Below are 57671 nucleotides of genomic sequence, written 5' to 3'. Positions count from 1 at the left end.
AACTTTCTGATTCACTCTTTTCAATAGCTCCTCTCCTTCTACACCTGAAAATGCGATGTTGCAAACATGGGGTAAACGATTATCTTGACTTCCGTTCAATTGTGTTCCGGAGATTTTTAGTAATCCCTCTTGCAACTGATTTCTAAGCTTTTGCAATCGATTAGCTTCTTCATTCATTTCTTCCATTCTCAGCTCAGCGGCTTTTCCAAATCCCACTATTCCGGGTACATTCAATGTCCCACTTCTCATTCCTTTTTCATGGCCTCCTCCATGAATTTGAGCCATTGGTTTGGGTAATTCATGGTTGTGTCGCACGTACAATGCGCCTATACCTTTAGGACCGTATAATTTGTGGGCAGAAATAGCCATCAAATGAATTCCTTGGGTAGAAACCGGAATCTTACCTGCTGCCTGCACTGCATCCGTAATCAAAATCAGATTTCTATCCTCACATAAATTTGCGATTTCCTCTATGGGATGAATAATTCCAGTTTCATTATTTGCCCACATCAGGCAAATCGCTTTGGTAGTCGGGAGAATGGCTTTGACTAGTTGATCTATGCTTATTTTACCCATCTCGTCTACGGGTAAATAGGTCACCTCTCCTCCCCTTTTTTCAATTTCTTCAAAGCAATCCAAAACGGCTTTATGCTCTGTTTGACAGGTGATAAAATGCTGTTTTTCAGGTAAAAAAGCTTCGAAAGTACCTTTTATAGCCAAATTTAAGGCCTCTGTAGCTCCAGATGTAAAAATTATCTCCTTAGACTTAGCACCAATCAATTGAGCAATTTTTTCCCGGGCTTCTTCTACCGCATTCTCGGCAACCCAGCCAAAGGGATGACTCTTACTCGCCGCATTTCCAAAATGATTCGAAAAAAATGGAAGCATGGATTTTATTACTTCTTCAGTGCAAGGAGTAGTGGCATTATAGTCTAAGTAAATGGGGTATTTCATTGGTTAAGAATTAATGGTTTTCATTTACATTGAACTCCTCCATCAACTGAAGTCCATAATTTCTGATTGTTTCAATAATTGGTACAGCACTTAAACCCCTCTCAGTGATAGAGTATTCAACTTTTGGAGGCACTACGGGATAGACTTTTCTATCAATAAACCCTTCGGCTTCCAGTTCTCTCAATTGACTGGTCAACATTTTATGAGTGATATGCGGAATATCTTTTTTAAGTTCTCCATAGCGCATTACCCGGTCTTTTAATCTCCAAAGAATAGGCATTTTCCAAGTTCCACCGATCCTGTCCATTGCAAACTCTACAGGATTGTAATAAAGCTTTTTGTCAAACAAGAAATCAGGCATATCGTATCAATTTTCCATTTCTTTCCTAAAAGTGTATATCATAACTATAAGTAAGTATATTGTTAAAGGTACTGTTTAATTTCAAATTTGTCTTGTTCGCTAAACCAAAATTTTATGAGCAAGATTCAAGAAAAACAAGGCTACGTGCATTTCCATGGTGCACCATTTAAAGGAAAAATATTAATGGTTGCCAGTTCTCCTACAAGATCAAAACAAACTGGTTGGCCAATTGGATTTTGGGCGGCAGAGTTGACACATCCTCTTCGAGTTTTCCAGGAAGCAGGCTATGAAGTGGAGTTGGCTTCTACCGAGGGAGGAAAACTGGAAATGGATGCTTACTCCAATCCAAATGATTCCAGTGGCTATTCCGCACATGATGTGATTTCATTGGGCTATATGCAAAAACCTGAATTCAATGAAATGCTGAAAAACACTAGAAAATTGAGTTCTGTCAATCCTTCGGATTTTGATGCTATATTTCTCGTTGGAGGTCAAGGTCCCATGTACACTTTCAGAGGAAATACCAACTTGGAAAAGCTATTTGTGACATTTTTTGAATCAGGTAAACCCAGTGCCGCTGTTTGTCATGCTACTACTCTCCTATTGGAAGCAAAAAAGTCTAACGGTGAGCTCCTTGTGACAGGAAAGACATGGACGGGATTTGCAGATGCTGAGGAAGAATTTGCAGATCAGGCAGTAGGAATGAAAATTCAGCCTTATCGAATAGAAGAAGAAGCAAGAAAATTGAAAGGAACAACTTTTAAAGTTTCTTCTCCATTTTCTTCCTATGCCATTCAAGATGGAAACTTGATTACAGGCCAACAGCAAAATTCTGGTGAAGCAGCAGCGAAATTGGTGGTGGATTTGTTGAATTTAAAATCAAAAAAGTAAGGATATGAAAATAGCAATTATAGGAACGGGCAACGTTGGTGGTGCATTAGCCACTAAATGGGCAAAATCAGGGCATCAAATTCATTTGGGTGTTCAGGATAGCTCCAATTTTAAGGGAGATAATTTGGTCTCAAATCCAAATACAACAGTTCATTCAGTATCTGAAGCTGTAAAAATTTCTGAGGTGATCTTAATAGCAACTCCAGCAAAGGCAGCAATTGAAGTAGCCCAAAGCTTAGGCGATACTTCTGGAAAAATTATCATAGACGCCATGAATATTATTATGGGAAATGGCCCCATTGGATATAAATCAACCTCAGCTGCAATACTTGATCATACTGCCTCAAGAGATGTAGTCAAATGTTTCAATACCACTGGCTACAATAACTTGCAAAACCCTAAATACGGACCCCATTCATTGGACTTGTTTGTCGCAGGAGATAGTGAAAAAGGGAAAACTGTCGCAATCCAACTTGCAAAAGATGCTGGATTTGAAGCTTGCTATTCAATTGGTGGAAATGACAAATTTGAATTGATGGAGCAATTCGCTTGGTTTTGGATTAATCTTGCCATGTTTCAGGGACAAGGAAGAGAAATTGGATTTAAGTTACTGAAACGGTAAAATTCATTTTAGATAGTTAAATTGCAGTATGCAAGAAACTTGGACATTTGACTATCCCAAATCTCAAATAAAAGACGATTCATTGAGTTCTTTCTTGAAAGCCAAAAAAAAAGATTTGGGCATTTTTCTTTCTTATTACTACAAAAAAGATGGCGCAGTAGCCGAGGATGTAAACTTAAAAACCGAGCCTCAATTTTCTGGTTCTAATTCAGGCAGTTTTGAGGTAGATTTTTCTTTGGTTCATTTTAATGCCTGCCTGGCCATTCATGAACAAGTGAGAGAATCTTTAAAAATTGATTTTGAATTTGATTCAAAATCTTCCAAATTAAAACTGATAGGGCCTTATTGGCCAAGCAGAGAAATGGATGAGATCTGATTTTTTTCTCTTTCTATAGAACCTGAATTATTCTCAAATTCATCTGCCTCATTTTAAATGAAAGGTTGCAATTCCTTTCATTTGAAGTAATTTTGGCATTCAGTTTTTCAATTATGAAAGAATCACCAGAGACACTCAATTTTATTGAACAAATTATAGAAGAGGATTTAGCCAAAGGTCTTCCGAAGGAAAAACTCCGTTTTCGCTTTCCTCCGGAGCCGAATGGTTATCTGCATATTGGCCACGCTGCTTCCATCTGTTTGAATTTTGGATTGGGAGAAAAGTACAATGCTCCTGTAAATCTTCGCTTTGATGACACCAACCCTGCCAAAGAAGAGCAGGAATATGTAGATGCAATCAAACGAGACATTGCATGGCTTGGCTTCAAATGGGCTAATGAATGCTATTCTTCTGATTATTTTCAGCAGCTGTATGATTGGGCTGTTCAATTGATCAAAGAAGGCAAAGCCTATGTAGATCAACAGTCATCCGAACAGATTGCAGAGCAAAAAGGTACACCTACCAGTCCAGGAAAGCCAAGCCCTTTCAGAGATCGACCTGTGGCTGAAAGTCTGGAGCTTTTCGAAAAGATGAAGAATGGGGAGTTTCCTGCAGGATCTTATCTCCTTCGAGCCAAAATTGACATGGCCTCTCCGAATATGCATATGCGTGATCCTATTCTTTACAGGATTATCAATGCTCCGCATCACCGTACAGGAAGTGATTGGTGCATTTATCCAATGTATGATTGGGCTCATGGTGAATCGGATTATATTGAGCAGGTATCTCATTCATTGTGTACCTTAGAGTTTAAGCTACACAGAGAGCTTTATGACTGGTATCTGGATCAGATCTATGATCCTACGCTTCTGCGCCCAAAGCAGCGGGAATTTGCCCGAAGAAATTTGAGCTATACCGTGATGAGTAAGCGGAAATTATTAGAATTGGTACAGAAGAAAGTCGTTTCAGGTTGGGATGATCCTCGTATGCCAACTATTTCAGGTTTAAGAAGAAGAGGCTACACTCCGGAGTCTATCCGAAAATTCTCTGATTTATCCGGTATTTCTAAGCGGGACAATGTCACTGACGTTTCCTTATTGGAATATTGTATCCGGGAAGACTTGAATAAAACTGCTACCAGAGTAATGGCGGTTTTGGATCCTGTGAAAGTGGTTTTGACCAATTATCCTGAGGGTAAGGTAGAAATGCTTTCTATGGAAAATAATCCTGAAGATCCTAATTCAGGAACTCATGAAGTACCATTTTCCAAAGAACTTTATATTGAAAGAGAAGATTTCAAAGAAGAAGCGAATAAGAAATTCTTTAGACTTTCTTTGGGTAATGAGGTTCGTTTAAAAAGTGCCTATATCATTAAAGCAGATTCTGTGGTAAAAGATGATGCTGGAAATATTACAGAAATTCATTGTACGGTGGATTTGGACTCCAAATCCGGAAGCGGTACTGAAGCAAGTTTAAGAAAAGTAAAGGGAACACTTCATTGGGTTTCAATAGCCCATGCTATCACTGCTGAAGTAAGGGAGTATGATAGGTTGTTCCTTGATGAGGCTCCTGATGCACATGAGGACAAAAACTTCATGGAGTTTATCAATCCGAACTCTTTGAATATCATCAAAAAGGCCTATTTGGAGCCCTATTTAGCTCAAGCTACTTTGGATGATAAATACCAATTTCAGCGATTGGGTTACTTTACTTTAGACACAGATTCCAAGGAGGGGCAGTTGATTTTCAATAAAACTGTAGGCTTAAAAGATTCTTGGGCTAAGCAAAATACAGCAGCGCAGCAACCAAAACAGCCTGCTGTTCAGCAGAATCAGGGTAAAAGAAGTCCTTTGAACGAGATTCAGCAATTGAGTAAAAAGCTAACCAATCTTCCAGAAGAAAAGTTGGCGAATGCTAAAGCATCTATACTCAAATTAGCTGAAGAAGTGAGCTATGAGGAAATTGAACCTTTATTCAATACGGCTGCTAAAAAAGTGGGTACTCGAATTGGTGTCATGTTAGTCTTGGGCGTTTTACTAAAAAATGGCCAGGAGAAAACAGAGGCAGCTCAGGAATTTATTAATGCTGGTCTGAATGATGATCATGAAATGCTAAAAGCTGAAGCAGCAGCTATTCAATAATTCGGTATTTATTTAAAAAAAAAAGCCGCCAATTCACATTGGCGGCTTTTTAATTTAACACCTTATTACCTTAAGCTCTTCGGATATCTAATTTGATATCTGAAAATTCTTTCTGCTCAATAAATGGTTGACTTCTCAACCTTCTACCTGTCGCAGCAAATATCGCGTTTGCAATAGAACCACCTGTTGGAGGTAGTGCAGGTTCTCCTAAGCCAGTAGGATCAAAGTCAGTTGTTAGGAAATGAGTTTCAATTTCAGGAACTTCTTTCATTCGAATTAAGCGATAGGTGTCATAGTTTTTCTGCTTTGGCACACCATTTTCGAAAGTTAGATTTCCATACATTGCGTGGCCCATTCCATCCACAATGCCACCTCTTACCTGATGGTTTGCTCCAATTGGATTGATAACCATTCCACAATCTGTAACCGCAGTTATTTTCTTAAGTGTCGGAGTACCTCCTTCCATAGCGATATCAGCTACTTGAGCAACATAAGATCTATGAGAGAAGTACACAGAGAATCCCTGTTTCACGTTTGGATTTTTACCCCAATTGGATTTTTCCTTGGCGGCTTGAACAACTCCAATCATTCGATCTACATCATAGCCTAGCTCTCCCACCGGATTGGTTTTTGCCCTTTGAAGCAAATCCAATCTAAACTGAACAGGATCTTTGCCCGCTTCCAATGCTACCTCATCCAAAAAACTCTGCTCTGCATAAGCGAGGAAGTTCGTAATTGGAGCTCTCCAGGCATTGGTTGTGATACTTGATTCATAATTCACTGATTCGATCAAGACATTGTCCACAGCTCCTGAAGGAAAATTATGCTCCCGGGTTGTATTACCAGCATTCATCCCTACTCCACGGAGTTTATATGCAATCATATTTCCCGATTCGTCCAAGGCCGCTTCAAATCTGTATCTTACAGCCGGTCTATAAGCGCCTCCTGTGAGTTCATCTTCTCTACTCCAAGTTACCTTGACTGGTGCATTCATAGCTCTGGATACTTCCACCGCTTCCTCTACATAGTCGGCGCGAAGTCTTCTTCCAAATCCTCCTCCCAGACGTGTGATTTCCACTGTGATATTTTCAGCTGGAATTCCCAAGATTTGAGCAGCCGACTGTCTAGCTCTATCTGGAGTTTGGGTAGGACCAATTAATTCGCATTTATCTCCTTTTACATGGGCAAAGAAGTTTTCTGGTTCCATAGGAGAATGCGCCAAGAAAGGACATTGATATTCAGCGCTCACTACTTTAGCGGCATTTTTAAAAGCTGCGTCTACGTTACCGTCTTTTCTTCGAACTTCCGCTTTTCCAGAAGCCAATAACTCTTTGAAAATTCTATCGTGGTCTGCTGAACTTTCTACCTTGCCTTCTGGCTCATATTCAATTCGAAGCAGCTTTTTAGCTTTCATCAATGGCCAAGTTGATGAACCTACCACAGCGACTGAATTTCCAAAAGTTACCACCTCCTGAACTCCAGTCACTGCTCTTGCTGCAGCATCGTCGACAGATTTGATTTTCATTCCAAAAGGTGCTCTTTGAATCATGGCATGAAGCATTCCTTCCCTGTAAAAATCTAATCCGTATAATGGCTGCCCGGTATACATCTCCTTGGCATCCACATTTTTCACCGGAGTCCCGATGATTTTAAAATCTTTTTTGTCTTTGAAAGTCACTTGCTCAGGAGCAGTCATGGTGGCAGCTTCTGTCACGAACTCTCCAAAGTGTGCACTTTTCCCACTTCCTTTGTGTGAAATGATGCCTTTTTCTACTGTAATTTCCTCTGCTGGAACATTCCATGTTTTCGCAGCAGCAGCTACTAATACATATTTGGCTGTTGCCCCTGCTGTACGTAATCTCTCCCAGCTGTGTGGCATAGCCCCTGAACCACCAGTCAATTGACGATCATATTTTTCTGTATCCAAATTGGCCTGAATTACTCTGACTTTTTCCCAATCAGCATCCAATTCTTCGGCTACGACCATTGGAAAAGAAGTCTTGATGTTTTGCCCCAATTCAGGATTAGGAGAATAGATCACCACATCGCCAGTTGGAGAGATGGATAAATAACTATTGAAGTTTTTAGCCTGAGATAAAATTTCCTCAGTACTCAATACCTCTACTTTCGGGGAATCGCAACTGAACCAGTTGAAACCAATAAATAATCCACCTGCCGTGGTTCCGGCAATCTTCAGAAAATCTCTTCTGCTCGCTCTTGTTACTGTGCTCATGATTATTTGGTTTTAGCGGCTAATGCTACTGCTTCTCGAATTTTGTGATAGGTGCCACAGCGACAGATGTTTCTATTCATCGCATTGTCAATTTCATCCATTGAAGGATTGGGGTTGCTTTTCAGAAATGCTGCAGCTTGCATTATCTGTCCAGCCTGACAATAGCCACATTGGGCTACATCGACTTCTTCCCATGCTTTTTGAACAGGATGATCTCCATCTTCCGAAAGACCTTCGATGGTGATAACTTCTGAATTGCCTACACTGGAAATAGGTGTGACACAGGAGAAAGTGGAATTGCCATTTATGTGAACAGTACATGCCCCACATTGAGCTACACCACAAGAAAATTTGGTTCCGACTAATCCCAGGTGATCTCGCAAAACCCACAATAAAGGGGTATCATCTTCCACATCCACCTGATGATTTTTACCGTTTACTTTTAAGTTGAAAGTTGCCATGTTTCTTTTATTTGCTCATAAGTTACAAAAAATCATCCCTTGATAAATGCCATTTATGGAAATCTGACTTCCTAATTGTCTGATCGGCAAATAATGAGGCCTAATTGAAATAAATGATAAAAAAATCAAAGTACTCGGACCTTTTTTCTCCTTTTTTGGTTAATAAAATAATTTTCAAGTTCTGGCTCAAACAAAACCTAAAATCCATTTTCCTGTGCTAAAAAAAATATTACTCTTCGTACTTATCCTTTTTTTGGCACCTCTCCTTTTCGGTTTTCTTTTTATCAGTTTTAGCCCTCAGTTTGGAGGTAAGCCTTCACCAGAGCAACTTCGCGAATTTGAAAAATTGGATCATTATTCAGATGGCAAGTTTCATAACCTTCAAGCAACTGAAATGGGAATGGATTTAGCGAAAGCCATCAAGCTACTTCCTGAGTTCTTCAAAAATGATCCAGGCAGAAAACCGGATTTCGATATCCCGATAGTAAAAATTGATTCTCTTGAACTACTCAATAGTTCATCCACAAGGCTATTTTGGTTTGGCCATTCTGCATTTTTACTTCAAATAGACGGCAAAAATATCTTGTTAGATCCCATGCTTGGGGAAGTTCCCTCTCCCCATCCTTAGTTGGGAAACCCCAGATTTTTCAAAGAGCTTCCTATAGAAATTGAAGAGTTGCCGGTGATTGATATGATTCTTTTCTCTCATGATCATTATGATCATTTAGATTATGGGTCAGTCAAGAAATTAGCTGGAAAAACAAAGCAGTTTGCAGTCCCTTTAGGCGTGGGAGCTCATTTGGAAGCTTGGGGAATTGAGAAAGCTAGGATAACTGAGTTGGATTGGTGGGAAGACTTCAAGGTTCAGGATATATCTTTGATTTTTACTCCCAGCAGGCATTTTTCTGGCCGTGGATTGAATAATCGCTTTAGTACACTTTGGGGATCATGGGTGATTATTGGTAAAGAAGAAAAGCTATTTTTTAGCGGAGATGGTGGGTATGGTCCACATTTTCAAGAGATTGGAAATCGTTTTGGGCCATTTGATTTTGCTATGTTGGAATGCGGGCAATACAATGAAAATTGGAAGGAAATCCATATGATGCCTGAAGAAACGGCATTGGCTGCTCTGGATCTGAAAGCAAAAGAGTTTATGCCCATTCACTGGGGAGCCTTTAGCTTAGCTATGCATTCTTGGACAGACCCCGTGGAGCGTGTTTTGGCCAAATCTCAGGAATTAGGATTGAAAATCAGGGTGCCTAAAATCGGTTCTATGATAGAAATTAAAGAAGAAAGTCAACCCGAACTTTATCCTTGGTGGATCAATCCTGACTTGGTAGATCTCTCTGATTTTCAGGAAAGAAAGGCTAGTATTTTTTAATACATTCTTGATCATAGTCTTTTAGGGCTTTCTTAAGACTTGAATTTGTGATCAAAAGTCATGAGTGAAATTGATTCATTTTTCCTAATTTGAAACTTTATTCAAACACATAAAACCTACATAACCTATGTCTCAAACGATTAAAGCAGCCATCGTGGGTACCGGATTTATTGGACCGGCTCACCTGGAAGCACTTCGAAGAATTCCTAATGTAATGGTCACTGGCTTAGTAGAAGTCAATCAAGAATTGGCTGAAGAAAAGGCCAGACTTTTAGGTATACCCAATGCTTATACCTTCGAGGACATGCTTAAAGTATCTGAAATCGATGTTGTTCATATTTGTACTCCAAACTTTCTGCATTATGCGCAAGCAAAAGCAGTTTTAGAGGCAGGAAAGCATGTCATTTGCGAAAAGCCTTTAGCAGTAAAAATAGATGAAGCAGAGGAGTTAGTGTCTTTGGCTAAAAGCAAAGGGTTGGTTAACGCAGTGCATTTCAATCTCCGTTATTATCCTGTGGTAAGACAAATGAAAACCATGAGAGAAAGTGGCGACTTGGGTGAGGTTTATGCAGTTATGGGCTCTTACCTTCAGGATTGGCTCTTTTTACAAACAGATTATAATTGGAGATTAGAACCTGATAAATCCGGTGATTCCAGAGCTATTGCCGATATCGGGTCTCACTTATTGGATATCACAGAATATGTGACTGGTTTGAAAATCACGGAAGTTATGGCAGATTTTTCTACTGTTCACAAAACCCGTTTGAAGCCTCTTAAAGCGATCGAAACATACTCAGGTAAAATGCTAAGTATGGATGATTACGAGGAGGTTCCAATCAATACAGAAGACCACGCCACTGTGATGCTTCGTTTTGACAATGGAAGTAAAGGGTCAATTACTGTTTCTCAAGTCAATGCGGGTAGAAAAAACAGATTGAATATTGAAATCGCAGGCTCCAAGTCGAATTTTGAATTCAATTCAGAAAGACCGAATGAATTGTGGATTGGAAAAAGAGAAAGTGCTAATCAGCATTTGATGAAAGATCCAGCTTTATTTACTCCAGAAGCTGCCGGATTGATTAGTTTCCCTGGCGGACATAATGAAGGGTTCCCAGATACTTCTAAGCAGATGTTTAAAGAAGTTTATGCAGCTGTAAGAACTGGAAAACAGCCTGATAGCCCAAGCTTTCCAACCTTTTCAGATGGTTTAAGAGAATTAATTATCGGAGAAAGAATCATTGAGAGTAATAAAAAGCAAGCTTGGGTAAAGATTTAGCATGCTTTAACAGAGTTGGGAAAATAGAATCTGAAATATTTCTGAATTTTCTGTAAATTATCCAATTCAAAAAAACTGAAAACCATGAATTTAAAGAGAAAGATTTTTGCTTTGGCAGTATTTGCTGGATTTGCTTTTGCAGCCCAAGCCCAAGAAAAAGCCAGCCCAGCTATGACCGCAGAGGGCTCTGTTGGTGATGCTAAAATTACTGTGAATTACTCCTCTCCTGCTGTTAAAGGCAGAATGATCTGGGGTGATTTAGTGCCTTTGGGTCAAGTTTGGCGTGCTGGTGCTAATGAAGCCACTACCATTACCACTACTAAGGATATTTTGGTAGAGGGTCAAAAGTTACCAGCTGGAACCTATAGTTTCTTCATCATTCCTGGAGAATATGAATCCACTTTCATCTTCAATAAAGTAGCTAAGCAATGGGGTGCTTTCGATTACGATTCCTCCCAGGATCAGTTGAGAGTAAAAGTTGCCTCTCAGCAATCTTCCTCTCTTCAGGAGCGTTTGAAATACGAAGTTGCCGATAATAAGCTAAGCATTATGTGGGAATATGGAAAAGCTGAAGCAAAGCTTGCTCCTAGTATGTAATTAGATTTTAAAGTTTTTGGAGGCCATCAGGAAATATCTTGATGGCCTTTTTATTTTTGCAAACTCATGTCAGATTTTGATCTTTATTCCTTTCAGCTTCCAGTTGCGGATATAATCCCCAATGTAAAAAGCCATTTTCAATCCAATAATTCCTTGATCGTTCAAGCTCCTCCAGGGGCAGGGAAAAGCACACTCTTGCCTTTGGCATTACTTCAGGAAAATTGGCTTAAAGGAAAAAAAATAGTGATGCTGGAGCCCAGAAGATTGGCTACCAAAAGTATCGCGACGAGAATGGCCTCCATGCTTGGAGAAGAAGTGGGAAAGACAATAGGCTATAGAATTCGCTTTGAATCTCAGGTAAGTGATCGGACTAAATTAGAGGTGATTACAGAAGGCATTCTAACTAGAATGATGCATTCTGATAATGAATTGAAAGATGTTGGACTGGTGATTTTTGATGAATTTCATGAAAGAAATCTGCATTCTGAGGTTGCTTTGGCTTTATGCCGAGAAGTTCAGGAAGTACTAAGACCTGATTTAAAAATCCTATTGATGTCAGCTACCATCAACTCAGAAGAGCTTTCTTCTTTGTTGAATTCGAAAGTAATCCAAAGTTCTGGTAGGCAATATCCAGTAGATATTCATTATTTAAATCCTGTTGATGAATATTCAATTGGGGAAGATACAGCGAGAGCTATCATCCCATTGACCAAGAAGCATGAGGGAGATTTCTTGGTATTTTTACCCGGTCAGGGGGATATCAAAAAAGCAGAATCACTTTTAAGAAAAGCCTTGCCGCAGGACCTTATTTTACCACTCTATGGGCAGCTAAGTCCAACAGAGCAAAATAGAGCTATTCAGCCTCATGCGGGCGGTAAAAGGAAAATTGTCCTATCTACAGATATTGCAGAGACATCCCTAACCATAGAGGGTGTCAAGGTGGTTGTGGATTCTGGGTATGCTAAATCCAATAGATTTGATCCTCGTTCAGGTCTTTCTAAGTTGGTTTTACACAGAATTAGTGCTGATTCTGCGGATCAGAGAAGCGGACGTGCTGGAAGGTTAACAGCAGGTACGGCCTATAGGCTTTGGTCTATAGCGACGCAAAATCAATTACAGGAATTTAGAACTCCTGAACTGATGGAGGCGGATTTGACAGGTTTAGTTTTGGATATGAAAGTTTGGGGAAAGGATGAAATCAGGGATATGACCTGGCTTACACCTCCTCCGGCTGGAAATCTAAGCTTAGCAGAGAAGACTTTGGAATCTTTGGAAGCATTAGACCATGGTCAACTCACCTCTCATGGAAAAGAAATTCATCAGCTGCCATGCCATCCTAGAATCGCGCATTTATTGCTCTATGCAAAAAAACAGAACTTGTTGGGTTTTGGAACAGACATAGCTGCAGTTTTGGAAGAGCGGGATCCATTAGGACCAGAGGCTGGAGTTGACTTGAATTTAAGAATTGAGGCCCTAAGAAGGTTTAGAAGTAGAGGTCATAGTATACCGAGGATCAAGAAAATAGAGAAGGTAGCAGCTCAATACAGACGGATGTTTCAGGTTGAAGCGGAAAATGGTGCTGTAGATCCTTGGCAAACAGGAATTCTTTTGGCCTTCGCTTACCCAGAGCGCATTGCATCAGCAAGACCGGGAAATAATGCTCAGTTTCAGTTAGCCAATGGTAAAATAGCTCAAATAGGCCATAGAGATGATTTAGCCCATGAGTCTTGGATAGCTGTGGCAGATATAGATGCTAGAGAAGGTATGGGGAAAATATGGCTTGCAGCTCCATTAAATCCACGTGACTTGGTGCCTTTGGTAAAAACCAAGGAGGTTTTGCGCTGGGATAGAAAAAACGGTGGTTTGATAGCTCAGGCAGAACATAGAATTGGAGCCATTATTTTAGGCTCCAGACCTTTAAAAAATTATGATCGTACAAAGGTCAAAGAAGCAATTTTAGAAGCTATTCGTGAAGACGGTGATTTACTTTTGAATTTTGATGAAGAAACGTTGCAATTGATCCATAGAGTGAATGCTTTGAGAAAATGGAATCAAGATGAAAAATGGCCCAATTGGACAGTTGATGGCCTTTGTGAATCAGCTGAGGAATGGTTAAGCCCTTATTTGAATGATATTCAAAAAAATGAGGATTTGAAAAAAATCAATCTCAAACAATTGTTGATTCATAGTTTAGACTACGAACTCCAGGGAGAATTGGAAAAGTTAGTTCCCGAAAAGTTGGAAGTTCCCTCCGGTAGTAAGATCCAAATTCAATACAGATCACCCGATGAGGCTCCTCTCCTTTCAGTCAGGCTTCAGGAAATTTTTGGTATGCTGGAAACACCAAAAATCAATCAGGGAAAAATCCCTTTGTTGATAGAGTTATTGTCTCCGGGATATAAACCTGTTCAGCTTACCCAGGATTTAAAAAGCTTCTGGAGCAATGGATATTTCGAAGTGAAAAAGGAATTGAAAAGAAGATATCCCAAACATGAATGGCCAGAAGATCCCATCAAAGCAGAGGCTGTTCGAGGTGTGAAAAGGAAGTTCTAAACTTCTTGATCAAGGTGACTGAGAAATTGTAGATAAGAAGCAATAGTGAAAGGTGTAACTTGTTGCTTTTCTACCATATTTAAAAAGTTTTCTCTCACAATTAGATAATCCTCAGGCTTGTATAATTTCGCCAAAGCTGTAGCTCTAAAGGCATTATAGATAAAGTTCTGACTCTTAAATGTATAATTTTCTTTGGCTACAAAAGCGTTTTCTAAAGTCAAAGGATGGCTCATTTTATCCAGCCATTTGAAACCGTTTTTGATAAAAAACTTCTCCGCTTTGATTAAAGCTTCTTCCATTTCAAAATCACTGGTAATAGCAAACCGATTTGGGATGCTTGGATCAATTTTGTTGGGAGTTTGGATAAGGGTTAAGGACCTTGAAGAATAATCACTGAGACTAGGTAAAAATCGGTGGATCAATTCTTCAACAGTATCTATTCTTACCCCTAAATTGTATTCCAAATAATTGGTATCTGGATACTCTGTAAAATGGACAAAAATTGCCTGCTTACCCAGGGGAAATGATTTCTCATAGGTGGAATAATTGGGATTGAATTCAAACCCAAAGTCAAGAAAAAATTCCTGATGCCTTTCTTTAATATCTATATTCAGCATATAGTAAAGAACTCCGGAAAATAAGAAAAGTTGCAAATTATTATGAAAATAATTCCCTCATTTCCAGTAACATAGGTTCTACTTCTGATTTTTTTATTGCTACACTTCCCTCATCCTCAGGATTATGTAAGTAGTGGTTCCAGTGTTTTTCAGCTTTACGTATCGTTCGAGGAGTAATCTCAAACTCTACCTGATCCAAAAGGTCCTTGGCTAAAGTAGATGCTTTGAAATTGCCAAAAAGATAAACTCTGAATACATCTACAAATCGTTCGGATAGGTTATACTCTTCTAAAATTTGTACAAAAGCTCCTTGAAGGTTTTTATTCTTTTTATCAAAAATCACTTCGAAAATGGCATCCAATGCTTCTTCTTGCCAATGGGTTTTAGATAATGCTCTGCAGGCTAGATAAGCAACTTCCCAATTATCGCCTTTAATCATTTCTATCAGCCTATTTTTAGCTTCTTCATCTGCCTTCAGTCCCAATTTATCTGCAAACAAATATGCCTCGGACTCATTGGGGTCACACATTTTTTCAAAAAGTCTTTCTATATCCTGATCCATTCTTTTTCCTTTATTTTGCAAATATACTCGAATTGCCAAGGGGATCACATGATTTAATCAGGAGAAGTCAATTGGTTTATTCCATTTATTATTACGTATGCTTTAGTCTGCTGAATCGCTCCATCTAAAACTCCTGAAATACCAATAACAGAGATGAAATCGAGCATGTCGGAGCCGATACACACTGGTATGATTATATCCTTTGCGAGATTCCATGTAACCTTCGAAAAACAAATTATAAACACATGAAAATACCCAATTCCGAAATACTTACTTTTTCTCAGTTTGAACAGCTGTTGGGATTGGCAGAGGCTAGAGGTTGGCAGAAATCCTATAATTCAGAAAAACACCAACTTATCCTTGATGGAGAAGATTCTTGGGAAGCTAAAGTTTTTCTGCCTTGGGATCAGAAATGGGATGGAGTGCGCTTAAAGCGATATGATGATTTTCGGGCTGCTCTGGTAGCAATTAGGGCGGGACAAGCGGTGACTGGACTTTTTCATCATGGAGAATTGTTTGATCATAAGGTTTTTAGAGCTTACATGGTTCGACAAAAACAAGGAAAGTCTCAAATCAAGTATTTGAAAACCAAAGGTAAATCTAGAGCTGGTTCGAGAATCAGATTAGGTGAAGCCAATCGATTTTTTGAAGAAATAAATGAGAGGTTAAATTCTTACCAGGCTGAATTTGCTATAGATCGCTGGGGTATTTCCTGTGCTAAGACACTTTGGCCTTATTTTTTTAATTCTGATGTTGCCCCACCCTTTAATTCTAAAGACAGTAATTTATATCAAATTCCCATTCATTTTCAGCAGGCCTCTTTCGAGGAATTACAAGAGGCTGGAAAAATTTTGTCAGCCTTTCACCTGCTTAAAAATCCGAATTCCAGCATTTCTTGGGAGCTGAATTCCGATGATGAGGATATGAATTCTGATGAAAATTGGTAAAAAAAAGCCCTGACTTTCGTCAAGGCTCTCAGGTTGGTGTTAAGTGGTAATCAAGTTTAATTATTTTTCCTCTATGATATTCGGATAAGAATTGGATAGCATGGCCAAAGTTTCATGAGCCATTTTTACATTATACTCATAAGCCAAACTTTTATAGTTTACCAAATCCACAATAGTACCGATGAAACAAAGTCCTACTGTCAAGATATAGAGTATACCCAATCCAATTTGACCCAATATAAAACGGTGTAATCCGGCAAATCCAAAGAATCCAAGTAGCGTAAGGATTAGAATCATTTGGGAGTCTTTTCTTCTTGCTCTGTAAACTTGTGCAAATAGAGAAGCCTGATCTTCATCCATATTCTTCATCAAGCCCTGGATATATCCAAGTTCCATACCTTCCAATTCAGGAAGATGTCTCAATACATTAGCCATAATTGTGTGTTGTTTTTAGGTTTTTAATCAAATTCCAAATTCTAGAAAGAATCACCACGTAAGCCAACATGGCTAGTGGATGCATGGACCAAGAGGCTTCAAACTCTCCCCGCGCGAGAAGATTCATTGCTCTTCCTAGACCACATCCGGGACACCAAGTGATTCCTAAATTTTCTAAAGGACAAAGGCTGAAGTGATTAGCCGAAGAAGGATCTATCATCAAAATTGCGATGATACTTCCAATCCAAAAGAAAAGCTCAAGAGGTAGTCTGCTGAACCGTTTGCTGATTTCTTTCATGATCGGTAAAGTACGAAAAAGGTGCCAGTAGACAAATCCTGCTCAAAAAGCCTATAAAGGGCTATTACTCTCTTTTCATGCCTGATATTCGTACAAAAAAGTGTTCGTTTATGAACGGTTTCGCGCAGGTAATTGGATTTTCATCACCTTTCCAAACTGTTCTTTCTGCTGTTGCTCCATCATTCTTCGAATGGAAGCATAGCTCTTTTTTCCTCCATAGGATTTCCATCCGGAATATTGGAAGATTAAGCCCAGTATCCCTCCTTCCAATTGATTTTTTGGTACTATCCCCAAGGCATCTGAGGCTTCTTTTCCCAAAAAGAAATATAAAATATCTTCGACTCTTTCAGTTAATAATGGTTCTGGAATAGATTTCTTGTAATAAGTAATCAAAGCCTGAATTAACTGCTGGCCTGCAGTAGAAGCCCTCAATTGTCTTTTTCTTATCAGTCGATCCACTTCTATTGCCTCTCTTGCTGTATTTGGCCAATTTTTAGTCTCTAGGCCGATTAAATAACCAATCCACTTCCAGTAGGCTAGTATGGCTTCACTTTCTTCCCTGTCTATTCTTCTGCCCATTTTGATCAACCCTCTCAACACAATATAGGAGAAGGCTAAATTAGTACCCAGCATATCTTCCTGATTAACTGGCTTCCCAAATTTTGGATCCCAGTCTTTTGCATAAGCCTCGACAAAATATCTGCTAAATGCATGAATCAATCTGACCTTAGCACAAGTTAAAATCGCCTTCTTATCCTCGTAAAACGCCCCCGGGGCGAAGATATCCATAAGGAAAACAGCAGTTTCGCCCAACCTCTCTCCTATCTGATTGACAATCCGATTAGATCTCACCAGCACTTCGGCTCCATCTGCAAAAGCATAACAATAGGGCAAGGAATAAAAACCCAGCATTCCTAAATAACTATCCCCTTTTTTCTCAAAAAATAATTGGCCTTTTTTTAATACTTCCAGATCGTAGTGGTCCGTTGAGGAATTGAAGAAATTGAAATATTTTTGAACAGAAGAGTCGAAAATCTCTGGAATTTCTTCAGGAATTTCTTCCCATGAGTTAATAATTTCAATCCATTCAGGTTTGGCCACGAGACTTTTCACTGCTTCATCAGCTAATAGGTCACCCTGACCTCTCAGCGCTTGAAAATTGGAATTTGTATAAAGCTTTAATTTATCCACAGCATTCTAACCTTCATTTTGTAATTTGGTTGGCTGAGAAAGTAAAATCAATGAATAAAAAAATTTACCCTACCGCATTAATTCTCCTAGTCACCTGCTCTTCTCTATTTGCCCAAACCTCTTTCGACTTGTGGCAAATCAGCACCAAAGGGAAAGGAAATAAGATTCACCTAATCAGCGGATCCGAAAAGGCAATAACTGACCGAAAAGAATATGATAATCAGCCCTCATTTATCAATGAGTATCAATTGGTTTTTTCAGCAGCTGACGATAAAGGAAATCATGATATCATCGTTTATAATTTTGAAAATGGAAAATTTACTAATCTGACAAAGACTGCTGACAGAAGTGAATTTTCACCCTCGATTACAGATTGTGGTCAATATATTGCAGCGGTGGTAACTGAGCCAGATAGAAAGCAAAGAATATGGTTGTATCCAACCAATTTTGGAGAACCCGAATTGCTTTATGATGATATTGAACCAGTAGGCTATTACGATTGGTATGATAATAAGGCTGCCATGTTTGTATTGGGAAATCCCAATCAATTGATCTATGCCAAGGGCCGAAATGATTTGTTGGAAATAGATGAAAATGTAGGAAGATCCATTAAAAAAAGGCCCAAAACATCTCAAATGACTTATTTATCCAGAGATATCTCTGCTAAGCAACCTGATGGAGAGGCCTTTGAGTTAAAGTATATGGATTTGGAATCCCAAGAAAAAGGTGATTTAGGATTAAGCCTTGCAGGATCTCAGGATTTCATTTGGCTGGATAAAAAAACCTTGTTGATGGGAAGAGGAAATTCTCTTTACATTCGCAAGTGGAATGAAAAGAATTGGTCTCTTCTGGGTACCATTCAAACCGAAACACATCAAAATATTTCAAGACTGGCTTACAGCAAAGATCTAGACGTCATTGTCGTGGCTATGGAAAGAAAATAATATTCAATTATGAATTTGACCAAAAAAATGCTGTTGGGCTCAGCTTTAGCCTATTCTCTAAGTATCATCCAAGTGCAAGCTCAAATAGAAGACAAAAGAGGAATCGTAGAAAAAGGAGCCGAATTGGTGAAAGTACAAGACGGTTTTTCATTTACGGAAGGCCCTGCAGTTAATCGATTTGGAGACGTATTCTTCACTGATCAGCCCAATAATAAAATCTACAAATGGAATGCAATTTCGAATGAAGTTTCACTTTTTAAAGATGAAGCGGGAAGATCAAATGGAATGTATTTCATGCTTGATGGAAACCTTCTGACTTGTGCTGATGAAGACAATCAACTTTGGTCTATTGACTCTGATGGAGATGTGCAGATTTTAATTTCAGCTTTTAAAGGAAAAAAATTAAATGGACCCAATGATCTGTGGATTAGACCAAAAGGAGGTTTGTTCTTCACAGACCCTTTGTACGTAAGACCCTATTGGGAAGGAATTAGAGGAAAGGAAATGGAACAGGATGGCGAGCACGTTTATTTCTTATCCGAAGATAGAGCGGAGTTATTTCGGGTTGCAGAGGACCTCGTGAAACCAAACGGGATCGTAGGTTCTCCAGATGGCAAATACCTCTATGTAGCAGATATTGGGGATAAAAAAACCTATAAATATGAGATTCGGGAAGACGGTTATTTAACCAATAAAGAACTTTTCTGCGAAATGGGTTCTGATGGGATGACTATAGATAGCCGAGGAAATTTATACCTGACAGGCGATGGAGTCACTGTTTTTGACAGAAAAGGAGAGAAAATCGCCCATATCCCAGTACCTGCAAAATGGACCGCAAATGTAGTTTTTGGCTCATTGGACAGAAAAACGCTATTTATTACTGCCATGGATGCTGTTTACACCCTTCGTATGAAAACCCAGGGAGTTTGGTAGAGATAATAAAGCCGTTTCATCAATACTATTTCACGATTGATGAAACGGCTAATTTTTTTTAACAATTACCTTCCATATCGCAGCTATCTCCCGAATCAGCTGAATTCATGATAATAGGATTGTTTTCTTTGGAGTATTCTGACCAGGCCTTTTCTAAAGTTTGATCAAATACCTCATCAGGTTGCGCACCGGAGATTCCAAACTTCCTGTCAAAAACAAAGAAAGGAACCCCGCTTACTCCTATCAATCTAGATTCATAGATGTCTTTTTCTACATCTTCAAACAGTTGATTGCTAGATAGCATTTCCAGAATAGTTTTTTCATCGAGTCCTACTTCTTTTCCCAAAGCAGCCAACGTATTTGCATCGTCTATATTGAGACCATCAGTAAAGTAAGCTTGCAGTAATCGCTCCTTCATTTGGTCTCCTTTTCCCTGCTGCTGAGCTAAGTGAATCAAACGATGTCCATTTTTAGTATTGGCAACCACTGTCTTGTCATAATTAAAGACTAAACCCTCTTGAGCAGCCATGTTTTTAACATAAGAAACAGCTTCATTAGCTTGAGTCATTGACCAACCTTTGTTTTTCGCCAAATTCTCGATAGTGGAGATGGAAGGGTTAGTTTTCTCATCAGGATTCAATTGGAAGCTTTTCCATTCTATTTCAATGAAGTTTTGATGTGGAAATTTGCTCAAAGCTCTTTCCAATTTTCTTTTACCAATATAGCAGAAAGGACAAACGATGTCCGACCAGATTTCAATTTTCATAGATTTTGACTTAATTACTGGTAGAAATCAAATTTGAATCAAAAGAGTTCGCTAGCCATTTTGAAAAAGAAAGAATGCCCCTCCTGTGCCATGGAAATAGATGAGAAGGCAAAAGTTTGTCCCATCTGTCAGTTTGAATTTCCAAAAAGATCTCCTTGGATCACTTGGGTTGCCCTACTCCTTCTTTTTATCTGGATTATCAGCTATATCCTTTAAGACATACCCTATGAACAAACGCGCATTTCTAAAATCCTTGGCCTTTTTAGGGATTTCTTCCGGCTCCATATTTTCTGCAAAAGCCCAAAAACAGGGGTTTACCGAAATTGACTTTGAGTCTGACTCTTTGTGGGAACAGATCAGAGCTGGATATAAACTCAAACCAGATTATATCAATTTGGAAAATGGGTACTATTGTTTTTTACCGGAGGAAACTCTGGAAAAGTATATAGCTCATATTCGGGAAGTTAATTATCAGGGCTCTCACTATATGAGGACTGTTCAATGGGAAAATAAAGCCAAAAGCGCTGCCATGCTGGCTGAATTGGTAGGTGCATCTCCTGAGGAAGTTGTAATTACCAGAAACACTACCGAATCTCTGGACTTGATTATTTCTGGTTATCCATGGAATTCCGGAGATGAGGCCATCATGTCCAATCAGGATTATGGGAGTATGCTGAATATGTTTGAATTAGCATCAAGGAGACACGGTGTCAAGATCAAAAAAATAGATATACCCATGCACCCGGAGACAGATGAAGAGGTCGTGGCAGTGTATGAGCAAGCCATTACTCCTGCCACCAAATTGATGATGGTACCTCATATAGTGAATATCACCGGCCATATTCTTCCTATTAAAAAAATATGTGATATGGCTCATTCGCATGGCGTGGAAGTGATGGTGGATGGAGCTCATGCTGTTGGGCATTTCCAGTTTAATATGAATGAGCTAGATTGTGATTACTACGGAAGTAGCCTTCACAAATGGCTAAGTGTGCCTCTAGGTGCTGGGCTTCTTTATGTTAAAAAGGGGAAATCCAGTAAAATAAAGCCTTTATTGGCACCTTACGAATTGGATAGAGAAGGAATCCTCAATTTAAACCATACAGGAACCCATCCAGTAGCAACTGACTTGGCTGTGATTAATGCGATTGAGTTCCATAATAAAATAGGTAGTAAAAGAAAGGAGGACCGCTTGAGATATACTCAGCGCTATTGGTCGGATCAGGTCAGAGATCTCCCCAATGTTCAAGTCAATACACCTCAAGCAATCCAAAGGTCCTGTGCTATCGCTAATGTAGGAATTGAAAGCATGAAGCCCGCTGATTTGGCTAAACGTCTGATTGAGGATTTTCAAATATTTACAGTTGCAATAGATGGTGCCGGAGTAAAAGGATGCAGAATTTCTCCGAATGTGTATACTTCCGAAAAAGAGTTGGATCAATTTGTACTGGCTATCAAAACTTTATCAGGAAATACTTAGAATAAATGCCAAATAATATTTGGTAATTTAGGATAAGAGGGAAGAAAGGCTTGTTTGCCTATGTCATTTTTAAAGAAGTTCAAGAAATTTTAAATTTTTGAAAAATTTTCTTGCAATTCCTTTTCAAAGCATTCAACTTTGCGACCCTATTCAAATGATTAACACTGTAAAAATAGCGCCAAGAACCAATCACACGTTACCACTAACGTTGTGTCTTGCTGCGAATTTACTTTTTTCTCCATCAAGGAGGCACAGGTTCTTTTTCAGGGTTTGACCCTGTAGTATTTCTGGTTTTCCTACGCGGAAAACTACCCCGGCAAATTTTCCCTCTTAATCATTTATTAAAACCAATCCGGCCTATCGGATTTTCAATTCATGCCTAAAGCCATGGAAGAAATTTCATTTAAAATCCTTGTTGCAGACCCTTCTCACAAAATCTATTCTGAGGTGATCACTGACGAGATGGCTAATTCAGCCAAAGCTCGTGGAACAGGAATAGCGAAAAGAAGTCCAGCCTATATAGAAACCAAGATGGATGAAGGGAAAGCAATCATTGCTCTAACTTCAGACGGAGTTTGGGCGGGCTTTTGTTATATTGAAGCTTGGGGACATGGAAAGTATGTGGCCAATTCAGGGCTTATAGTTTCTCCTGAATTCAGAAAATATGGGCTAGCCAGAAAAATCAAGCAGGAGATTTTCAAATTAAGCCGTTTGAAATATCCCGATTCCAAAATTTTCGGATTGACTACAGGAGCTGCTGTAATGAAAATCAATTCTGAGTTGGGCTATATCCCTGTTTCTTATTCTGACCTGACAGATGATAATGAATTCTGGAAGGGGTGTCAGAGCTGTATCAATTATGAGATTTTGATGGCTAAAAACAGACAAAACTGTCTTTGTACAGCCATGCTTTATGATCCACATGCCAAGAAAAATCAAATGGCAGAATTGGCTTTAAGACAAGATTTTAAAAAGAAAATCAAATTATTTGACCGCTGGGTCAGATTAAAAAAATATGTGATGCTCAAGCTGAATAAAACCAAAAACGCAGCAACAAGCATTTTCCTTTAATCATCTCAAACCTATTTGGAACCCCTTATCTTATGAAAAAAGTTGTTTTAGCTTATAGCGGAGGCCTTGATACCACATTCTGTGCCTTACATCTATCCAAGGATTTAGGCTATGAAGTTCATGCGGTTTTGGTAAATACTGGAGGCTTTTCCCCTGAAGAGCTTCAGACAATTGAAAGCAGGGCAAAAAGTCTGGGCATCGCTTCATTTAAAATATTAGAAGTAGTTGATACTTATTATCAAGAGGTTATCAAGTATCTGGTATTTGGGAATGTATTAAAAAACCAGACCTATCCCCTATCTGTATCTGCTGAGAGAATTTTGCAGGCAAAATCATTGGCTGAATATGCCAAATCAATCGGAGCTAAAGCTGTTGCACATGGATCCACAGGTGCCGGAAATGATCAAGTAAGATTTGACATGATTTTTCAGACGATTGTTCCTGATATTGAAATCATCACCCCTATTCGTGATCTGAAACTTTCGCGCCAGGAAGAAATTGAATACTTGAAGAAGCACGGAGTTTCTATGAACTTTGAAAAAGCTGCTTATTCTATCAATAAGGGTATTTGGGGAACTTCTGTAGGTGGAAAAGAGACATTGACTTCATCCGAATATTTACCGGAAGAAGCTTGGCCTACACAAGCGACTGAAAAAGAAGCAAAAGAAATAAAATTGACTTTCGTTCAAGGTGAGCTTAAGGGAGTCAATGGAGAGCAATTTGAAAATCCCGTAGACGCTATTCAGAAGGTTCAGGCCTTGGCAGCCCCATTCGGAATTGGACGTGATATTCATGTTGGTGACACGATTATTGGGATTAAAGGAAGGGTTGGCTTTGAAGCAGCAGCGCCTTTAATCATTATTAAGGCTCATCAACTTTTGGAAAAGCATACTTTGACCAAATGGCAACTTTTCTGGAAAAATCAGCAGGCTGAATTTTATGGAAACCACCTGCATGAAGGTCATTATTTAGATCCTATCATGAGAAACTTGGAAGCATTTATGCAAAGTACCCAAGAGTTTGTGAGTGGTGATGTCAGAGTATTGTTGCAGCCTTACCGTTTTACACTATTGGGTATACATTCAGTCCACGACTTGATGTCCAATAAGTTCGGTAGCTACGGAGAAATGAACAAAGGCTATACCGGTGAGGATGTGAAAGGTTTTACCAGAATATTGGGCAATCAAACAGCTATTTTCCATCAAGTAAATTCTGGCAATGACTAAAATCAAAACAGCCATTATTGGTGCAGCAGGATATACTGGTGGAGAGCTCCTGAGATTACTGGTCCATCATCCTCAGTGTGAATTGGTCTATGTGCATTCTAATAGTCAAAAAGGTCTGCCTGTAATTTCTGTTCATCCTGATCTTATTGGAGATTGTGATTTGGTATTTACAGATCAAGTTCAAACAGAAGGAATAGAAGCTGTATTCCTGGGGCTTCCGCATGGTGAAACGAAGGGCTTTTTAGAAAATCATTCCTTTTCTGATCAAACAGTAATCATAGACTTATCCACTGACTTTAGAGATGAGTCTAATGGGTTTATATATGGACTTCCTGAGGTAAACAAAAATCAAATTCAATCCTCAAAAAGAATTGCTAATCCTGGTTGTTTTGCAACAGGCATTCAATTGGCTTTACTTCCGGCTATTTCAAAAGGTTGGGTAAAAGAAACCTTACATCTATCAGGAATTACTGGAAGTACCGGAGCGGGAAAAAAGCTGGCAGAAACATCTCATTTCAGTTATAGAACAGGCAATATGTCTGTATATAAGCTCTTCAATCATCAGCATTTGAAAGAGATCAAGCAGACTTTCAATCAGGTTAATTTATCCTATGATTCTGAGATACTGTTTGTACCATATCGAGGTAATTTCTCCAGAGGAATCTGGATTACGGCTTACTTTCCATTTGAGGGAACTCAGGATGAGGCGGTAAAGGCCTATCAGGAATTTTATCAGGATGCAGCTTTTACTTTCGTTTCGGAGCAAGATATTGATTTGAAGCAGGCCGTAAATACTAATAAATGTATTCTTCATGTTCAAAAACAAGAAGGGCAATTGGTAATCTATTCCGCCATAGATAATTTGTTGAAAGGAGCATCCGGCCAGGCAGTTCAAAATTTCAATCTAGCTTTTGGAATGGATGAAAAAACCGGGCTGAATTTAAAATCCATTGCCTTCTAAAAGTAAAGACCCAACAAAGCTTAGATTACTCGAAGCTCTTTAATCAATCAAAAACAGAATGAATCTATTTGATGTATATCCCCTAATTCCAGTGACTATTGCTAAGGCAGAGGGGTCAAAACTTTGGGATGATGAAGGAAATCAATATTTGGATTTGTATGGTGGTCATGCTGTAATTTCCATTGGACATACCCATCCGCATTATGTGAAGAGGATTCAGGATCAATTGAATCAGATTGCATTTTATTCAAACTCTATTCAGATCCCTATTCAAAAAGCTTATGCAGCTAAGTTGGGAGAATTGTCTTGCTTGCACCAGTACCAATTATTCTTGTGCAACTCGGGAGCTGAAGCGAATGAAAACGCAATCAAAATGGCCTCCTTTGCAACTGGAAAATCAGGTTTTATTGCTTATTCTGGCTCATTCCATGGCAGAACCTCCGGAGCGGTGGCTTTGACAGATAATCCAAAAATTATTGCTCCCAGTAATGAAAGATCCGATTTCCATATTCTTCCTTTTGGGGATTTGGATGCTACTGAGGAGCTTTTAAAATCAGAATCCATCGCTGGAATAATCATCGAAGGCATTCAGGGCGTTGGTGGAATTCAAGTACCTTCTTCATCCTTTTTGAAGGGATTGGATAAGCTTTGCAAAGCTTATGGGGCTAAGCTGATTTTGGATGAAGTACAATCTGGGTTTAGTAGAACTGGTCGTTTTTTCGCTCATCAGTGGGTAGAGGGATTGATGCCTGATTTGATTACCATGGCTAAGGGAATGGGAAATGGATTTCCTATTGGAGGCTTGCTTATTTCCCCTGAATTCAAATCCAGTTATGGCTTGCTAGGAACCACTTTTGGAGGGAATCATTTAGCCTGTGCTGCTGGATTAGCTGTTTTGGAAGTTATTGAAAAAGAGGGATTGCAAAACAAAGCCTTGGAGCTAGGTGACAAATTGATAGAAGAGCTAAAAGCCATCCCACAGATTCAGGAAGTCAGGGGAAAAGGCTTGATGATTGGAATTGATTTGGATAGAGATGCAGGACCTGTTCGTTCTGAATTAGTATCTAAATACAAAATTTTTACTGGTTCTGCTGCAAATAAACAGACTATTCGTCTTCTACCACCCTTGTCCATTGAATGGAATCAGTTAAATTCGTTTATAGTCGCAATTAAAGAAATCCTAAGTAATTAACCTTTTTCAATGAATTCTGCATTAAATCACTTCACCAAATTTGAATCCAAAGAACTGGGATCCAAACTGATTGAATCAGCCTTATCCTACAAAGCTGATCCCAGAAAAGATATTTCTAAAGGAACTGGAAAAAGGATCGGATGTATTTTTTTGAATCCTTCTTTAAGAACTCGAGTATCAACTCAACTGGCAGCCCAAAACCTCGGAATGGAACCCATAGTCCTAAATATGGATAAGGAAGGCTGGGCATTGGAAATGAAGGAAGGTGCTATCATGAATAAAGGTACTGTCGAGCATATCAAAGATGCTGCAGGAGTCTTGGGTTCCTATTTTGATATATTGGCAATCAGGGCTTTTCCTACCTTGACCAATAGAGAAGAAGATATCAATGACTTCGCCTTTGGGCAGTTTGTGAAATATTCAGGTAAGCCTGTTATCAGTCTGGAGTCAGCGATTAGGCATCCTTTACAGAGTTTAGCAGATCAGATCACTATTCAGGAAAATTTAAAAAATATAAAAAAGCCAAAGGTTGTATTAACCTGGGCGCCCCATATTAAAGCTATTCCTCATGCGGTAGCAAATAGTTTTGCTGAATGGACTTTGGGTATGGGCCATGATTTAACTATCACCCATCCTGAGGGATACGAACTTGACCCAGTTTTTACTAAAGGAGCGAAAATTGAGCATGATCAGGCCAAAGCATTGGAAAATGCAGACTTTGTGTACGTTAAAAACTGGTCTTCCTTCAATGATTATGGGAAAATCCTTTCCACAGATCCTAAATGGATGCTAACGGAAAAGCATTTGAGAAATGCACCTGATGCCAAGGTGATGCATTGTTTGCCAGTAAGACGGAACTTGGAACTTTCTGATGAGATTTTGGATGGCAAAAGATCTTTGGTTCAAAAGCAGGCAGAAAATAGAATTTATGCTGCTCAATCAGTGATAAGCCATATATTAGGATAGTATATACTCAAACCTATGAAAATCAGTGTAATAAAAATCGGTGGAAATGTAATCGATTTTCCGGAAAAGCTCGATGAGTTTTTGGGGCAGTTTGCCAAATTTCCTGGCCATAAAATCCTGGTTCATGGTGGAGGAATTATGGCTTCTAGGTTCGGAGAGTCTCTGGGTGTGATGCCTGAAATGGTGGATGGAAGAAGGATTACAGACAAGGATACACTCGATGTGGTCACGATGGTTTATGCCGGACTCATCAATAAAAATATTGTAGCAAAACTTCAGGCTCGACATGTCAATGGCATTGGAATGAGTGGAGCAGATGGCAATATTATCCGTTCCAAAAAGAGACCTGTTAAAGGAATTGATTATGGATATGTAGGTGATATTGAAGAAGTTGATACAGATTTGATAAAGCACCTATTGAATGGAGGTCTAGTTCCTGTGCTGAATGCAATTACCCATGATCGGAAAGGGCAATTGCTCAATACCAATGCTGATAGCATAGCTTCCGCTTTGGCAACCAGTCTTGCAAAAGACCATGAGGTCAAGCTTTATTTTTGCTTTAACAAAAGCGGTGTTTTGATTGACGAGAAGAACGAATCATCAATTATCCCCAGAATCAATGAAGACATATATGCTGAACTCAAGCAAGAAAATGTCATCCATTCCGGAATGATTCCCAAACTGGACAATGCCTTTGCAGCACTTCATAAAGGAGTACATCATGTTTGGATTGGAAAGGCGGAGAATTTATTGCTTTCCACTAAAGGCAAACTTTCAGGAACAATCATAGAAAGCCATAAATACGATCTTTTTTAATGGAAATTCAGGATAGCATCGTTCAGGATTGCATTCAGTTGCTAAAAGATTTAATAGCTACACCTTCCTATAGCAAGCAAGAGGAAGATACTGCTACATTGCTTAGCCGCTTTTTCATCAAAAAGGAAATAGAATTTGAAAGAAAGTATAACAACATAATGGCTTATGCCAATGGGTTTGATCCTGATAAACCCACTATTTGGCTTAATTCCCACCACGATACTGTTAGACCAAACGCAGGATATACCAAGGATCCATTTTCTCCCATTATTGAAGATGGTAAACTTTTTGGCTTAGGATCAAATGATGCGGGAGGGCCTTTAGTAAGCATAATTGCCTGCTTTCTTCATTTTGTGGGAAAAGAGATGCCATTTAATATTCTATTGATAGCATCTGCAGAAGAAGAGATTTCAGGTAAAAATGGAATAGAATCTCTAGTCCCTATCTTACCAGAAGCTGAATTGGCTATAGTCGGTGAACCAACATTGATGAAAATGGCAATTGCCGAAAAGGGCCTGATGGTAATTGATGCAACTGTGAAAGGGAAATCAGGACATGCAGCAAGAGAAGAAGGTATCAATGCTATTTATTTAGCGGTCAATGATTTGCAGAAAATCAGGGACTTCAGGTTCAAAAGAACTTCCAAATTTCTTGGTAAGTCTAAAGTCTCAGCAACTATCATTCATTCCGGTACACAGCATAATGTTGTCCCCGATACTTGCGAATATACACTCGATGTGAGAGTTACTGATGCTTATACTTTAGAAGAGGCATTGGAAGAATTAAAGGAGAATCTCAATGCAGAACTCAAGCCTAGATCTCTCCGACTTCAAAGCTCTAAGGTTCCTCAAAAACATCCCATACTGACAGTTGGAATCAAACTAGGTATGGACACCTACGGCAGCCCAACGCTTTCAGATCAGGCCTTAATCCCCTATCCTTCCATCAAAATTGGACCTGGGGATTCTGCTAGATCTCACACCGCTGATGAATTTATTTACATACAAGAGATTGAAAAGGGAATCTTGGATTATATCCTGATTTTAGAAAAATACGCAGAATTAAAAACATCCAATTTGTCAAACTGAACTAATCATTGAAACATCTTTCCAATCCTTAATCGTATGGGCATAATTGGAAATTTATTTAAAATTGATTGACAAATACATCAAACCATAAGCACATGAAAATTTGGCAAAAAGCCACTGGAAGCAAAAAAGAAGTAGAATCCTTTACCATTGGAAGAGATCCTGAATTTGATAGTATCCTCGCTCCTTTTGATGTTTTGGGATCTATGGCACACGCTGCTATGCTCCAGAAAATTGGACTTTTGACTGAGGAAGAAAATACCACGCTTCAGCAGGGACTTAAAGAAATATATTTTGAGATCGAGAAAGGTAAATTCAAAATTGAAGCCGGAGTTGAAGATGTTCATTCTCAGGTAGAATTTTTATTGACTGAGCGCTATGGTGATGTAGGAAAAAAGCTACATTCAGGGAGAAGCCGAAACGATCAGGTTTTGGTGGATTTGAAACTATACTATAGGGCTGCTATCCGGGATTTGGTCGAGGCGAGCGCTGAATTATCTGAGCTTTTACTTTCCCTTTCTAAAAAGCATCAATCCGATTTAATGCCTGGCTACACTCATACGCAACTGGCTATGCCTTCCAGCTTTGGTTTATGGTTTAGTTCATTTGCTGAAGGTATCAGTGAGGACTTGAGTTTGATGAAAGCAGCATTTGATCTGTGCAATAAAAACCCTTTAGGCTCTGCAGCAGGTTATGGTTCGAGTTTTCCCTTAGACCGAACTATGACTTCAGAGCTATTGGGATTTGCGGACCTTCATCACAATGTGATCAATGCTCAAAACAGTCGCGGAAAAACTGAAAGAACCTTAGCCTTTGCTATGGCAGGTATGGCAGGAACTTTAAACCGCATGGCTGATGATGTGTGTATTTTTATGAATCAGCATTTTGGTTTTATTTCCTTTCCGGATGATTTGACAACAGGATCCAGTATCATGCCCCATAAAAAGAACCCGGATGTTTTTGAACTCATTCGCGCTAAAACCAATCAAATTCAGGCCGTTCCCAATACTGTTTCCCTCCTACTGACCAACTCTACCACCGGTTATCATCGGGATTTACAGCTATTAAAAGAGGAGATTTTTCCTGCAATAGCTTCACTTCAATCCTGTCTGGAAATGACTACCTTCATGCTGAAGTCCATTAAAGTTCAATCAGGAATTTTGAAAGATGAATTCTATAAGCATTTGTTTTCTGTAGAGGTAGTCAATGATTTAGTGTTGAAAGGAATGCCTTTCAGAGATGCTTATAAAAAAGTAGGCTTGGATATAGAAAAAGGAGATTTTAGCCCTGATCAAAACTCACTAAATCATGTTCATGAAGGGAGTATCGGGAATTTGAATCTGACCGAGATTCAAGAGAAAAATGAAAAAGCAGTAGCACAATTTAACTTTGAAAAAATAGACGAAGCATACAAGAAACTTTTGTCGTAGTGTGACAGAATATTTGTTAGGGTTTTTCTTTTTTTAGTAAAATTTATTTTTGTTATAAAGAAAATTTATAAACTTTAGACAAACCCATCACCATGAAAACCAATTATTTTGGTTCCACCCTTTCCGCTGATTTAAAAGCCAGTTTGGTCGTCTTTCTGGTTGCATTACCCTTATGTTTAGGTATAGCTGTAGCCAGTGGAGCCCCCCCTATGTCTGGTTTGATTGCCGGAATTATTGGAGGTATTGTGGTGGGTTCATTGTCTGGATCTCATGTCAGTGTCAGTGGTCCCGCAGCAGGATTGACTGTGATCGTTTTAGATGCAATTTCATCTTTGGGTACCTTCGAACTTTTTCTTGCAGCAGTAGTAATGGCAGGGTTAATCCAGCTGATTTTGGGATTTTTAAAGGCTGGAGTTTTAGGATATTATTTTCCCCACTCAGTAATCAAAGGAATGCTAACCGCTATTGGCTTAATTTTGATCCTAAAGCAAATTCCACATGCATTAGGCTGGGACAAAGATTTAATGGGAGATCTTGCTTTTCGTCAAATGGATGAGCAAAATACATTTTCAGAAATCTGGTATGCCATACAATATTTCAGTCCCGGAGCGATTCCAATTGTTCTAGTTGCTTTGGGACTAATTATCTTTTTTGAGAAGCCTAAGATCAAAAACCATAAAATTTTCGGTTTAGTACCTGGAGCCTTGTGGGCTGTAATAGCAGGGATTTTAATCAATCAGTTATATGGAATAATTAGGCCATCATGGAAATTAGATGAAGAGCACTTAGTATCTATACCGGATGTAGATCAACTTTCAGATTTGAGTAGTTTGGTCACCTTTCCTGATTTTGGAATGATAGGCTCACTTGATTTCTGGCTTATAGCAGTAACAGTAGCTGTGATCGCTAGTATAGAAACTCTTTTAAGCTTGGAGGCAGGTGATAAAATGGACCCACAAAAAAGGCTTTCCCCTTCTTCCCGAGAGCTTGTTGCACAAGGTGCAGGTAATACCCTTTCAGGATTAATAGGTGGTCTTCCTGTGACAGCTGTGATTGTACGTACTACTGCCAATATTACCTCAGGGGCTAAAACAAAGCTTTCTGCCATTTGCCATGGGATACTTTTGCTAGTATTAGTCATTGGTATCGCCGAATTACTTAATTTGATACCCTTAAGCTGTTTGGCTGCTGTACTTTTCTTTGTTGGATATAAACTGGCAAAGCCATCAGTCTTTGTTCACGAGTATGAAAAAGGCATGAATCAGTTTATTCCATTTATGGTCACCATCAGTGCCATCCTCTTTACCGATTTGCTAATAGGCATCGGGATTGGGATGATATTTGGAATCTTTTTCGTTATTCGAACCAATTATCAAAAGTCAGTTTCAGTGACTGAATTGGATGGAATGTATTTGGTTAAGCTGCAAAAGGACGTTTCATTTCTGAATAAAGCCCCTTTGATGAGGCATTTGGCTGAAATTCCAAATGGAAGTGATGTCGTCTTAAATGCTACAAGGGCCAGATTTATAGATCATGATATACAGGAGGTTTTAAATGATTTCATTGAGACTTCTACTGATAAAAATATCACCATTACCATTGAAGGATTTAATTATAAATTGAAAGAATCATGAACCAGTACGAGAAACTCTTATTACAAAATAAAGCTTGGTCCGAAGAAAAGACAGAGTTGGATCATGAATACTTTTCAAGAAATGCTACTCAGCAAAGGCCCAAGTTCCTATGGATTGGATGCTCTGACAGCCGAGTTCCTGCCAATGAAATCACGGGAACAGACCCTGGAGAAATTTTCGTGCATAGAAATATTGCCAATATGGTAGTGCACACTGATCTAAATTTGCTTTCAGTTCTTCAATATGCCGTTGAGGTCCTTCAGGTGGAACACATCATTGTATGCGGACATTATGGATGCGGAGGTGTGGAAGCGGCAATTTCAAATTTTCACCTTGGATTGATCAATAAGTGGTTGAGAAATATAAAGGAAGTCTATTTCAATAATCAAGAAGAACTTGATTCCATTGAGGACCATAGTGAAAAAGTAAATAAGTTGGTTGAATACAATGTAATCGAACAATGCCAAGATTTGATTAAAACCTCCATCGTACAAAGAGCATGGATGGAAAGGAAGGCACCTGAGATTCATGGTTGGGCCTATGGGTTAAAGGATGGATTGGTGAAGGAGTTAATCAATATTAAACCTGATTTTGAAAACATTAATCCTATTTTCCGTTACAATCAAGATCAATTGAAACACTTACATTAATTTGATTCGAATTGAGGAATCTCTTTGAATTCTGAGATTCTTCATTTTTATTTGCATCATCCTTTCACTTTTTAAGGTGCTAGGATTTATAAAGAAGAGGTAAGAGACAGGCTCTATGACCCTCTGGCAACCTTCCGTAACGTCGGAAAGGTGCCAATTCCTGCCGATTGAGAAGGTCTCAATTGGAACTATAAATTCTCTGCAATATGATTAAAGGATATTCCCCCCTACTTCAGGTTACTTCCCTTTTTTCTTTCAGAGCATTTATGCTTTAAGGATTCTGCTTTGCCTAATCCTGGATTACAGTTTTTATTTAAAACCCTTTAAACCCTATTACTTATGTCTACTTACAGATTTGAGACCCTTCAGCTTCATGCTGGACAAGAACCTGACCCTTCAACGAATGCAAGGGCCGTCCCTATTTATCAAACCACCTCATACACCTTCAATTCCGCAGAGCATGGAGCCAATCTATTTGGGTTGAAAGAATTTGGAAACATCTACACCAGGATTATGAATCCTACCACCGATGTTTTTGAAAAAAGATTGGCAGCTCTGGAAGGTGGTGTTGCAGCTGTAGCTACTGCATCAGGCCAGGCAGCACAATTTCTTGCATTGAATAATATTCTGCAGGCAGGTGAAAACTTCGTTTCGACTTCTTTCTTATATGGTGGAACTTACAATCAATTTAAAGTTGCTTTCAAAAGAATTGGGATAGAAGCAAGATTTGCAAAAGGAGATAACCCTGAGGCTTTTGAAAAACTAATAGATCAAAAGACCAAGGCAATTTACTTGGAAACAATTGGTAATCCTGAATTTAATATTCCTGATTTTGATGCAATCGCGGCAGTTGCCAAAAAACATGATATCCCTCTAATAGTAGATAATACTTTCGGAGCTGGAGGTTATTTATTTAATCCAATTGCTCACGGCGCCAATGTGGTTACTTCCTCTGCTACCAAATGGATTGGTGGGCATGGAACCTCCATTGGAGGAATCATTGTGGATGCTGGCAACTATAACTGGGGGAATGGCAAGTTTCCTCAATTCTCCGAGCCATCAGAAGGTTATCATGGATTGAATTTCTGGGAAGTATTTGGAGAAAATAATCCACTGGGACTTCCCAATATAGCATTTGCCATTAGGGCAAGAGTAGAAGGCCTCCGGGATTTCGGACCGGCATTAAGCCCATTTAATTCATTCTTGTTATTACAAGGTTTGGAGACACTTTCCCTGAGAGTACAAAGAACTGTAGATAATGCTCTAGCATTGGCAAAATGGCTTGAATCTCACCCAAAAGTTCAGAAAGTAAATTACCCCGGTCTTGAATCTTCTCCCTATCATCAGCTAGCAAAGAAATATCTGAAAAATGGCTATGGAGGTGTTTTGAGCTTTGAAATTAAAGGAAATAAAGAGCAGACATCTGCTGTAATCAATTCTCTGAAATTGATCTCTCACCTAGCGAATGTAGGTGATGCAAAGACCTTAATAATCCAACCTTCAGCCACTACGCATCAGCAACTTTCTGAGGAGGAACAAAAAGCTGCGGGAGTTACTCCTACCCTGTTGAGAATCTCATTGGGAATAGAGCACATCGAAGATATCAAGTCGGACCTTCAACAAGCCTTTGATTCGATTTAATTAAAAAATGAACCTTACTAGTCAATACGCATCGATTACCATGTCTTTGGAATTATTTCAGTCTACCAAACCCCTGGCTTTAGAGTCAGGGGAATATCTTTCGGAGTTTGAGCTTGCTTACACAACCTACGGCAATTTGAATTCAGACAAATCTAATGTAGTCTGGGTGGTTCATGCATTAACAGGAGACTCCAATGTGACTGATTGGTGGAGTGGGCTTATCGGGGAAGATAAATTCTTTGATCCTTCAGACCATTTCATAATCTGCGCCAACTTATTGGGTTCAAATTACGGTTCAACCAATCCCTTAAGCATCAACCCACAAAGCAGAGAACCCTATTATTATGAGTTTCCTCACATTACTCCAAGAGATTTAGCTAATTCTCTGGAAAGGCTTAGAAGTCATCTCAAGCTTGAAAAAATTCACACCTTAATCGGTGGTTCCTTGGGAGGACAGGTAGCTTTGGAATGGGCTTATTCTTTAGGAAATAAGCTTGAAAACTTAGTAGTTTTGGCTTCTACAGCCAAATCTTCTCCTTGGGTGATCGGATTTAATGAAACTCAAAGAATGGCTATAGAATCAGACTGTACCTGGGGAGAAAAAAGTGAATTTGCAGGTCTCAAAGGTCTGGAAACGGCTCGTGCGATTGCAATGCTGAGTTATAGGCATCCCTCTGATTTGCAGAAAAAGCAATTGGATAATGATCACAGACTAGATCACTTTAAAGCCTCTTCTTACCTCCGCTATCAAGGTCAAAAACTAGCTAAAAGATTTAACGCTTTGTCCTATTGGGTTCTTTCCAAGAGTATGGATAGTCAAGACTTGGGGAGAGGCAGAGGAGGTTTGGAATCCGCTTTGCAAAAAATCGAAGCAAGGGTTTTGACTGTTGGGGTAAATAGTGATTTGCTGTTTTTACCGGAAGAATCCCAGTTTATCTCCAAACATGTTAAACGCGGGACCTATAAGGAAATTCAATCAACAGCCGGCCATGATGCTTTTTTGATTGAGTTTGATCAATTGAGTTATTTGCTTCAGTCTTTCTACTTGGAGAAAAATTAGGCTTCGACTCCGCTCAGCCTGACAGGAATCAGAATCTGTCATTGATAGCTAGACCAAAGGATAATTCTCAGGAATATTGCTAAGTAGGGCTTCGATTCCGCTCAACCTGACAGAAATTGCGACTTTATATTGAACGAGGAGTCGAGGGATCCTCGACTCTACTTCTTTTGATTTAATTCTTTTAGTCTAGTCCACTCCACGGTTCTATCAATCCAAGAAAAGCCCATGTATCCTTTCACCTCTAAAACATCTTTTGATTTCATCCTGATTTCGCAAGAATAGGTATTCCCTGATTTTGGGTCATAAATCTTTCCTCCCTTCCAAATTCCGTCCTCGTAAGATAAACCTTCCAAGATTGTTAAGCCCATCAAAGGCCTTTGCTGGAGTTTTTTATCATCATTTTCCACATCCTTTGCAGGCTGACCATTTTTTATAGGCTCTTTTAGCCAAGATATTTTTCCTAAAAATGAACCATCTTTTTCCATGATATCTACTTTGGCTGTTTTCTCAGTATTATACCAAGTGCCCAGGATTTCATCTCTACTTTGTCCGAATGAAGAAAAGGAAGCAATTAAAAAAAAAGTGAATAATAAAGAAGCTAATTGTCGTGATTTCATAAAAACTCTGTTTTTAAAATTTTAATCGATTTAGATTTGAACTGTTAATTGAAAATGGGAGAAAAGGATTTGAGACAGGTAAGATTAGATCATAATGGTACAACATTATTTTTGATGAAAGAAAAGGTTGTATACCATCAAAATACAAGAACTTTTTTTATTTCTGACGTACATTTTGGAAAAGCCGCTCATTTCAGAAAGTCAGGTATTCCTATTCCTGAGCCAATACACAAGGTTGATTTAGAAACTCTAAGTCTTCTATTTGATGAGTTCTCTCCCTCTTCTGTTTATTTTTTGGGGGATCTATTTCACAGCGACTGGAATGGCCAATGGGACATATTAATGGACTTTTTGGAAACTTATCCAGCCATTAACTTTCATTTGGTTCAGGGGAATCATGATATTCTTCCCCCATCTTTTTATAAAAATTGTCCCATAGCCATTCACAAACAACCTGTATTTTTAGAAAATTTAATTTTAAGTCATGAACCTTTAGAGGATTTTTCCGAAGGATATTTGAATCTTTGTGGGCATATTCATCCCGGGATTAGGCTCCGAGGAATGGGGAGGCAATCCCTCAGATTGTCCTGCTTTTATTTGGAAAACAATCAGTTGATTTTGCCTGCTTTTGGAAGCTTCACAGGATTGGCTTTGATCAAGCCGGGAAAAGAAGCTAAAGTTTATGGAATTACCTCAGAAAAAGTGATTCCATTGCTTTCTTAAAACAAATTGGCAAAATCCTTGGGGATGGTTAGCTTTGATGTGAATTATAAAAACTCCATGGCAAATTATCCAAGAAAGAAAAAAACCTTAGGGCATTTCAAATTTGGAAGTGTACTTTTTAGCACTACCCTTTCCTTATTTATAGTTGGTTTATTTGGCGCGATCCTCATCCAAGCCAAATCTCTTTCCAGCATGATCCGCGAAAATGTGGAGATTCAGGTCTTTTTGGATAAAAATCTGAATGATGATGAAATTTCAGCTATTCGAAAAAATCTGTCCAGCAGGCCTTTTATTTTGAGAAAGGCAGATACACTTGGTTTGAGATTTATTTCTGATGAAGAGGCGGCAGCAGCTTTTATTGAAAGTACCGGTGAAGATTTTACCAAATTTCTCGAGGATAATCCATTGAGAGATAGTTTTGTGCTTTCCATTGCCGAGGAGTTTCAGACGAGCGAACAAATCAATGAAATCAGTAAAGAGTTAGAGGGCGTTTCAGGTGTCTTCGAAGTTTCCTATATGACTGATTTGGTGGATTCTATCAATAAAAACCTCTTGAAAGTTAGCATCGTGATGGGAGCTTTTATCTTGATCTTGGTGATCACTGTGATCATGTTGATTAATAATACAATCAGGTTGGCACTTTTCTCACAGCGATTTTTGATTCGATCTATGCAGTTGGTAGGAGCTACTAGAGGGTTTATTAGAAAACCATTCCTACTAAGATCATGGATATTTGGAATGCTTGCAGGTGCTTTTGCCTCCTTGATCCTTTTTGCCTTAATCACCTATGCTAAATCAGCCATTGAGGGGTTTGCCTTACTACAAAATCAGGAATTGATGTTGATCCTATTTGGAATATTGATAGTAGTAGGCGGAATTCTTTCTGTATTAAGTACCTTGCGGGCAGTAAATAAGTATTTAAATATGACTTTAGACGAATTATATTGATATGAGCAAAGCATCTTTTCCTTTTTCGAAAAAGAATTACAAACTGATGTTCATTGGGATCGGGATGATCGCTTTGGGTTTTATTTTAATCGGTTTGGATCCAGAGCCTCATGGTAATGGTGTTCTAGGTTTAACCGTTGGACCAATCATTACCTTAGCTGGTTTTATTTTTCAATTTTATGCCATTTTGGCCAAAACCGAGAAAAACAGCTGAATTTATATTCAGTATAACTTATGCAAGAAGTACCCTACGGCGAAGTTTTCTTAATCAATAAGCCGCTCGAATGGACCTCCTTTGATGTGGTGAAAAAAGTGCGAAATGCACTGAAAATTAAGAAAGTGGGACATGCCGGAACATTAGACCCTCTAGCTACAGGCTTATTGATTGTTTGTGCTGGGAAAATGACTAAGCAAATAGAAGGCTTCATGGGGCAAGAAAAGGAATACGAAGGCACCTTTATATTAGGGGAAACCACAGAATCCTTTGATCTGGAAAAGCCTGTTGAATTTGTGGCTGATGCTTCTGAAATAAAATTAGAAGACGTAAAAAGAGCTGCAGCTGAGTTGACAGGTAATATACTCCAAATCCCTCCTATGCATTCAGCTATCAAAGTTGATGGAAAACGGGTGTACGAGTCGGCCCGAAAAGGTTTGGAAGTTAAAATGGAACCTAGACCAGTGGAAGTTCGGGAATTTGAAATTTTAAGCTATCAGGATCGGAAAGTTAAGTTTAGAATTTCTTGCTCAAAAGGAACCTATATCCGAAGCTTAGCTAGAGATCTTGGCGAAATTTTGGAAGTCGGTGCTTATATGAGTTCACTTTGCAGAACCCGTATTGGTGATTTGAAACTTTCGCAAGCAAAAGAGCTTTTACCTTTAATAGAAGAAATCAAAGCCCGGAAAGCGAATGAAAATTTATGAAGGTCTAAATGAATTTTTACCGGTTACTAATCCGGTTGTGACCAGTGGCACTTTTGACGGGGTGCATTTAGGGCATCAGAAAATATTACAAAGAATACGGGAAATTGCCCGCTCCATTGGAGGAGAAACGGTGATGATCACTTTTTGGCCTCATCCTAGATTAGTCCTTTATCCTCAGGAGCACAAATTGAGACTACTGAGTACATTTGAAGAAAAGGCAAAACTTCTAAGACAATTTGGCATAGACCATTTGGTGACTATACCTTTTACCAAAGAGTTTTCCCAGCTGAGTTCCAGAGAATTTATTGATCAAGTATTGGTAGAAAAAATTCAAACCAGAAAGCTGGTAATTGGCTATGATCATAGATTTGGTAAAAATAGAGAGGGCTCCTTTGAGTATTTGAAACAAAACAGCGCTGAATTTGGCTTCGAGCTAGAAGAGATCTCCAGGCAAGATGTGGATGAAATTGGAGTTTCCAGCACCAAAATCAGAAAGGCACTAGAGTCAGGAGACATAGAAACCGCCAATTCCTATTTGGGCCGGTCTTATGAATTAAATGGCTTGGTGATAAAGGGCCAGCAGATTGGAAGATCCATCGGATTTCCCACTGCCAATATTCATATCCCAAATGATTATAAACTCATTCCAAAAGATGGCGTTTATGCAGTAGAGACTTCTGTCAACGGAAGTATTTATAAATCTATGCTGAACATCGGTAATAGACCAACAGTGGATGGAAACAAAAAAACAGTTGAGGCTCACCTTTTTGATTTTCAGGGAGACCTGTATGATAAACAGCTGACCATCTATCTAAAGGCCTATTTGAGAGAGGAGCAAAAATTTGAGAACTTAGATGCATTAAAAGAGCAGCTGCTCAAAGATCAGCAGCAGGCAAAATCAATACTATAAACCCAATATAATGATCAATAAAACCGTAAAAGACGCTAAAGAGGCAGTTGCCGATATTCCCAGCGGAGCTTTCCTGATGATGGGAGGCTTTGGATTGAGTGGAATACCTGAGAATTGCATTTCAGCCTTATTAGAAAGAGACATTAAAGACTTGACGATAGTCTCCAATAATGCTGGGGTTGATGACTTTGGTATTGGACTTCTTTTGAAGAAGAAAATGGTCAAGAAGATGATTTCCAGTTATGTGGGTGAAAATGCAGAGTTTGAGCGACAATTATTGAGCGGAGAGCTGGAAGTAGATTTGATTCCTCAAGGTACTATAGCAGAGAGAGTTCGTGCTGGTGGAGCTGGCATTCCCGCCTTTTTTACTCCGGCAGGAGTTGGAACAGAGGTAGCCGAAGGAAAAGAAATCAGAGAATTTGATGGGAAACTATATTTAATGGAAAGATGGCTTCGGGCTGATTTTTCTTTGGTAAAAGCTTGGAAAGGAGATACTGCCGGTAATTTGATTTTCAAAGGAACCGCCAGAAACTTCAACCCTATGATGGCAGCGGCAGGAAAAATCTGTATAGCAGAGGTAGAAGAATTAGTTCCGGCGGGTGAATTGAATCCAAATGAAATCCACACACCGGGAATTTATGTGCAGCGGATTTTTGAAGGTAAGAACTATGAGAAAAGAATAGAGCAGCGCACAGTATCTCAGGCCAAATCTTGATATAAACCCATTGAAATCATGCTAAGCAAAGAACAGATAGCCCAAAGAATAGCCAAAGAGGTAAAAAACGGACAGTATATCAATCTAGGTATAGGCATTCCAACCCTTGTGGCAAACTATATTCCTGATGAATTGGAGGTTGTGCTGCAATCCGAAAATGGTCTTTTAGGAATAGGCCCCTTCCCTACTGAAGATAAAATTGACCCTGATTTAATTAACGCCGGTAAGCAAACCATTACCATGGTAAAAGGATCTGTGCTTTTCAATTCTGCAGAGTCTTTCGCGATGATAAGAGGTGGTCATGTGCATCTGACAATATTGGGAGCTATGGAAGTTTCAGAAAACGGAGATATCGCCAATTGGAAAATTCCTGGAAAAATGGTTAAAGGAATGGGGGGCGCAATGGATCTGGTTGCTTCTGCTGAAAATATCATTGTTGCAATGCAGCACTGCTCCAGAGATGGCGCTTCTAAATTATTGAAAGAGTGTTCTCTTCCAATCACAGGTATCAAGTGCGTGAAAAAAATAGTCACAGATTTAGCTGTATTAGAAGTTAGCCCAAAGGGTGGCTTTGTTCTTAAGGAAAGAGCTCCCGGTGTGAGCGTGGAAGAAATTCAGGAAAAAACAGAAGGTAAATTAATTGTGGAAGGCGAAATACCAGAAATGGTTTTCTAAAAATATGAAGTTCTGGGAACCTGAGTTCGATAGCTATGGTTTCCTTCAAAATCTTAAAAAATGAAAAAGTCAGATATTAAATTTCAAATCAATTTAGACGATTCTAACATTCCAAAAGATATAATCTGGGATGCTTCTGATAAAGAAGGGGAAGGTGCAGAGTCTACCAAGAGTATCAGTTTGAATGTTTGGGATAATTTGAATCACAGTACACTCCGAATTGATCTTTGGACGGAGGAAATGTCCGTAGCTGAGATGAAGCGATTTTATATTGATATCATAAGAGGAATGGCCCAAACCATTCTGACCAGTACAGGAGACGAATATATGTCTGAAGAAATGAAAGAATTATGCGATAGGCTGGTGAAGCATGTGAATGAAGAAAATGCCAAGAGCAGCTAAAAAAAATGATAGCCTGATTTGATCAGGCTTTTTTTTTTACTACCACATGTCCTATATTTTTTTTTAGGAATTTTTAATATTTATATGCTTTGACTTAAATTTTAATAATTAAAAGAATCTTATTTTTCAGGATTTTCATAAATAGAGTCTGAGTTTCCATAGGAGGTATATATTTTCCATTTATGGCGGAAAATGATTTTTTAATTGAACCCATTGTTTATTCAGTTTTTACCTTAATTTTCGACAAAATATGCAGACTCACCCATCTCTGTGTATACTATTCACTTAAACACCAAAATAGCCTATGAGCAATTTTACACGCAAAATCTACGGAGCCTTTGCAACCTTGGCTTTATTAGTTTCCCTAGGCCTAGGGACAGTGTTTGCACAAACCACAATTTCGGGTACTGTAACTGATGCAGATACTAATGAAACTTTGGTAGGTGTAAACATCCTAGTTAAAGGAAAGGTAATCGGAACCATTACTGATCTATCAGGAAAATTTTCCCTGAACGTCAATCAAGCTCCACCTTTTACCTTAATATTCTCCATGGTGGGATATGTTTCAATGGAAATGGAAATCACTAATGCAAATACTTCTAACCTTAAAGTTGCATTATCAGAACAGACTATGCTTGGTCAAGAGGTTGTTGTTTCTGCGTCAAGAGTTGAGGAAAATATTTTACAGTCCCCGGTTTCTATAGAAAAAATGGACATCTTGGCTGTAAGAGATACTCCCTCTGATACATATTATAAAGCAATAGGAAACCTAAAGGGTGTTGATGTAACTAGTTCTTCTATTAATTTCCAAATCATCAATGCCCGTGGTTTTAATTCGACAGGTAATACAAGGTTTGTTCAGTTGACTGATGGAATGGACACTCAAGCTCCTGCCTTAAATTTTCCAATTGGAAATTTAAATGGTCCTTCAGAGCTTGACGTGGAGAGTGTCGAATTTATTCCTGGAGCAGCATCAGCACTTTATGGTCCTAATGCTTTTAATGGTATTTTGTTAGTTAATAGCAAAAGCCCATTTGAGTATCAAGGATTAAGTGCTTTTTATAAGCAAGGTGTGAATCATTTTGGAGGAAGAGCTGGAGAGCCAACGAGTCCTCAGCCTATGTACGAAGGATCAATTAGATACGCGAAGGCTTTTAATAATAAGTTTGCTTTTAAATTAAATGCTTCTTACATGCAAGCTCTCGACTGGTATGGTACTGATCAGACTGACTTAGGAGAAGCAAATCAAGGCGACCTTAGCTTTAATCCTGGATCAAATAGAGTACATGTTTTCGGAGATGAGGTATCCAATAATATCGGACTTTTAAGAAATGTTGGAGCCTTACAGCAAGCATTTGGAGCAGGTGTTAACTCTTTGCCAGATCAAATTGTATCAAGAACTGGTTATGATGAGCGGTTTTTGGTTGACTATAATGCTAAAAACCTAAAACTAAACGGAGCTTTACACTACAGGATCAATGATCGTTCTGAGCTTTCATACACAATGAACTATGGAGCAGGCACCTCAGTGTATACTGGAGCACAGCGATATTCTTTAGCTAATTTCTCCATTATTCAGCATAAACTAGAATTGAAGGGAGCTAATTATTTCTTGAGAGCATATACCACCATAGAAAACTCTGGTGATTCCTATATTGCTGATTTAACTGGTGTCGCTATCAATGGGATCTGGAAGTCAAATACGGATTGGTTTGGCCAATATGCTGGTGCATACTTACAAAGTTTATTCGGACAGGGAGTAACACCTGGGCAACTAGGTACTTCAGCACAACAGGCTATTGCTCATCAGTTTGCGAGAGGTGCAGCTGATCAAGGAAGGTTCATGCCCGGTACTCCCGAATTTGAAGCAGCAAAAACAGGTGTTAGAGGTAATGTAATCCCTAATGGCTCTCTATTCAATGACCAGTCTAGGATGAATATGGTAGAAGGTCAATATAATTTCAATAATGAAATTGAATTTATGGATTTGCAGGTTGGCGGCTCTTACAGAGTTTATGATTTGAGATCTAACGGCACCATTTTCGCAGATGTTGAAGGAAATGATATCACAATTCAAGAAGTTGGAGCTTTTGCTCAAGCATCTAAAAAGGTAATTCAGGATAAATTGAAACTAACTGGTTCCTTGCGATATGATAAAAATGAAAACTTCCAAGGACAGCTTAGTCCAAGAATATCAGGTGTATTTTCGCAAGGAAACAATAATTTCAGACTATCTTATCAAACTGGATTCCGTAACCCTACCACGCAAGGACAACATATTGATTTGAATGTAGTTTCTGCTAGATTAATAGGGGGTTTGCCTTTTTATAGAGAGAAATACAATATCTATGAGAATGCATATACCTTGAATTCTGTAAATAAGTATGTTGCTGCCGTGGGATCAGGTTTATCTCCAGTAGACCCTAGAGCAACCGGATTGTTAGAAAGAGCTACCCCAGATTTGATTCCAGAATTGAGACCTGAGCGTGTACAGTCAATAGAAATAGGTTACAAGAGTTTGTTAAGTAATAATAAATTACTTGTAGATTTTGCTTATTACTACAACATCTACAATGACTTTATTTCTCAAACTGCTGTTAGAAAAGCTCCAGGTCCTGTATTCCCTGGTGCAATGCCAGATACAGACCAAGGAGCATTAAATGCGATCAATGCACCTACTCTTCTAACACCTATTACTACTCCTGGACAAGAAAACACATTCCAGACCTACACTAATATCGTAGGCCAAGAAGTTAGAGCTCATGGAGCTGCTTTAGGGTTGACTTACAACTTACCTAAAAACTTTACTTTGGGAGGCAATTATAACTTTAATAGATTGATATCCGATATCAGTGATGATTTCCTAAATGATTTTAATACTCCTGAACATAAAACCAATATCACTTTCGCTAACAGAAAGGTAACAGATAAGATTGGTTTTGGAATAACTTACAGATATCAAAGTAGTTTCAGATGGGAGTCGACCTTTGCGCAAGGAAATGTACCTGAAATTCACACATTTGACGGACAAATCAGCTATAAAGTGAAAGATTTGAAATCCATTATCAAAATCGGCGGTTCGAATCTTTTCAATAATCGTTATTTCCAAAATTTTGGAGGTCCAACTATTGGAGCGATTTACTACGTTTCAATCACATTTGATGAATTATTGAACTGATAATTTGCTAACATGAAATATATTAATAAATCAATATTCTTACTAGTATTTGGCGCCCTTGCAGCCTGTACTTATGATTTTCCTGAACCACAGTTAAATGAACCTACTGCAGGATCGGCAGATTTCTCTAAAATAATATCTGTTGGAAACTCTTTGACAGCAGGTTACATGGATGGTGCTTTGTATAATAGGGGTCAAGCAAATTCATTTGCAGTAATATTTGCCGAGCAGGCAAAGACTGTAGGAGGCGGAGAATTTAACGTTCCTTCCATTAATTCAGAGAATGGCTTCTTTCAAATGGGGCCTCAAGGTCCTCTTGGAAGACTCATTTTAAGGGTTAATCCTCAAACAGGAGCAGCCAGTCCCGCTCCAATCGGTCAAGGAGATCTTCCTTCTAATTTCACAGGGAATAAATCTAATTTGAATAATTTTGGAGTACCAGGAATAACTCTACTGACAGCCCTTATTCCACAAACAGGAGGTCCTGCTTCTCCTCAAAACCCAGCATATAATAGACTTTATGAACGATTTGCTTCTAATCCTGGAACCTCTACAGTTATAGGTGATGCTTCTGCTGCTCTAGCAAATGGTGGTACTTTCTTTACATTTTGGTTAGGAAGTAACGATGTGTTAGGGTATGCTACTGGAGGTGCTTCAAACCCAGCAATTTTAACTTCTAACTCAGATTTTCAACAGCGCTTATCAGCTGCATTAGGGGCACTACTTCAAGCAAATCCACAAGCAAAAGGAGCTGTTGCCAATGTGCCTAGCCTAGCAGTTTTGCCTTATTTCACTTTAGTGCCATGGAATGCTTTGCCGTTATCGCAAGCTCAAGCTGATCAAGCAAATGCAGGTTATGCACAATATAATGGTGGCTTGGCAGTTGCAAAAAATGCAGGATTAATTACAGCTGAAGAAGAACAATTGAGAAGAGTTCAATTTAAAGCTGGACAAAATGCGTTTGTAATGTCAGACGAATCATTGACAAACTTAAGTGCCTTGGGATTACCTTCATTAAGAATGAGTAAATCGTCTGATAGAGCTACATTACCATTAGCGCAAGTGTTAGGTCAGAGTGTAGGAGGAAACCCAGCTCTTTTAAGGGGAATAAGTTTTCCTGTAGAAGACCAATATGTTTTGACTCCTCAGGAACAGGCAGAAATCAATCAAAAAATTACTGCCTTCAATTCAATTATTACTGCTGCTGTACAGGGGAATAATGAAAGATTGGTTCTTGTTGATGTAAATGATTTACTTAATAAGGTTCTTCAAGGTCAGGTTTCTTCTGGAGGTGTAGCATTGACTGCATCAGTTGTTCCTCCTTCAGGTGGTTTCTCTTTGGATGGTGTACATCCAAATGCAAGAGCACACGCATTTGTGGCTAATCATTTTATTGAGGCGATTAATGCAAAATGGGGGTCAAATATCCCGAAAGCCAATCCAAATAACTTTATTGGTAATGACCTGCCAAGATAATTTCATACCGATGTAGAAAAATACAATCAACCACCAACCTAAAATCGAAAAGCCACTTCAAAAAAGTGGCTTTTCTTATTTTTCTAGATTTATCTATAATTCAAACTGAATCAAAACATACAGGAATAGAAAGCCAGATTTTATCATTCCCCTACTCCTTTCACCTCCAATAACTTTCCTCCTTTAGATTTTAATTAAGTCAAACTAGCAGTTCAAATCGTCGCTACGCCCTTTGTCATTCCCTGAAATAGGTTGACCGTTTTTAAATCAGAATGAAGATGCTAAAAACGGGAAAAAGGATCAATTCACATCGAAAATTTTCTGAAGAATTTAAACGTAAATTGGTAGACGACTTCGAAAAAGGAGTCATGTCTGTTCCTCAAATGCAAAAGCATTACGGAGTTTGTAATGCTCTTATTTATCGTTGGATTTACAAGTATTCCACTTACAATGAAAAAAATATCAGAATCGTTGAGATGAAAGACAGCCAGACACATCGGTTAAAGGAACTCGAAGAAAAGGTCAAGGAGCTCGAACGAACTGTTGGACAGAAACAGATCATGATTGACTATTTAGAAAAGATGATTGACCTGGCCAAGGAAACCTATTCAATCGATATCAAAAAAAACTCCAATACCCCACTCTCTGGTGGTTCCAAACCAACAGGAAAGTGATGAGCTATTCTCTCAATGAACTCTATCGGACTGTTGGGGTCAGCAAGCAAGCAGTTCAGCAGGCCAAACTGAGGCAGGATCGCTTTGACAGGGAGCTTGCCGAGCTGGTAATTTTGGCCGATCAGCTGAAGGAGGAACATCCGGGATGTGGGGTGGAAAAGATGTATTATACCCTGAATCCGAATTGGATGGGCAGGGATCAGTTCTGTGAGATTTTCTTGGGACTGGGCTATGGAGTGAAGCGTGTAAGAAACTATCATAGAACCACTTACAGCGGGAGCTGCCACTATCCCAATCTGATTGAAGGAATATCTGTTACCCGCCCCTTTCAGGTGATCCAGAGCGATATTACCTATTTTCACCTAAATGGGGAACACTATTATCTGGTGTTTATCATAGACGTCTACACCCGATTACTGGTCGGTTATTCGGTCAATGACCATATGAGGACCAAAGGCAACTTAGAAGCATTGACAATGGCACTGAAACTCTTGGACTTTCTGCCTTGGGGACTGATTCACCATTCAGACAGAGGATCCCAATACAGTAGCGGGGAATATACCCGATTACTGAAAACAAACTGTATCCACATTAGCATGGGGAAAGTCGCATGGGAGAACGCCTACGCAGAACGCATCAATGGAATCATCAAAAATGAATACCTCAAAAGATGGAAGATCAAAGATATAAATGAGCTAAAGAGAAAAGTGAAAAAAGCGGTCAACAACTATAATACAAAAAGATTGCACAGAGCCTTTGATATGAAGTATACACCGATGGGATTCTACCAAAAAATACTAGATTTACCTGCCCAAGAAAGACCGACGGTGAATGTTTATACCGAAGGAAAGAAAAACTACTCGGGGGCATCGAGCCCCCAAGTAGTTTGCCCAAGAGAAGAACCTCTGGCTCATATATGCCCGATGGAATTTATAAATGAATGTTGAACCAAACGGTCAACGTTATTTAGGGATGTACACACTTTTCAGCTTTCACACTTCAGCATTCAGACTTCTAACCTACTCTTCTTCCTTATTCAAAGTACTTAAGAAACTCACCAAATCCCTGATTTCTCTCTTGCTGAGAAGTTCTCCTTGATTTGGCATACTTGACGATGCTAATTTTTTGCTTTGAATCTCTGCTTCCGAATAGGTTTTTTCAGGGTTGGATCCAACTTTAATAGTTACTCCAGCTTGACTCTCTCCCAAATAAGTGCCAGTTATGCTTTCTCCATTTTTTAATTCCAATGTAATAAAACCAAAACCAGGAGCTATTCTTTTACTAGGCTCTACTAGCGCAATCAATAATTCCTCTCGACTTAATTTATTGGCCACTCCATTTAACTTAGGACCAGCGTTTCCACCCATGTCATCATACGCATGGCAACGAATACATTGCGCAGTCTGGTTTTGAAAGAAAATAGATCTCCCGGCCCGTACATTTCCTTCTGCCAAGGCTCCAGCATAGAGTTTCCATGACTCTCCTCCGGTCTTTTGCTCCAGCATTTTGTTAAACTGAGATTTCAATTCATTGGATGATGTTGCATCGATAGCTTCTTCTAATTCAATCCAAGTGCTACTTGGTAAATCACCTTTAGAGAAGGAAGCCAAAATGGAATTCCATTCCTTAAACGAAGCGCTGTTTTCCATGCTTCCTAGAGTTAATAAAGCCCTTTGCTTTTCCGGACTTGTTCTTTTATCAATAATATCCATCAAGAGGCTAACCTTTTGCTCAGCTGGAATTGACGTTTGGGAAAGTAAGCCCAAGCCTGCAACTCTGACCCCTTGATTGCTGTCTTTCATGGCCAAAGTAATAGCTTGAGCTAATTCAGTAGCCTTCATTCTTTCTAAGGCTGTGAGTGCTTCTATTTTCACTGATTCATAAGGGTCAGTTTTTAATTTGGCTAAGAGGGCTTCCGATGCCTCTTGAATTCCTAACTTACCAATGGCTTTGGCAGCTTCCTTCCTAACTTCCATCTGAGAACTTGATAAGCCAGCGATCAATACATCCTTACTTTTTTCACGAAATAAAGAACCTTCTCTTTTAACCTCTCCACGGAATCTTCCATCCACTCTATCTACAAGAGATGGTTTAACCCAAGTTCCAACTGCAGCTATAGCCTCCAATTTGAGGGATTCTGGCACATTGCTCCTGGAAACATAGGACAGTACATGATTTAACTGTTCTTCTCCGCCAATTCGCTGATTTGCACTAATAATTCTTCTAACCAATGGCTCGTTCGTAAATGGAGTTTGATTCAAAAGTGCTGCTAAAGCTGGCATAGCTTCCGTTACTGAAAAATCATCGTGAATCGCCCTCGCAGCTTCAGTTACGATTAACTCCTCCGAGTCTTGTAAGAAATTAGCTAAACCAGGGCTTTCTAATCTTCTTAAAGCCAAAACAGCTCCCATTCTAACAGCTGCCGAGGGATGATTGGATAAGGCAGTGATTTTAGCTTCTTCACCTATTCTGGCTAATGCCAAACTTGCAGCATGTCTGAGGTAGGCATCTTCATCACTATTTTGTTCCAAAAGATGAATTAATGGTTCAGTAGCACTTTTTTCGGCGGCTCTTCCCAATGCCTCTGCCGCAAAAAACTGAGCTCTTGCATTAGAATCCTTTAGGTTGGCAATTAATTCCTTGCTTGCTTTTTTATAGCGAATATCTCCTAACCATTTAGCTGATTGGGCTTTGATTTCAGGATCTTTGTCTTTTAAAAATGGAACAATCGCATTCGCATAGTCCATTGACTCCATTCTTGCTAATTGACTCAAGCCTACTATCGCGTGGATTCTGGCATATTGGTTCGATTGATCTTTCAGAACTGTCTCAAAAACCTTTGCACCCTTCTCTCCTCTTTTGGCTAATTCGAATTGAGACTTTCTTCGAACTCTCAAATCTTGGTGAAACAGTCTGCTTTGTAATTCAGATTCCTTTAATTTCTTGAAATCGGCCTTAAGCTCCTTTTCAGTATCTTTTTGTAGCTCCCAGTTAATAGCCTCTTCATCCTCCAATTTCCAGATTCTTCCGTAGTTTTTGGTGCCCCATCCATCAACCCAATCAGCAAAATACAATGCTCCTTCAGGACCAAAATCCATCCCAGTAGGTAATACTCCAGACAAAATTCTTTCCGTTGACTTCAGTTCAAAACTCGCTCCCTTAGGTTCCAAAGTGAACGCATGAATACCAGAATTGGCAGCATTTCCTACAAATTCAACTACAAAGAAATGATCCTTCCATTTGGGGCCTAAACCAGAACCTGGGTTGAAAACCATACCTGTTGGCCCGGATACATAATTGGCAATAGGTGGAGTAATAAAGGCCGCCTGAGATTCCCAACGTGGTACAAAATAGCGCTCGTCCATCCACACCTTATAGCCATTGTTATCAGGATCCCGGTACTTTCCGAATTGCCAGTTGATTCTCCAGCCAGTATCGGAGCCATTAGTTAGGTAAACCAATCTTTCTTTTTCTCCAGGATGATCTCCATCGTTGTCAACGGAAATCAAATTATTATGCGCATCGAAAACAAATTCATGGGTATTTCTGACACCCATGGCAAAAATTTCAAAATCAGAGCCATCTGGATTAGCCCTAGCTATAACTCCTCTATTCGGATATTTCCATTCCTGGCCATCTGGTCCTTTTCCATTAAAACCAATGTCTCCAATTCCCCAGTAAACACGGCCATCAGGCCCCATTTCCAATCCTGACATCCCATGAGCTCCAAATCCAATATGAATCCCATAGCCATGTGAAATGGAGGTTTTATCGTCCATGATACCATCTCCATTTTTGTCAACCAATCTCCACATATCAGGTCCCACACCAACATAGAGCGCATCTTCGCCCATCATCACAGCTCCGGCTACATCAGTCACCTCATCGTTGAAATCCTCTAAGATCAATTGTGAAAAATCTGCAAGCCCATCTCCATCAGTATCTTTTAATTTATAGATATGCTCCTTTTCCACAGTCATGTCTCTCCAATCATGGGAACCGTCACCATTCAAATCTTCTAACCAAGTGTTGAACTCACTTCTTTCTGGAGATAATTCAGCTCTTAGAAATGCTCTTTTGTCTTCAATATTCTGCAAGGCAATGGATCTGATTTCCCAATCCTGATGACCTCTAATATCAAATTCAGAATTTTTCTGTCGGTTTGTTCTGGAATAAAATAATTCCCCCTGATCATTGATATGAATTGAAATTGGGTCATATACCAAGGAATCAACTCCCCAAATAGAGAGCTTGAGACCATCTTTGAGAACAGGATTAATTTGAGCTCTTGCCGCTTCAGCTTGAGGACTGAGTTGCTCTAGGGTAAAAGTTTTGATCCTTAAATCAACCGGCTCTTCTTTTTTACAGGAGGATAAGGTGACAGTTCCAATTAGAAGCAAAGCTATCAAATTGGAAAATAGGTTTTGGGATTGATGCATATTGACAAATAATAGGTTTGACAAATGCAAAATAATCAAAATGATTAAGGGAGTATTTTCCGTTGATCAAAAATGCTGTAAAACAAAAATCCCGACCAGAAGTCGGGATTTTGTTCACTTTAACCACTAACAACCATAAAACAAAAATGCTTTTAAACTCAGTAAACGAGTTACTTTGGTAGTCCGTACGGGAATCGAACCCGTGTTTCATCCGTGAAAGGGATGCGTCCTAACCCCTAGACGAACGGACCATTTGGGGTTGAAAAATTATCAAGAAGTTGCACTGATTATGAATGAAAATCTTAAATTCTCAAATCAAGCTAGTCACTTGATAATCAGCAATATAGTAGTCCGTACGGGAATCGAACCCGTGTTTCATCCGTGAAAGGGATGCGTCCTAACCCCTAGACGAACGGACCATTAAAAGATTCAGAAAACGTCCTTTCCTGAAATGTTGTGCAAATATAGAGGCTTGGTTTTAGAATAGCAAAGTGCCCACAAAAATTTCTTCTGTATTTCACCTAAAAACCTGAACCAAAGCAATTAAAATTTCATTTCAATCCCTGTAATCCTTTTTCTAATTTTACGATTCAATAAATAGACTCATGTCATATAAACCCAAGACGAGAATTGCCATCAATGGCTTTGGAAGAATAGGAAGGTATACTGCAAAACTTTTAATAGAAAATCCCGACTTTGAATTAATAGCAATCAATGACTTGGCAGATGATAAAGCCATCGCTCATTTGCTGAAATATGACTCCATACATGGAAAGTTGGATTTAGAGATATCGGTCAATCAATCCATCCTGAATGTTGGTGATCAAAAAATCAAATTACTCAGCCAATCATCTCCTGACAAACTTCCCTGGAAGGAATTGGATATTGATGTGGTTATAGAAAGCACAGGTAGATTTACCGACAGAGAAAATGCTGAAAAGCATCTTCATGCAGGTGCTAAGAAAGTCATTATTTCAGCACCTTCTCAGGATCCGGGTATTAAAATGGTGGTACTGGGTGTGAATGATTCTATTCTTACAGGAGAAGAGAAAATCATTTCCAACGCATCTTGTACCACAAATTGCCTTGCTCCGATGGTCCAGGTCTTGGAAGAGAACTTTGGAATAGTGAAAGGCTATGCATCCACTGTTCACTCCTATACCAATGATCAAAACCTCCATGATGCACCTCATAGAGACCTCAGGAGAGCCCGCGCTGCTGCATATAGCATCATTCCTACCACCACCAATGCAGGAAAGGCTTTGGACCGTGTCATGCCTGCTTTGGACGGAAAAATCGAAGCATCTGCCATGAGAGTTCCAGTTCCTGACGGTTCTTTGACGGATTTGATAATTTCTTTGGAAAAAGAGGCATCCGTTGAAGAGATTAATTCTGCATTTGAGAAGGCTGCCCAAGGTAACTTAAAAGGAATCATTCAGGTGGAGAAAGATCCCATCGTCTCCATGGATATTATTGGCAATCCATACTCCTGCATTTTAGATGCAGCGCTTACTTCTTCTAAAGGCAACTTGGTGAAGATAGTAGGCTGGTATGACAACGAAGCAGGTTATGCCAATAGGCTAGTTGAACTCGCCAAAAGAATTTCAGTGAATATTCACTAATCTTTGACCCTATTCAATCCTAAGGCCTTTACCATAATATTTGGTAAAGGCTTTTGATTTTCCTTGAGTTTGAAATAAAGTCCCAGTTTTTTAAAAATAGGTACACGGTAAGTCTCCACAAATTCAATCAAAGTACCGTCAAGGTCTTCTAAATATGAAAACCTTCCTGCGGCCTCTCCCATGTCAAAATTATTCTGGCTATCCACTGTAAAGGCCAAATTCATATCCTGACTTTTGGATTTGAGTTCATCCATTTGATTCACATCAAAGCAAACATGGATAAAGCCCAGGTCTCCCCAATCTCGATTTTCAAATACTGGAACTCCTTTATCCCCTTGATATTCGAGCAATTCAATCTGATTTTGACAGAGAAGTTTGCCAAATGCTCCAGTAGGACTTTGATTATTCTGAAGAAAAACCCGTCTAAATGAAGCAGAATCTAACTTCTGGGTTGGTAGGTCTTCCCATTTTTCAGTTTGATCCAAAAGTTGATGAGGATGCTGTAAAAGGTTTTGGTACAATGAAAGTGACTGATCAATGGAGCTGGTGCCAATAGTTACGCCACAAACACCTCCAGTTAAGGCTTCCGACTGACTAAACCAGGAAGAATTTTCTCTTAGCTCGAATGTGTTTCCGAATGGATCTTTGATGAAAAAGTGTGAAACTCCCAGAGGATCTTTACAAGGCTCAGTCAATATTTGAGCTCCTATTTTCTTCAGATGATTAAAGCAGCCTTCAATTTGTCTACATCGAATTTTAACAGCCAAAATTCCAAGGTTTCTAAAATCAAGATCAAAGTCTGCTTTTTGTGGTTTTTTGGATTCGTATTGCCAAATTTCGAAACCGCCTCCCCCTTGCATATTCATGGCTAAAATGGCATGTCTACTATGCACCTTCCCACTAGTATAGCGAGTCATCAACTTGGCTTCTGCCTTATCCTCAAAGATAGGCACGTTCATGCCAAATGCTTTTCTGTACCATTTCCAGGCCTCGGTTGCATTTTCTACGCCAATACCTACTTGCTGAATTCCATTGATTGAATAACCTGTCATAAGAGCTCCTATCGATGTTTTAATAATTGGAAATAAGCAGATTTAATTTTAGACGGCGGATATTTCATCAGGAAGTATGCAAATGCAACCAAATTGGCTATTTGAACCCTTAGCCAGCTGTTTTCGTCGTATTTCCTGGCTGAAACCATAATTGATTTGGGAATAATATGAAAATCTGAAACTGCCTTGATTCTCTTGACCAAATCGAAATCTTCCATAATGCAATATTCTTCATCAAAACCTTTCAATTCTTCAAAGAAGCTTTTCTCTATAAATAAGGTTTGATCCCCACCCCCTGCAAACAGGCCATTGAATCGGGTAAACCAACCATTGATTTTTAGCATCCAACTATCTGAATCAAACTTATAGCGATAACAACCCGCTTTTTTTCCACCGGAAATAGCTAAAGAAATATCCTCAAAAAAACTTTCTTTTGGTCTAGAATCCGCATGCACAAAATACAATACCGAACCCTTAGCTTCAGCAGCCCCTTTGTTCATTTGAGCTGCTCTAGAGGCTTCTGAAGCCAGAATATATTTTACTCCCAGTTGATGACATACCTCTTTACTTTGATCGGTACTTGCTGCATCTACTACCAGGATTTCTCTATCCGATTTGGGAGAATTTTGAATCAACAAAGGAAGCATTCCTTTAGATTTTTTTCTTCGTTGTAAATTGGGATGATGATGGATAAAAACATACAAGAATTCTCTTCGCTCAATACACTCTCTGGATTACATAGTTTTTTATGGGGTTTTGGATAATTACTTTATCCAATTCATCACCCTTGTAATGAAATTGATTTCTGTTGCCATCTATTTCTATTTCGAACACATTCGGTTCAACTTCTTTGACTAGACTAACCAAGCCATATGTTTCAGATATTAATAATTGATTGTGCTTGGGTTTTTTGAAATAGAGCTTGCTGACAGAAAGGTCAATTGATTCCTTGACAGGATCTGTGTTTTCGAATTTATAAGTATTTGCATCTACTTCATAGAAATTCTTTTTCCAGATAATTGTAGATAAAAACTCACCCCTATTAGATTTAAGGTCTGCAATTGAATTCAACAATCTGTCTTCTCCATATTTTGCATTGATTAAAAAGTCCACGAATAACTTCCCGAAAAACCAAAAGCTCACACTACTCTTAAGGCTATAATTCGTGTTTAAATTTTCTTTGACTTGTTGAGCTTCCAAATCACCGATTTTAATTCCTGCCACTTTGATTTCAAACTGACGCTTTTCCTGGACAGATTGACTATAGGAATTGGTAAAAAGAAATATTTGCAATAATAAAAGGAAGAAAATAGACCTGATCATTGCATCTAGACGCTTGGTACACATGTTCTTGATCAATTACCCCTGAAATACAAACTTTCCTTTAACACGTTCCCAATCCGCTTCGTTGTCCACATCAGATAGTGTAGGTAGCGTTGTAAAAGGGATAGAAAGTTCATTCAACCTTTTCATAGTTTCTGGAGCCACATCTTTGGTACTCCAAGGCATATCTTCAAAAAGTTCAGGAACAAATTTTGACATGCCTAATAAATAGTACCCACCATCTCTAGCCGGTCCAATTACGACCTCCTCATTTTTGAGATCTTTGAATGCTTTTTTCAAAATTGTCGCATCCAATTCAGCACAATCAGTTCCTAAGATTAATATTTTTTCGTATCCAGCTTCAAATAACGCTTCAAAGGCATTTTTCATTCTTTCTCCGAGATCTTTTCCATCTTGAACTCTCAGTTCGTAATGATCCCTGCTCTCTGAATCTGTGATAAAATCTGAAAAATAAAGAAACTTTGGACAATCTAATTCAAGGCATACCTGATGGGTATATTCTGTAAGAAGGCGGTATACTTTTAAAGCTTCTTCATCTCCAATAGTTGCCGCAAGTCGGGTTTTTACTCTTCCTTTTTGGGCATTTTTTTGAAATATGATAATTGCTGAATTGTAAAGACTCATTTCAATTTACTCGTTAGGGATAAAACACATTACCTTAAGTTTAGAAACCTTAAAAAGTTTTAAACTCAAGGGAGATTAAGGCTAAATAAAATTTTCTGAAGGTGATAAAGCCTAAGAAAATCCAAATTAGGAAATAAAATACGAAGTAATCCTAAAGGAAGGATTAATCTTGATTTTTGATGATTGTCAATCTTAAATTGGGAAACCCAATTTATTGCAAAAAAATAAAATCAAAGCCCATGTTATTCTATGACTTGATTTGTTCGACCAAATTAACCGCCTGCTTAAAAGCTTTGCCTAGCTGCTCATAATTGCCGGATTGAACCCAGTCTTTTCGAATTAATTGAGAGCCCATTCCCACACAGAGTACACCTGCATCAAACCAAGGCTTGATACTTTCCAATGTAGGTTCAATTCCGCCGGTTGGGATAATTTCAATTTTTGGTAAGACCGCATGCACAGAAGGGACAAATTCTGGAGTGAGCAAGTTTGCCGGATAGATTTTCACCAACTCTGCTCCCAGTTCTTGAGCTTGCCAAATCTCAGTAACTGTTCCACACCCAGGAACCCAAGGCACATCGTTTCGGCTACAGTACTCCCCAAGTCGAGGATTCATTACCGGAGCGACAATAAATTCAGCACCCATTTCTAAAAATTCTTCAGCTTCATAGGGATGATAAATTGTTCCTATCCCTAGGCTTAGTCCCGGTAATTGATTTGCCAATTTCCTAAGGCTAGGAAATATTTTTGTTGCTTCCGAACCCCTATTGACTAATTCAATGACCCTGATTCCTGAATCATAAGCAACCTTCAAAATACTTAAGCAAACCTCCTCACTGGAATGGTAAAAAATGGGCATTAGTCCTGCCTGATTTATTTGTTTGATAAATGGGCTTTCAGTGTTTCTCATATCATCTTTTGATTTTTCCTGATGTGCCGTCGGCGACCTCCTGAACTTCTTCTATGGAAGATAATAATAAGTCTCCATGCACCGCATGTTTCAGGACTCCTGCAGCCATTCCAAATTCTATTGCCCATTTGGGATCATTTTTTCTGAGGCCAAGAATTAATCCGGCAGCAAATGCATCACCTGTACCTACCCGGTCTAATATGGGATTCACCTCATAATTTTTCGAATTCCAAACCTGCTCCTTACTGTGAAGTTCTGCATCTAAAGAATTGTGGCTGGCTGAATGAGTTTTTCTATTGGTTTTGGCGATGAACTTCAACTGAGGGTATTTTTCAAAAGCATAGGCTTTAGCCTCACTAAAATCATTAAAGTCCTTGTTTAAGCATTGATTAAAATCTCTGGTTCCTGCTATCAAAACTGAAGAAAGCTCAATTAACTCAGGCATTACTTCATGCGCCATTTTCCCATATTGCCAGAGATTACTTCTATAATTAATATCCCCCGATACTTCAATATTTTTGCTTCTGGCTATTTTCAGAATTCTGTAAGTTAAATCCGCAGCTTCTTGTGAAATAGCAGGACTGATACCTGACCAATGAACCCAAGTAACTCCTTCTAATTCTTTCTCCCAGTTCTTATCGCTTCCATCATATTTCGAAAAACTTGAACCGAATCGATCATAGATGA

Annotated in this window: 57 protein-coding genes, 2 tRNA genes and 1 riboswitch (2 of these 60 cut by a window edge); of the genes, 39 read left to right on the top strand and 20 right to left on the bottom strand. The window is 39.0% G+C overall.

The genetic code is table 11. The annotated features are described in order from the left end of the window. Together GYM62_RS07090 and GYM62_RS07085 are read right to left on the bottom strand one after the other, a co-directional pair. Nucleotides 1–954 carry the 5' portion of a cysteine desulfurase family protein gene (locus GYM62_RS07090; protein WP_219958891.1) on the bottom strand. Its footprint begins 189 nt before the window's first position, so only the first 954 of its 1143 coding nucleotides appear in the window; its start codon is at nt 952–954; the stop codon falls past the left edge of the window. Nucleotides 955–964: 10 nt separating this feature from the next. After that, nucleotides 965–1315, bottom strand: coding sequence for a helix-turn-helix domain-containing protein (locus GYM62_RS07085; RefSeq protein ID WP_304504266.1), 351 nt, complete (start codon nt 1313–1315; stop codon nt 965–967). Between the two features lie 114 nt (nt 1316–1429). Here GYM62_RS07085 and GYM62_RS07080 point away from each other — a divergent pair, with 114 nt between their 5' ends. From GYM62_RS07080 to GYM62_RS07065, 4 genes are all read left to right on the top strand, one after another. Further along, nucleotides 1430–2206 (top strand): type 1 glutamine amidotransferase domain-containing protein, encoded by a 777-nt coding sequence (locus GYM62_RS07080; protein ID WP_219958890.1) that lies wholly within the window; start codon nt 1430–1432, stop codon nt 2204–2206. Nucleotides 2207–2210: 4 nt separating this feature from the next. Beyond that, the gene (locus GYM62_RS07075) at nt 2211–2828 is read left to right on the top strand and encodes an NADPH-dependent F420 reductase (protein ID WP_219958889.1); all 618 of its coding nucleotides are present in this window, start codon (nt 2211–2213) and stop codon (nt 2826–2828) included. Between the two features lie 28 nt (nt 2829–2856). Continuing rightward, the gene (locus tag GYM62_RS07070) at nt 2857–3204 is read left to right on the top strand and encodes a hypothetical protein (RefSeq protein ID WP_219958888.1); all 348 of its coding nucleotides are present in this window, start codon (nt 2857–2859) and stop codon (nt 3202–3204) included. 113 nt (nt 3205–3317) lie between these two features. Beyond that, the gene (locus GYM62_RS07065; protein ID WP_219958887.1) at nt 3318–5345 is read left to right on the top strand and encodes a glutamine--tRNA ligase/YqeY domain fusion protein; all 2028 of its coding nucleotides are present in this window, start codon (nt 3318–3320) and stop codon (nt 5343–5345) included. A gap of 70 nt (nt 5346–5415) precedes the next feature. Here the strand turns inward: GYM62_RS07065 and GYM62_RS07060 are convergent, their stop codons facing one another. Both GYM62_RS07060 and GYM62_RS07055 read right to left on the bottom strand, forming a co-directional pair. After that, nucleotides 5416–7578, bottom strand: coding sequence for a xanthine dehydrogenase family protein molybdopterin-binding subunit (locus GYM62_RS07060; protein ID WP_219958886.1), 2163 nt, complete (start codon nt 7576–7578; stop codon nt 5416–5418). 2 nt (nt 7579–7580) lie between these two features. After that, on the bottom strand, nt 7581–8039 hold the full coding sequence (locus GYM62_RS07055; RefSeq protein WP_144604022.1) for a (2Fe-2S)-binding protein: 459 nt from the start codon (nt 8037–8039) through the stop codon (nt 7581–7583). Nucleotides 8040–8253: 214 nt separating this feature from the next. Between GYM62_RS07055 and GYM62_RS07050 the strand changes: the two genes are divergently transcribed. The 5 genes from GYM62_RS07050 (at nt 8254) to hrpB (ending at nt 13846) form a co-directional block, all read left to right on the top strand. Continuing rightward, on the top strand, nt 8254–8667 hold the full coding sequence (locus tag GYM62_RS07050) for an MBL fold metallo-hydrolase (RefSeq protein ID WP_219958885.1): 414 nt from the start codon (nt 8254–8256) through the stop codon (nt 8665–8667). After that, a complete protein-coding gene (locus GYM62_RS07045; RefSeq protein WP_219958884.1) occupies nt 8668–9420 on the top strand; it encodes an MBL fold metallo-hydrolase in 753 nt (250 codons plus the stop codon). 127 nt (nt 9421–9547) lie between these two features. Then, complete coding sequence (locus tag GYM62_RS07040; protein WP_219958883.1) at nt 9548–10696, top strand: Gfo/Idh/MocA family protein; 1149 nt, start codon at nt 9548–9550, stop codon at nt 10694–10696. Between the two features lie 84 nt (nt 10697–10780). Continuing rightward, the gene (locus tag GYM62_RS07035) at nt 10781–11293 is read left to right on the top strand and encodes a DUF2911 domain-containing protein (protein ID WP_219958882.1); all 513 of its coding nucleotides are present in this window, start codon (nt 10781–10783) and stop codon (nt 11291–11293) included. 66 nt (nt 11294–11359) lie between these two features. After that, nucleotides 11360–13846: an ATP-dependent helicase HrpB gene (gene hrpB, locus GYM62_RS07030; RefSeq protein WP_219958881.1), complete on the top strand. Its 2487-nt coding sequence runs from the start codon at nt 11360–11362 to the stop codon at nt 13844–13846. Here hrpB and GYM62_RS07025 read toward each other — a convergent pair. Beyond that, nucleotides 13843–14463 (bottom strand): hypothetical protein, encoded by a 621-nt coding sequence (locus GYM62_RS07025; RefSeq protein ID WP_219958880.1) that lies wholly within the window; start codon nt 14461–14463, stop codon nt 13843–13845. The two genes, hrpB and GYM62_RS07025, sit on opposite strands and share 4 nt — an antisense overlap. 40 nt (nt 14464–14503) lie before the next feature. Beyond that, the gene (locus GYM62_RS07020) at nt 14504–15064 is read right to left on the bottom strand and encodes a HEAT repeat domain-containing protein (RefSeq protein ID WP_255590606.1); all 561 of its coding nucleotides are present in this window, start codon (nt 15062–15064) and stop codon (nt 14504–14506) included. A 206-nt stretch (nt 15065–15270) separates the two neighbouring features. On the opposite strand from GYM62_RS07020, the gene GYM62_RS07015 reads away from it, so the two are divergent. Next, entirely contained in the window at nt 15271–15972 is a 702-nt protein-coding gene (locus GYM62_RS07015; RefSeq protein WP_219958879.1) for a hypothetical protein, read from the top strand. A 60-nt stretch (nt 15973–16032) separates the two neighbouring features. Here GYM62_RS07015 and GYM62_RS07010 read toward each other — a convergent pair whose 3' ends face one another. The 3 genes from GYM62_RS07010 to GYM62_RS07000 all read right to left on the bottom strand — a co-directional run bounded on the left by GYM62_RS07010 (nt 16033) and on the right by GYM62_RS07000 (nt 17896). Continuing rightward, nucleotides 16033–16407, bottom strand: coding sequence for a TM2 domain-containing protein (locus GYM62_RS07010; RefSeq protein ID WP_219958878.1), 375 nt, complete (start codon nt 16405–16407; stop codon nt 16033–16035). Continuing rightward, complete coding sequence (locus GYM62_RS07005) at nt 16400–16705, bottom strand: DUF2752 domain-containing protein (protein ID WP_091650804.1); 306 nt, start codon at nt 16703–16705, stop codon at nt 16400–16402. The genes GYM62_RS07010 and GYM62_RS07005 overlap by 8 nt, the downstream gene beginning before the upstream one ends. Before the next feature lie 108 nt (nt 16706–16813). After that, nucleotides 16814–17896: an oxygenase MpaB family protein gene (locus GYM62_RS07000; RefSeq protein WP_219958877.1), complete on the bottom strand. Its 1083-nt coding sequence runs from the start codon at nt 17894–17896 to the stop codon at nt 16814–16816. A gap of 50 nt (nt 17897–17946) precedes the next feature. Here GYM62_RS07000 and GYM62_RS06995 point away from each other — a divergent pair, with 50 nt between their 5' ends. Continuing rightward, a complete protein-coding gene (locus GYM62_RS06995; RefSeq protein WP_219958876.1) occupies nt 17947–18840 on the top strand; it encodes a hypothetical protein in 894 nt (297 codons plus the stop codon). Between the two features lie 9 nt (nt 18841–18849). Next, the gene (locus tag GYM62_RS06990; RefSeq protein WP_219958875.1) at nt 18850–19773 is read left to right on the top strand and encodes an SMP-30/gluconolactonase/LRE family protein; all 924 of its coding nucleotides are present in this window, start codon (nt 18850–18852) and stop codon (nt 19771–19773) included. Between the two features lie 58 nt (nt 19774–19831). On the opposite strand, the gene GYM62_RS06985 is transcribed toward GYM62_RS06990, so the two are convergent. Then, complete coding sequence (locus GYM62_RS06985; protein WP_219958874.1) at nt 19832–20539, bottom strand: DsbA family protein; 708 nt, start codon at nt 20537–20539, stop codon at nt 19832–19834. A gap of 33 nt (nt 20540–20572) precedes the next feature. Here GYM62_RS06985 and GYM62_RS06980 point away from each other — a divergent pair, with 33 nt between their 5' ends. From GYM62_RS06980 to metX, 14 genes are all read left to right on the top strand, one after another. Next, nucleotides 20573–20755: a hypothetical protein gene (locus tag GYM62_RS06980; protein WP_091650814.1), complete on the top strand. Its 183-nt coding sequence runs from the start codon at nt 20573–20575 to the stop codon at nt 20753–20755. Between the two features lie 10 nt (nt 20756–20765). Further along, nucleotides 20766–22019: an aminotransferase class V-fold PLP-dependent enzyme gene (locus tag GYM62_RS06975; protein WP_219958873.1), complete on the top strand. Its 1254-nt coding sequence runs from the start codon at nt 20766–20768 to the stop codon at nt 22017–22019. A gap of 387 nt (nt 22020–22406) precedes the next feature. After that, nucleotides 22407–23090, top strand: a complete 684-nt coding sequence (locus GYM62_RS06970; RefSeq protein ID WP_091650962.1) for a GNAT family N-acetyltransferase — start codon at nt 22407–22409, stop codon at nt 23088–23090. 32 nt (nt 23091–23122) lie between these two features. Further along, nucleotides 23123–24316: an argininosuccinate synthase gene (locus GYM62_RS06965; protein ID WP_219958872.1), complete on the top strand. Its 1194-nt coding sequence runs from the start codon at nt 23123–23125 to the stop codon at nt 24314–24316. After that, a complete protein-coding gene (gene argC / locus GYM62_RS06960; RefSeq protein ID WP_219958871.1) occupies nt 24309–25277 on the top strand; it encodes an N-acetyl-gamma-glutamyl-phosphate reductase in 969 nt (322 codons plus the stop codon). The genes GYM62_RS06965 and argC overlap by 8 nt, the downstream gene beginning before the upstream one ends. Nucleotides 25278–25335: 58 nt before the next feature. Further along, a complete protein-coding gene (locus tag GYM62_RS06955; protein ID WP_219958870.1) occupies nt 25336–26469 on the top strand; it encodes an aspartate aminotransferase family protein in 1134 nt (377 codons plus the stop codon). 9 nt (nt 26470–26478) lie between these two features. After that, a complete protein-coding gene (locus GYM62_RS06950; RefSeq protein WP_219958869.1) occupies nt 26479–27435 on the top strand; it encodes an acetylornithine carbamoyltransferase in 957 nt (318 codons plus the stop codon). Nucleotides 27436–27450: 15 nt separating this feature from the next. Beyond that, the gene (gene argB / locus GYM62_RS06945; RefSeq protein ID WP_219958868.1) at nt 27451–28251 is read left to right on the top strand and encodes an acetylglutamate kinase; all 801 of its coding nucleotides are present in this window, start codon (nt 27451–27453) and stop codon (nt 28249–28251) included. Beyond that, nucleotides 28251–29339, top strand: a complete 1089-nt coding sequence (locus GYM62_RS06940) for a M20 family metallo-hydrolase (protein WP_219958867.1) — start codon at nt 28251–28253, stop codon at nt 29337–29339. Before argB ends, GYM62_RS06940 begins: the two co-directional genes overlap by 1 nt. Before the next feature lie 95 nt (nt 29340–29434). Next, nucleotides 29435–30769, top strand: coding sequence for an argininosuccinate lyase (argH, locus tag GYM62_RS06935; protein WP_144604005.1), 1335 nt, complete (start codon nt 29435–29437; stop codon nt 30767–30769). A gap of 92 nt (nt 30770–30861) precedes the next feature. After that, the gene (locus tag GYM62_RS06930) at nt 30862–32403 is read left to right on the top strand and encodes a SulP family inorganic anion transporter (RefSeq protein WP_219958866.1); all 1542 of its coding nucleotides are present in this window, start codon (nt 30862–30864) and stop codon (nt 32401–32403) included. Next, the gene (gene can / locus GYM62_RS06925; RefSeq protein ID WP_091650840.1) at nt 32400–33053 is read left to right on the top strand and encodes a carbonate dehydratase; all 654 of its coding nucleotides are present in this window, start codon (nt 32400–32402) and stop codon (nt 33051–33053) included. Before GYM62_RS06930 ends, can begins: the two co-directional genes overlap by 4 nt. Before the next feature lie 83 nt (nt 33054–33136). Then, a riboswitch (SAM riboswitch) is annotated at nt 33137–33250 on the top strand. A 142-nt stretch (nt 33251–33392) separates the two neighbouring features. Continuing rightward, a complete protein-coding gene (locus GYM62_RS06920; RefSeq protein WP_219958865.1) occupies nt 33393–34694 on the top strand; it encodes an O-acetylhomoserine aminocarboxypropyltransferase/cysteine synthase family protein in 1302 nt (433 codons plus the stop codon). A gap of 7 nt (nt 34695–34701) precedes the next feature. Beyond that, nucleotides 34702–35754 carry a homoserine O-acetyltransferase gene (metX, locus tag GYM62_RS06915; protein ID WP_219958864.1) on the top strand — a complete coding sequence of 351 codons (1053 nt, stop codon included), beginning with the start codon at nt 34702–34704 and terminating at the stop codon, nt 35752–35754. 158 nt (nt 35755–35912) lie between these two features. Here metX and GYM62_RS06910 read toward each other — a convergent pair whose 3' ends face one another. Next, the gene (locus tag GYM62_RS06910; protein ID WP_219958863.1) at nt 35913–36371 is read right to left on the bottom strand and encodes a DUF2147 domain-containing protein; all 459 of its coding nucleotides are present in this window, start codon (nt 36369–36371) and stop codon (nt 35913–35915) included. Between the two features lie 54 nt (nt 36372–36425). On the opposite strand from GYM62_RS06910, the gene pdeM reads away from it, so the two are divergent. The 12 genes from pdeM (at nt 36426) to GYM62_RS06850 (ending at nt 47940) form a co-directional block, all read left to right on the top strand. Further along, entirely contained in the window at nt 36426–37094 is a 669-nt protein-coding gene (pdeM, locus tag GYM62_RS06905; RefSeq protein ID WP_219958862.1) for a ligase-associated DNA damage response endonuclease PdeM, read from the top strand. Between the two features lie 57 nt (nt 37095–37151). Then, complete coding sequence (locus tag GYM62_RS06900; protein ID WP_219959422.1) at nt 37152–38042, top strand: ABC transporter permease; 891 nt, start codon at nt 37152–37154, stop codon at nt 38040–38042. A gap of 1 nt (nt 38043) precedes the next feature. Then, nucleotides 38044–38256, top strand: coding sequence for a DUF3098 domain-containing protein (locus tag GYM62_RS06895; RefSeq protein WP_091650849.1), 213 nt, complete (start codon nt 38044–38046; stop codon nt 38254–38256). Between the two features lie 20 nt (nt 38257–38276). Next, nucleotides 38277–38963 carry a tRNA pseudouridine(55) synthase TruB gene (gene truB, locus GYM62_RS06890; protein WP_219958861.1) on the top strand — a complete coding sequence of 229 codons (687 nt, stop codon included), beginning with the start codon at nt 38277–38279 and terminating at the stop codon, nt 38961–38963. Next, nucleotides 38950–39873, top strand: a complete 924-nt coding sequence (locus GYM62_RS06885) for a bifunctional riboflavin kinase/FAD synthetase (RefSeq protein WP_091650857.1) — start codon at nt 38950–38952, stop codon at nt 39871–39873. The genes truB and GYM62_RS06885 overlap by 14 nt, the downstream gene beginning before the upstream one ends. Before the next feature lie 10 nt (nt 39874–39883). After that, on the top strand, nt 39884–40588 hold the full coding sequence (locus GYM62_RS06880) for a CoA transferase subunit A (protein ID WP_219958860.1): 705 nt from the start codon (nt 39884–39886) through the stop codon (nt 40586–40588). A gap of 18 nt (nt 40589–40606) precedes the next feature. Next, complete coding sequence (locus tag GYM62_RS06875) at nt 40607–41263, top strand: 3-oxoacid CoA-transferase subunit B (protein ID WP_091650861.1); 657 nt, start codon at nt 40607–40609, stop codon at nt 41261–41263. Between the two features lie 60 nt (nt 41264–41323). Continuing rightward, complete coding sequence (gene gldC, locus GYM62_RS06870) at nt 41324–41665, top strand: gliding motility protein GldC (RefSeq protein WP_219958859.1); 342 nt, start codon at nt 41324–41326, stop codon at nt 41663–41665. Nucleotides 41666–41969: 304 nt separating this feature from the next. Beyond that, complete coding sequence (locus GYM62_RS06865; RefSeq protein WP_219958858.1) at nt 41970–44843, top strand: TonB-dependent receptor; 2874 nt, start codon at nt 41970–41972, stop codon at nt 44841–44843. A 12-nt stretch (nt 44844–44855) separates the two neighbouring features. After that, nucleotides 44856–46319, top strand: a complete 1464-nt coding sequence (locus tag GYM62_RS06860) for a hypothetical protein (protein ID WP_219958857.1) — start codon at nt 44856–44858, stop codon at nt 46317–46319. 278 nt (nt 46320–46597) lie between these two features. After that, nucleotides 46598–46993, top strand: coding sequence for a transposase (locus tag GYM62_RS06855; RefSeq protein ID WP_219957855.1), 396 nt, complete (start codon nt 46598–46600; stop codon nt 46991–46993). Next, on the top strand, nt 46993–47940 hold the full coding sequence (locus tag GYM62_RS06850) for an IS3 family transposase (protein ID WP_219958856.1): 948 nt from the start codon (nt 46993–46995) through the stop codon (nt 47938–47940). The genes GYM62_RS06855 and GYM62_RS06850 overlap by 1 nt, the downstream gene beginning before the upstream one ends. 72 nt (nt 47941–48012) lie before the next feature. On the opposite strand, the gene GYM62_RS06845 is transcribed toward GYM62_RS06850, so the two are convergent. The 3 genes from GYM62_RS06845 to GYM62_RS06835 all read right to left on the bottom strand — a co-directional run bounded on the left by GYM62_RS06845 (nt 48013) and on the right by GYM62_RS06835 (nt 51851). Beyond that, complete coding sequence (locus GYM62_RS06845) at nt 48013–51432, bottom strand: HEAT repeat domain-containing protein (protein ID WP_219958855.1); 3420 nt, start codon at nt 51430–51432, stop codon at nt 48013–48015. Nucleotides 51433–51608: 176 nt separating this feature from the next. Continuing rightward, nucleotides 51609–51683: transfer RNA gene (locus tag GYM62_RS06840), tRNA-Glu, on the bottom strand. A 96-nt stretch (nt 51684–51779) separates the two neighbouring features. Then, a tRNA-Glu gene (locus GYM62_RS06835) sits at nt 51780–51851 on the bottom strand. Nucleotides 51852–52037: 186 nt separating this feature from the next. Here GYM62_RS06835 and gap point away from each other — a divergent pair. Further along, nucleotides 52038–53054, top strand: a complete 1017-nt coding sequence (gene gap, locus GYM62_RS06830; protein WP_219958854.1) for a type I glyceraldehyde-3-phosphate dehydrogenase — start codon at nt 52038–52040, stop codon at nt 53052–53054. Here gap and GYM62_RS06825 read toward each other — a convergent pair. From GYM62_RS06825 to GYM62_RS06800, 6 genes are all read right to left on the bottom strand, one after another. Then, complete coding sequence (locus tag GYM62_RS06825; protein ID WP_219958853.1) at nt 53051–54106, bottom strand: VOC family protein; 1056 nt, start codon at nt 54104–54106, stop codon at nt 53051–53053. The genes gap and GYM62_RS06825 overlap by 4 nt on opposite strands. A gap of 8 nt (nt 54107–54114) precedes the next feature. Then, entirely contained in the window at nt 54115–54753 is a 639-nt protein-coding gene (locus GYM62_RS06820) for a TIGR04283 family arsenosugar biosynthesis glycosyltransferase (RefSeq protein WP_255590604.1), read from the bottom strand. Between the two features lie 70 nt (nt 54754–54823). Beyond that, nucleotides 54824–55453: a DUF6134 family protein gene (locus tag GYM62_RS06815; protein WP_219958852.1), complete on the bottom strand. Its 630-nt coding sequence runs from the start codon at nt 55451–55453 to the stop codon at nt 54824–54826. Nucleotides 55454–55465: 12 nt separating this feature from the next. Next, nucleotides 55466–56074 (bottom strand): TIGR04282 family arsenosugar biosynthesis glycosyltransferase, encoded by a 609-nt coding sequence (locus tag GYM62_RS06810; protein WP_219958851.1) that lies wholly within the window; start codon nt 56072–56074, stop codon nt 55466–55468. Nucleotides 56075–56321: 247 nt separating this feature from the next. Then, on the bottom strand, nt 56322–56984 hold the full coding sequence (locus GYM62_RS06805; protein ID WP_219958850.1) for a bifunctional 4-hydroxy-2-oxoglutarate aldolase/2-dehydro-3-deoxy-phosphogluconate aldolase: 663 nt from the start codon (nt 56982–56984) through the stop codon (nt 56322–56324). 1 nt (nt 56985) lies between these two features. After that, a protein-coding gene (locus GYM62_RS06800; protein ID WP_219958849.1) for a sugar kinase crosses the window boundary here: on the bottom strand, nt 56986–57671 show its 3' portion. The gene runs 304 nt beyond the window's last position; the window shows 686 of its 990 coding nt (coding positions 305–990); its start codon lies beyond the right edge, outside the window; it ends in the stop codon at nt 56986–56988.

The organism is Algoriphagus sp. NBT04N3, from assembly GCF_019443765.1.
Taxonomy (GTDB): Bacteria; Bacteroidota; Bacteroidia; order Cytophagales; family Cyclobacteriaceae; genus Algoriphagus; species Algoriphagus ornithinivorans.
This window is presented reverse-complemented; position numbering and strand designations above follow the sequence as displayed.

Coding starts and splice junctions, on each gene's coding strand:
- GYM62_RS06995 (WP_219958876.1), top strand. CDS start 17,947: ATGAATAAAAAAATTTACCCTACCGCATTAATTCTCCTAGTCACCTGC.
- GYM62_RS06975 (WP_219958873.1), top strand. CDS start 20,766: ATGAACAAACGCGCATTTCTAAAATCCTTGGCCTTTTTAGGGATTTCT.
- GYM62_RS06865 (WP_219958858.1), top strand. CDS start 41,970: ATGAGCAATTTTACACGCAAAATCTACGGAGCCTTTGCAACCTTGGCT.
- hrpB (WP_219958881.1), top strand. CDS start 11,360: ATGTCAGATTTTGATCTTTATTCCTTTCAGCTTCCAGTTGCGGATATA.
- GYM62_RS07025 (WP_219958880.1), bottom strand. CDS start 14,463: ATGCTGAATATAGATATTAAAGAAAGGCATCAGGAATTTTTTCTTGAC.
- GYM62_RS06965 (WP_219958872.1), top strand. CDS start 23,123: ATGAAAAAAGTTGTTTTAGCTTATAGCGGAGGCCTTGATACCACATTC.
- GYM62_RS06955 (WP_219958870.1), top strand. CDS start 25,336: ATGAATCTATTTGATGTATATCCCCTAATTCCAGTGACTATTGCTAAG.
- GYM62_RS06920 (WP_219958865.1), top strand. CDS start 33,393: ATGTCTACTTACAGATTTGAGACCCTTCAGCTTCATGCTGGACAAGAA.
- gap (WP_219958854.1), top strand. CDS start 52,038: ATGTCATATAAACCCAAGACGAGAATTGCCATCAATGGCTTTGGAAGA.
- argH (WP_144604005.1), top strand. CDS start 29,435: ATGAAAATTTGGCAAAAAGCCACTGGAAGCAAAAAAGAAGTAGAATCC.
- GYM62_RS07035 (WP_219958882.1), top strand. CDS start 10,781: ATGAATTTAAAGAGAAAGATTTTTGCTTTGGCAGTATTTGCTGGATTT.
- argC (WP_219958871.1), top strand. CDS start 24,309: ATGACTAAAATCAAAACAGCCATTATTGGTGCAGCAGGATATACTGGT.
- GYM62_RS07080 (WP_219958890.1), top strand. CDS start 1,430: ATGAGCAAGATTCAAGAAAAACAAGGCTACGTGCATTTCCATGGTGCA.
- argB (WP_219958868.1), top strand. CDS start 27,451: ATGAAAATCAGTGTAATAAAAATCGGTGGAAATGTAATCGATTTTCCG.
- gldC (WP_219958859.1), top strand. CDS start 41,324: ATGAAAAAGTCAGATATTAAATTTCAAATCAATTTAGACGATTCTAAC.
- GYM62_RS06850 (WP_219958856.1), top strand. CDS start 46,993: ATGAGCTATTCTCTCAATGAACTCTATCGGACTGTTGGGGTCAGCAAG.
- GYM62_RS07010 (WP_219958878.1), bottom strand. CDS start 16,407: ATGGCTAATGTATTGAGACATCTTCCTGAATTGGAAGGTATGGAACTT.
- pdeM (WP_219958862.1), top strand. CDS start 36,426: ATGGGAGAAAAGGATTTGAGACAGGTAAGATTAGATCATAATGGTACA.
- GYM62_RS06820 (WP_255590604.1), bottom strand. CDS start 54,753: ATGCTTCCTTTGTTGATTCAAAATTCTCCCAAATCGGATAGAGAAATC.
- GYM62_RS06815 (WP_219958852.1), bottom strand. CDS start 55,453: ATGTGTACCAAGCGTCTAGATGCAATGATCAGGTCTATTTTCTTCCTT.
- GYM62_RS06900 (WP_219959422.1), top strand. CDS start 37,152: ATGGCAAATTATCCAAGAAAGAAAAAAACCTTAGGGCATTTCAAATTT.
- GYM62_RS07055 (WP_144604022.1), bottom strand. CDS start 8,039: ATGGCAACTTTCAACTTAAAAGTAAACGGTAAAAATCATCAGGTGGAT.
- GYM62_RS06825 (WP_219958853.1), bottom strand. CDS start 54,106: ATGACAGGTTATTCAATCAATGGAATTCAGCAAGTAGGTATTGGCGTA.
- GYM62_RS06990 (WP_219958875.1), top strand. CDS start 18,850: ATGAATTTGACCAAAAAAATGCTGTTGGGCTCAGCTTTAGCCTATTCT.
- can (WP_091650840.1), top strand. CDS start 32,400: ATGAACCAGTACGAGAAACTCTTATTACAAAATAAAGCTTGGTCCGAA.
- GYM62_RS07015 (WP_219958879.1), top strand. CDS start 15,271: ATGAAAATACCCAATTCCGAAATACTTACTTTTTCTCAGTTTGAACAG.
- truB (WP_219958861.1), top strand. CDS start 38,277: ATGCAAGAAGTACCCTACGGCGAAGTTTTCTTAATCAATAAGCCGCTC.
- GYM62_RS07040 (WP_219958883.1), top strand. CDS start 9,548: ATGTCTCAAACGATTAAAGCAGCCATCGTGGGTACCGGATTTATTGGA.
- GYM62_RS07065 (WP_219958887.1), top strand. CDS start 3,318: ATGAAAGAATCACCAGAGACACTCAATTTTATTGAACAAATTATAGAA.
- GYM62_RS07005 (WP_091650804.1), bottom strand. CDS start 16,705: ATGAAAGAAATCAGCAAACGGTTCAGCAGACTACCTCTTGAGCTTTTC.
- GYM62_RS06885 (WP_091650857.1), top strand. CDS start 38,950: ATGAAAATTTATGAAGGTCTAAATGAATTTTTACCGGTTACTAATCCG.
- GYM62_RS06940 (WP_219958867.1), top strand. CDS start 28,251: ATGGAAATTCAGGATAGCATCGTTCAGGATTGCATTCAGTTGCTAAAA.
- GYM62_RS07070 (WP_219958888.1), top strand. CDS start 2,857: ATGCAAGAAACTTGGACATTTGACTATCCCAAATCTCAAATAAAAGAC.
- GYM62_RS06810 (WP_219958851.1), bottom strand. CDS start 56,074: ATGAGTCTTTACAATTCAGCAATTATCATATTTCAAAAAAATGCCCAA.
- GYM62_RS07060 (WP_219958886.1), bottom strand. CDS start 7,578: ATGAGCACAGTAACAAGAGCGAGCAGAAGAGATTTTCTGAAGATTGCC.
- GYM62_RS06910 (WP_219958863.1), bottom strand. CDS start 36,371: ATGAAATCACGACAATTAGCTTCTTTATTATTCACTTTTTTTTTAATT.
- GYM62_RS06845 (WP_219958855.1), bottom strand. CDS start 51,432: ATGCATCAATCCCAAAACCTATTTTCCAATTTGATAGCTTTGCTTCTA.
- GYM62_RS06805 (WP_219958850.1), bottom strand. CDS start 56,984: ATGAGAAACACTGAAAGCCCATTTATCAAACAAATAAATCAGGCAGGA.
- GYM62_RS07075 (WP_219958889.1), top strand. CDS start 2,211: ATGAAAATAGCAATTATAGGAACGGGCAACGTTGGTGGTGCATTAGCC.
- GYM62_RS06895 (WP_091650849.1), top strand. CDS start 38,044: ATGAGCAAAGCATCTTTTCCTTTTTCGAAAAAGAATTACAAACTGATG.
- GYM62_RS06985 (WP_219958874.1), bottom strand. CDS start 20,539: ATGAAAATTGAAATCTGGTCGGACATCGTTTGTCCTTTCTGCTATATT.
- GYM62_RS06860 (WP_219958857.1), top strand. CDS start 44,856: ATGAAATATATTAATAAATCAATATTCTTACTAGTATTTGGCGCCCTT.
- GYM62_RS06880 (WP_219958860.1), top strand. CDS start 39,884: ATGATCAATAAAACCGTAAAAGACGCTAAAGAGGCAGTTGCCGATATT.
- GYM62_RS06970 (WP_091650962.1), top strand. CDS start 22,407: ATGGAAGAAATTTCATTTAAAATCCTTGTTGCAGACCCTTCTCACAAA.
- GYM62_RS06930 (WP_219958866.1), top strand. CDS start 30,862: ATGAAAACCAATTATTTTGGTTCCACCCTTTCCGCTGATTTAAAAGCC.
- metX (WP_219958864.1), top strand. CDS start 34,702: ATGAACCTTACTAGTCAATACGCATCGATTACCATGTCTTTGGAATTA.
- GYM62_RS06950 (WP_219958869.1), top strand. CDS start 26,479: ATGAATTCTGCATTAAATCACTTCACCAAATTTGAATCCAAAGAACTG.
- GYM62_RS07085 (WP_304504266.1), bottom strand. CDS start 1,315: ATGCCTGATTTCTTGTTTGACAAAAAGCTTTATTACAATCCTGTAGAG.
- GYM62_RS06855 (WP_219957855.1), top strand. CDS start 46,598: ATGCTAAAAACGGGAAAAAGGATCAATTCACATCGAAAATTTTCTGAA.
- GYM62_RS06875 (WP_091650861.1), top strand. CDS start 40,607: ATGCTAAGCAAAGAACAGATAGCCCAAAGAATAGCCAAAGAGGTAAAA.